The organism is Rhodococcus sp. ACPA1 (assembly GCF_002300195.1).
In the GTDB taxonomy this organism is placed as follows: Bacteria; Actinomycetota; Actinomycetes; order Mycobacteriales; family Mycobacteriaceae; genus Rhodococcus_F; species Rhodococcus_F opacus.
On record NZ_NSDX01000003.1, the window covers coordinates 1,090,089 to 1,145,907 of the forward strand.

The window sequence follows — 55,819 nt, forward strand, 5'->3', positions numbered from 1 at the left end:
TTGGGTGGACTGGTCAACAACGCGGGGATCTCGCGCCGGCTGGAGTTCATGGACACCCCGGACGACGTCTGGGAACTGACCATGAGGATCAACCTGTTCGGGCCCTTCTACGGCATGAAGGCCGTCGCCCCGCTCCTGCGCGACAGCGGCGGTGGCTCCATCGTCAACATCTCGTCGATCTCCGGGCAGATCGGCTACTTCTCGCCCGCGTACTCGTCGAGCAAGTGGGGACTGACCGGGCTGTCGAAGTCGGCGGCCGGGCATTTTGCCCAGTGGGGCATCCGCGTCAACTCCGTGCATCCGGGCCTCGTGGGCACGGCGTTGCTCGGTGGCGCGGACGACTTCGTCCGGGCCGCGGTCGACAGCATCCCCTTCGGTCGCATGGGCACGCCGGACGAGATCACGGACGCCGTCCTGTTCCTGCTGTCCGATCGCTCCACCTACATGAGCGGAAGCGAGGTCACCGTCGACGGCGGCCTGGTGTCGAACGGCCTGTACCACCGCATCATTGCCGAGACGGGAGCGAACCTTTCATGAGCGACGACTTCGACGTCATCGTCGTCGGTGGTGGCGGAGCCGGACTCGCCGCAGCGGTGTCCGCCGCCGAACAGGGCGCCACGGTGCTGTTGTTCGAGTCGGAGACAGAACTCGGCGGCTCGACCCAACTGTCGGCAGGACTGTTCACCGCGGCCGGCACCAGCGTGCAACGCGGTCTGGGTGTCGAGGACTCCGCCGAAAAGTTCTTCCAGCACTACATGGACCTCAACCAGTGGATGCTGGCGCCCGGCCTGATCCGCACGTTCTGCGAGAACGCCGCACCCACCCTCGAATGGCTGATCGAACTCGGCGTCGAGATTCCGGCAGTAGTCTCCGCCAACGCGCACCAGCCCGGCCTGTGCCAGGCGGGAGTCGAGGACGTCTGGCGGGGCCACGTACCGAAAGACCAGGGTTACGGCCTCGTGCAGGTGCTCGACAAGGCGCGACGCGTGCACGGCGTCGAGGCGATCCTGAACACCCGCGTGCAGAAGCTGATCGAGGAGGACGGCCGAGTCGTCGGAGTCGTCGCCGACGACATCGAGGTCCGGGCCGCTGCCGTGGTTGTCGCGTCCGGCGGGTTCGCGCAGGACCCCGACCTCGTCGATCGCTACTACCCGGCCGCGAACAACGCCGGCGACTCGCTGTTCGTGGTCGCCGCACCCGGCAGTCGAGGAGACCACCTGCGTGTCGGGCGGGCCGTCGACGCCGCCGTCACGGGCGACGGCTGGGGGCTCATGCTCCCGACCGTCTACTTCCAGAGGTTCCACCACTGGCAATCAGGCTTTCCGCCCAAGTCGCGGCTCTACGTCAACCAGGACGGCCGGCGGTTCATGGACGAGGACGCGTCCTACGCCGTGTCCACCGGCATCATCGAAGCCCAGGGTGGATACGCCTGGATGATCTTCGACGAGAAGGCCCGCGTGAACCTCGCGCCCGGCTACGCCGACTGGACACCCGAACGGATCGCCGACGAGGTGGCGGGCGGACGCACGTTCAGCGCCGGCAGCCTGGCGGAGCTCGCGGAGCAGATCCGGGTGCCCGTCGACGCCCTCGACGCCACCGTCACCCGGTGGAACGACCAGCTGCCCGCCGGCGTCGACTCCGACTTCCTGCGGCACCGGACGCTCCGGAACAAGGGTTCGGACGCGAACCCCGACCCGATCAGCGAGGCCCCTTTCTACGCCGCGCAGATCCTTCCCGCCGAACTCGTGTGCACCCACGCGGGCCTGGAGATCGACGGAAACGCCGCCGTCGTCGATGTGCGAGGACGCCCGATTCCGGGCCTCTTCGCAGCGGGCGAAGCCGGAGCAGGCATCCTGGGACTCAGGTATGTCGGTGGCGGCAACGCGGTAGCCAACGCTTTGACCATGGGCCGCATCGCGGGCCGAAACGCGGCGAAGGCCGCACAAGGTCCCCACCCCTCATAGGAGAATGTCATGGGAGTTTCCCGCTCCGCTGTCCCCGACAGCGAAATCGGTGCGAGAACGTTGAAGAAGGTGTCGTACCGCATCCTGCCGTTCGTCATGTTGCTGTACATCTTCAACTACATGGACCGCACCAACATCAGCTACGCGCAGTTGGGGATGCAGCACGAACTCGGCATCACGGTCGGAACGTTCGGCGCGGTGGCGTCGATCTTCTTCCTGGCCTACGTCGTGTTCGAGATCCCGTCCAACATGGCGCTGAAGAAGTTCGGCGCCCGCATTTGGCTGGCCCGCATCGCGATCACGTGGGGCATCGTCACCGTGATCATGGGCTTCGTCAACAGTGTCACTCAGCTCTACGGGGCCCGCATCGCCCTCGGTATCGCCGAGGCGGGTCTCTTCCCGGGACTGCTGCTGTATTTGACGTTCTGGTTCCGCTCCGGTGAGCGTGCCCGGGCCATCGCCATGATGGCCATGGCGCAGCCGATCGCCATGATCATCGGTTCCTTCACCGGCGGTCTGATCCTCGACCACATCTCCTGGTTCGACATGAGCGGCTGGCGCTGGGTGTTCATCCTGCAGGGTGCGCCGACGATCGTGCTGGGCCTGATCGTGCTCGTCTACCTGCCCAACCGGCCGCGTGAGGCGAAATTCCTGACCACGCAGGAATCCGAGTGGCTCGAAGGCGAGATCACCGCGGAGTACCAGGAGCCCGAAACTCACGAGAGTGTGAAGGAGCAGCTCGGCGCGATCAAGAACCGGAAGATCCTGCACCTCGCCGTCGCGAACCTGTTCGCCGCCTGCGGGCTGTACGGCTTCACGTTCTTCCTGCCTCAGATCGTCAAGCAGATGGATCCGAGCTACTCGGCCACCAACATCGGATTCCTCGGCGCGGTGCCGTTCGTGGTCGGTGCTGTCGGCATGCTGCTGATCAGCCGTTACTCGGATCGGACGGGGGAACGGAAGCTCGTCGTCATCGGGCTGATGGTCCTGGCCGCTGTCGGGTTGTTCGGCACCATTCTCTTCCGGCACTCGCCGTTGCCGGCGTTGACGTCGCTGTCGATGGTGGCGGTCGGTGTTCTCGGATATATGGCGCCGTACTGGGCGATGGCGGCGCAGGTGCTCACCCGCGCCGAGACGGCCGTCGGTCTCGCGGCCATCAACACCATCGCCGCGATGGGCGGATTCTTCGGTCCCTACGTCATCGGAAAGAACGCCACCGCCGACAACGTCACGATCGGCCTGTACTTCCCGATCGGGTGCCTGCTGATCTGTGCCGTCATGCTCGCGTTCCTGAAGATCCCGAAGAAGCAACCGGTCGAACTGGAAGAAGCAACAGCCTCAACTAGTTCATAGATATACTAAAAGCGGAGGTGGCGGGCACCGGGCCCGCCACCCGCTCGCGATAGGGTTCCCCCATGACCGATGACGCAGCGCCGGTGCCCGTCGAGGTGCCCGACGGCCTCGACTTCTGGTCGTTCATCGAACTGGCGAACAGGCGCCTGAGCACGGAATACGGCTCGACGCACGAACTCGCCACCCAGGTCCTCCTGACGTTGAACCGCGCGTCGAACGTGGTGACGTACGACCTGGAGTCGTCGATTCACCGTCCGCGTGGCCTGTCCTGGTCGGCGTTCCGGCTGATGTTCGTGACGTGGCTGGCCGGGCCCGTCGAGTCGAAGACGGCGGCCAAGCTCACCGGCATGAGCAGGGCCGCCGTCTCGAATCTGACGAAGACGCTGGTCGGTGGCGGTCTGATGGAGCGGACCCCGGACGAGCGGGACGGCCGGTCCGTCCAGTTGTCGCTCACCGAGAAGGGCCGGAGCGAGATCGGTGAGATCTACCGTGAGCAGAACGAGCGGGAACACGCCTGGGCGAGTGTTCTCACCGAACCGGAGCAGCGCATTCTCGTCATGCTGCTGGACAAGCTGATCACCAATCGCAGCCAGTTCGACGTCCGCGGGCGTAACTGACCCTGCTGTGCCTCCCGGAAAATCTGTGCTTGCCTTCACGCCCATAATTTAGTTAATGTGTTTACTACTACGGACACGCACTTCTAGGGAGGCCGGTCATGGCGTTCTATCGGCACGTGGGCACCATCCCGCCCAAGCGGCACACCCAGCACCGTGACGACAACGGTCAGCTCTACTTCGAGGAATTGATGGGAGAGGAGGGTTTCTCCTCCGACTCCTCACTGCTCTACCACCGCCACATCCCGTCGGCGATCGTCGATGCCACCGTGTGGGAGCTGCCCGACCAGAGCACGACTCCCAATCATCCGCTCAAGCCGCGCCACCTGAAGTTGCACGACCTGTTCCCGGATACGGTCTGGGCCGACACCGACGTGGTCACCGGACGCCGGTTGATCCTCGGCAACGCGGACGTCCGCATCTCCTACGTGGTCGCCGCCAAGGAGTCGCCGCTGTACCGCAACGCGATCGGTGACGAGATGGTCTACATCGAATCCGGTGCCGCCACCGTCGAAACCGTGTTCGGCACGCTCGAGGCGAAGCAGGGCGACTACGTCCTCATACCGATGTCGACCACCCACCGCTGGATCCCGCAGGGCCCGGAACCGTTGCGCGCCTACGCGATGGAGGCGAACAGCCACATCGTCCCGCCGAAGCGCTACCTCTCCCGGTTCGGCCAGTTGCTCGAGAACGCGCCCTACTGTGAGCGCGACCTGCACGGGCCGTCCGACACGCTGCAGGTCGAGGGCACCGACGTCGAGGTGCTCGTCAAGCACCGGACGTCGCACGGGATCGTCGGCACGCGAATGGTCTACCCGCAGCATCCCTTCGACGTCGTGGGCTGGGACGGGTGCCTCTACCCCTACACGTTCAACATCTCCGACTACGAGCCCATCACCGGGCGAGTGCACCAGCCGCCGCCGGCGCATCAGGCGTTCGAGGGCAACAACTTCGTCATCTGCAACTTCGTGCCCCGCAAAGTCGACTACCACCCGCTGTCGATTCCGGTGCCGTACTACCACTCGAACGTCGACTCCGACGAGATCATGTTCTACGTCGGCGGAGACTACGAGGCGCGCAAGGGCTCCGGCATCGGCCAGGGTTCGATCTCGATTCACCCCGGCGGGCATGCGCACGGTCCGCAGCCGGGCGCGTACGAACGCAGCATCGGGGCCGAGTTCTTCGACGAACTCGCCGTCATGGTCGACACGTTCCGCCCGCTCGAACTCGGCGAGGGTGCCGTGGCCTGCGAGGACTCGGGCTACGCGTGGACGTGGGCAGGACGGGGACCCAAGTAGTGATCTCCGCCCTCTTCGCCGGCCTCTGCGACGACGCCGCCCTCTTCCCGCCCGGTAACGCACCCCTGCCCGACGCCGTGCCCGCGCACGCCAGGCATTTGTCGGCGCCGTACGCGGACCTGGTCGGTCCCTTCGTCTTTCCGGTCGCCCGGCTCGACGAACTGACACCCGGTGCGCTCGATCTGAGCCTGACGCTGCCCGGCGGCCCGGCCACGTTCGAACCCGCACTGGACCGCCTCGCGCAGATCGACGGCGCCACCGCGGTGGCACTCGAGATCGCGGTGCCGGCCGAGCAGACGGCCGCGGAGTTCTTCGCCGCGATGGACGCCGTCGAGACGCTGGTCGCCGGACTCGACGTGTTCGTGGAGGTTCCGCGCGGCGAGCGTCGCGCCGATTTCCTCGCCGCGCTGACCGGTAGCCAGTTCGCGGCCAAGTTCCGCACGGGAGGCGTGGTCGCCGAGGCCTACCCGGACGAGGACGAACTCGCGTCCGCCCTCGCCACCGTCATCGCGTCGGGCGTTCCGTTCAAGGCCACGGCCGGGCTGCACCACGCCGTCCGCAACACCGATCCGCACACGGGATTCGAACAGCACGGTTTCCTCAACGTGCTGCTCGCCACCCGGCACGCACTCGGCGGCGCCGACGTCGACCAGGTAGCCGCCACCCTCGCCGAACGTGACGGCGCACTGCTCGCCCGCGAGCTGCGCGACCTCCCGGCCGACGTCGTCGGCGCCGTTCGCACCGCCTTCCGATCCTTCGGCACGTGCAGCATCCTCGAACCCCTCGAGGATCTCGTCGCACTGCACCTCGTGCCGTCTTCCGCCCTCGCCTCCGCAGATCAAGGAGCCCACGCATGACCGTCCTCGACATCCCCGCCGATTCCCTCTTCGGGATCGAGAACCTGCCGTACGGCGTGTTCTCGACCGCCGACTCGGCCCCACGGGTCGGAGTGCGGGTGGGAGATTCCGTCGTGGATCTCGCCGCCACCCTGGGTGACGACGTCTTCGCGCAGCCCACCCTCAACGCTTTCATGGCGCAGGGCCGGGCCCGCTGGACCGAGGTCCGCAGTCAGATCACCGAACTCGTGCAGGGCGACATCGCCGACACCGCGGTGTTCGCCGTCGAGGACGTGACGATGCACCTGCCGGTGGCCGTCGCCGACTACGTCGACTTCTACGCCTCCGAGAATCACGCCACCAACCTCGGACGACTGTTCCGCCCCGACTCCGAGCCGCTGATGCCCAACTGGAAGCACCTGCCGGTCGGGTACCACGGGCGGTCGAGCACCGTCATCGTGTCGGGCACCGACGTCATCCGGCCCTGCGGGCAGCGCAAGACCCCGGCTCAGGACGCCCCCGACTTCGGTCCGTCCCGCCGCCTCGACATCGAGGCCGAGATGGGCTTCCTCGTCGGCGTCCCGACGAAACTGGGGGAGACGCTCACCCCCGATCAGTTCGCGGAGTATGTGTTCGGTGCGGTCGTCGTGAACGACTGGTCCGCCCGCGACATCCAGGCCTGGGAGTACGTGCCGCTCGGTCCGTTCCTCGGGAAGAGCTTCGCGACGTCGATTTCTCCGTGGGTGGTGCCCCTCGACGCGCTCGAGGCGGCCCGCATCGACACCCCGACGCAGGATCCGCAGCCGCTGCCGTACCTGCGCGGCGAGGAGAAGTGGGGCCTGGACATCGACCTGGCCGTCGAATGGAACGGACACGTCGTGTCGCGTCCGCCGTACGCGCAGATGTACTGGTCGCCGGCGCAGATGCTCGCGCACACCACGGTCAACGGAGCCGCCGCCAGCACGGGCGACCTGTTCGCGTCGGGCACCATCTCCGGACCCGAGAAGGATCAGCGCGGCGCGTTCATCGAACTGACCTGGGGTGGACAGGAACCTGTCGTCGTGGGGGACGAGAAGCGCACGTTCCTCGAGGACGGGGACGAGATCGCCATCTCCGCCACCGCACCGGGCGCGAACGGCACCCGCATCGGCTTCGGCGAGGTGCGGGCCCGCATTGCTCCACCCGTGAGTACTTGTTAACCGCGGGCGGTTGACAAGTACTCACGGGTGGTAGGCAGTAGTCATGACCGAGAACTTCGTCGAGACCACTGCCGAGCCGGACACCGGCGTCGCGTTCCTCACCCTGAACCGCCCCGAGCAGCGCAATCCGCTGTCGTCCGAGGCCATGCGGGACGTCACCGCAGCGCTTCGGAAGCTGGGCGACGACGACACCACCCGCGTCGTCGTCATCAGGGCTGCAGGACCGGTGTTCTCCGCAGGCCACGACCTGAAGGAGATGATCGGCCGCACACTCGAGGACGAGCAGGCCATCTTCGACACCTGCGTCGAGATGATGCAGACCGTGCAGGACATTCCCCAACCGGTCGTCGCGTCCGTCCAGGGCGCGGCCGTCGCGGCGGGCTGTCAGCTCGCCGCGTCGTGCGACCTGGTCGTCGCGTCGTCGAACGCCGTGTTCGGGACGCCGGGGGTGAAGATCGGCCTGTTCTGCTCCACCCCGATGGTGGCCCTCAGTCGCGCGATCGGACGTAAGCGCGCCCTGCAGATGCTGCTCACGGGGGAGACGATCGGGGCGGAGACCGCCGCCGACTGGGGGCTGGTGAACCTGGTCGTGGCACCCGAGGAACTCGACGCGCAGACCCGGGCTCTCGCCGCGAAGATCACGAAGGCCAGCCCGCTCACGGTGAAGATCGGCAAGCAGGCGTTCTACCGGCAGATCGAGCTCCCTCAGGGCGAGGCCTACGCGGCGATGGCGGAGACGATGGCCACCAACGCGATCATATGCGACGCCCAGGAGGGCATGCAGGCGTTCGTCGAGAAGCGCACACCGCAGTGGCAGGGAAAATAGCGCGCGCTGTCTGCATTGCGCGGTCCAGCGAACCGGCGAAGGATCAAGTGTGCAGTGGCTGCGGCCGCGGGCCGTCGGTGCCCGCTGACGGTGGACCGCGACGGGTCGGTCACCGAGATCGTTCTCACTGCGGGGCGACGTCCCGCGGGAGGTGACTATCGATGTTCATCCAGGTTATTCAAGGAAAGGTGTCCGACGAGGCCGGCCTACGCCGGTGCATGGACCGCTGGACGGAGGACGTGCGACCAGGAGCGACGGGCTTCCTGGGCTGCACCCAGGGATTGTGCGACGACGGAACGTTCATCGCACTCGCGCGGTTCGAATCGGCCGAAGCGGCCCGGCGTAACAGCGAGCGTCCCGAGCAGGGCGCGTGGTGGGCTGAGACCGAGAGGTGCTTCGAGGGTGCCGTGTCGTTCATGGACTGCCCGGACGTGATGGAGTGGATGGGTGGAGGCTCGGACGACGCGACATTCGTTCAGGTCATGGAGGGGCACACCACCGACGCGAGCCGGATGCGGGAGCTGCTGGAACAGGCCGAACCCCAGGTTCATCAGCTGCGCCCGGAGATCCTCGGCGGAACGTTGTGCACGTACGGCGACGGCGGGTATGTCGAGGCGGTGTACTTCACCTCGGAATCGGAGGCCCGCGAGCACGAGAAGGTCGAGATCCCGGACGACCTGAGGTCGTTGTTCGAGGAAGAGGGGCGGTTGATGGGCGACGTGTCGTACTACGACATGCACGAGCCGATGCTGGTGCCTGCAGGACGGTAGCCGAAACCTCCGGCAAGGTACTTGGACGTCCTATAACCTTCGTGCATGAGTCTGGATGCGCGTACCGACACCGTCGACGGAGTGCTGCGGCGCTCGGCCGCCAAGTTCCCCGACCGCAGGGCGCTGACGTTCGAGGATCGCACGTGGACGTACCGTGAACTCGACGACGCGGTCAGCCGAGCGGCCGCCTACCTGCAGTCGCTCGGACTGTCGGCCGGTGAGCGGGTGGCCGCGTACGGCACCAACTCGGACGCGTACACGATCGGGTTCCTGGCCTGCGCGCGTGCGGGTCTCGTGCACGTCCCCGTCAACTATGCGCTCGAGGGCGAAGAGCTGACCTATCTGGTGTCGCAGTCCGGGAGCGCCGCCGCGCTGGTCGACCCGGCGCTGAGGGGCACGCTCGACTCGGTCCGAGGTGCCCTCGATCTGCGACACGTGGTGCCCCTGCGCGACGCCGAAGACTCGCTTCTCGCCCACAGCGGCTCCGGCGACGTACCCGTGCTCGCGGCGCCGGTCGCGTCCACCGATCTGGCGCAGTTGCTGTACACGTCCGGGACGACGTCGAAGCCGAAGGGCGCCATGATGACTCACGGCGGTCTCGTGCACGAGTACGTGTCTTCCGTGATCGCCCTCGCGCTGAGCGACGGCGACAATCCGCTGATCTGCATGCCGCTGTACCACTCGGCGGGCATGCACGTCTTCCTGATGCCGTACCTGTCGGTGGGCGCCTCGGTGAATCTGATGCAGACCCCGGACATCCCGGAGATCCTGCGGCGCATCGAGGCGGATCGCATCGGCTCGCTGTTCCTGGCGCCGACGGTGTGGGTGCCGCTCGCCGGACATCCGGATCTCGAGACCCGCGACCTGTCGTCGCTGAAGAAGGCGCAGTACGGCGCGTCGATCATGCCGGTGACGGTGCTGAACAGGCTGCGTGAACGCTACCCCGACCTCGGGTTCTACAACTGCTTCGGACAGTCCGAGATCGGTCCGCTCGCCACGGTGCTGCAGCCCGAGGAACACGAGGAGCGGCCGTCGTCGTGCGGCAAGGCCGTGTTCTTCGTCGAAACGCGGGTGGTGGATCCGGACGGCAACGACGTTCCGGACGGCACGCCCGGTGAGGTGCTCTACCGTTCACCCCAGCTGTGCCTGGGGTACTGGGACAACCCCGACGCCACCGCGGAGGCGTTCCGCGACGGCTGGTTCCACTCGGGCGATCTGGTGACGCGGGACCCGGAGGGGTACATCACCGTCGTCGACCGCATCAAGGACGTCATCAACACCGGCGGCATCCTGGTGGCGTCGCGAGAGGTCGAGGACGCCGTCTACACGCATCCGGACGTGGCCGAGGTGGCCGTCATCGGGACGCCGGACGACAAGTGGATCGAGGCGATCACCGCGGTGGTGGTGCTGCGGGAGAACGCGGCCGGCGTGACGCCGGACGGGTTGATCGCCCACGTCAAGGAGCGCATCGCGCCGTTCAAGGTGCCCAAGCAGGTGGTGTTCGTGGACGAGCTGCCCCGCAACCAGAGTGGGAAGCTTCTCAAACGCGAACTGCGGGCGACGCTCTGACTACTTCCCGGTCGACGCCCGCTCGATCAGCTCGACCGGGAGTTTCACCGATTCCACGTCGTTGCCCGCGATGATCGACAGGAGATGACGCACACCTGTCGCGCCGATCAGGCGCGCGGGTGACCGGACGGTCGTCAGCGGCACCGGCAGCTGGGCGACCACCGGAATGTCGTTGTACCCGACGAGCGCGAGGTCTTCGGGGATCCGCAGCCCGAGGTCCCGGGCGACGCCGAGGACGCCGATCGCGATGGTGTCGCTGACGGTGAAGATCGCCTCGGGACGCGAATCCGACTCCAGGAGAACGGTGGCCGCGGCGACACCGCCGGACACGTCGAAGTCGGAGCGGACGACGCGATCCGGGCGGAGTTCGATGCCGTTCTCGGCCAGCGCGTCGCGAAACCCGGCGAGGCGGTCGCGGGAGGTGCTGGCATGGTCGGGGCCTGCGATGACGGCGACCTCGGTGAAGCCGCGGTCGAGGAGATGGCGTCCGGCGAGGTAGCCGCCGCGGTGGTCGTCGCCGGACACGAACGGCAGACCGACGTCGGCGTGCCGGTTGAGCTGCAGCATCGGCAGCGCCCCCACCGACAGCGAGTCGACGAATTCGCGGCCGGGACTGTGCAGGCTGCTGAGCAGCAGACCGTCCACCTGCCTGCTGACGAGGAACTCGATGGCGCGGCGCTGGGCGTCGAGGTCGTCGGGTGGGCTCGACAGCAGCACGGAGTAGCCGGCCTGCGTTGCCGTCTCCTCGATGCCCTGGAACATGGTCGCGACCACGCCGTCGGTGAGTCGCGGCATGACGACGCCGAGGGTGGTCGTCTTCCGGGTCCGCAGGCTCGCGGCCCACAGGTTGGGCTGGTAGCCGAGTTCCACCGCCACCTCGCGCACCCGCAGCGCGGCCTCGGACCAGCCGTCGGCCGGCTCGGGCTGCCGGAGCACCCGGGACGCCGTCGACACGTGGACGCCGGCGCGTTCGGCGATCTCGCGGAGGGTAGGCGGACGCCCGGAGGTGCGTGTCGGGCGGTCCGGCAGGTTCACGGGCAATCCTCGCGCTCGGGGACGGGGGCCGGTGGGCGTCGTGGTTGACGGCCGCCGGAACGCGCCTTAGTCTACGTGACGAAATCGTTCGTGCAATCGTTCTCGCGAACGTTTGCACATCAGCCCCACCGGCCCCGTGGAGGAACAATGTCCGACCCGCAGTCCCTGACCCAGCTGTTCGCCCTCGACTCGCTTCTCGACACCGAGGAGATCGCGATCCGCGACACCGTGCGCCGATTCGCGGACGAGAAGATCCGGCCCCACATCGGCGACTGGTTCGAAGCGGCGGCACTGCCCGTGCGTGAACTGGCGGAAGGGCTCGGCGAACTCGGCGTGCTCGGCATGCACCTCGAGGGATACGGCTGCGCCGGCATGAGCGCCACCGCCTACGGCCTGGCCTGCCTGGAACTCGAGGCCGTCGACTCCGGAATCCGCAGCCTCGTGTCCGTCCAGGGCTCGCTGGCCATGTACGCGATCCACCACTACGGCAGCGAAGACCAGAAGCAGGAATGGCTGCCCCGGATGGCCGCGGGCAAGGCGATCGGCTGCTTCGGACTGACCGAGCCCGACTTCGGCTCCAACCCCGCCGGCATGCGCACGGGCGCCAAGCGGGACGGTGACGACTGGATCCTCAACGGCACCAAGATGTGGATCACCAACGGATCCGTCGCCGACGTCGCGGTCGTGTGGGCACGCACCGACGACGGCATCCGCGGATTCGTCGTGCCCACCGACACCCCCGGCTTCTCGGCGCCCGAGATCAAGCACAAGATGTCGCTGCGGGCGTCCGTCACCTCGGAACTCGTGCTCGAGGACGTCCGGCTGCCCGAATCCGCGATGCTGCCGGAGGCCAAGGGACTGTCCGGTCCGCTGGGCTGCCTCAACGAGGCCCGGTTCGGCATCATCTTCGGTGCGATGGGCGCCGCCCGCGACTGCCTCGAATCGGCCATCTCCTACGCGCAGGACCGTCAGGTCTTCGACAAGTCGCTCGCCGCTTACCAGATCACGCAGGTCAAGATCGCCGACATGGCCCTCGAGGTCGGCAAGGGCCACCTGCTCGCGTACCACCTCGGACGTCTGAAGGATCGCGGCGTGGCGCGTCCCGAGCAGGTCAGCACGGGCAAGCTGAACAACGTCCGCGAGGCCATCGCCATCGCCCGCGAGTGCCGGACCATCCTCGGCGCCAACGGAATCACGCTGGAATACCCCGTGATCCGTCACGCCAACAACCTCGAGTCCGTGCTCACCTACGAGGGAACGTCCGAGGTGCACCAGCTCGTGATCGGCAAGGCGCTGACGGGCGAGGCAGCGTTCCGGTGAGCGGGTCGCTCGAGCCGGCTGGGGGCGCATCCCTGGACGGCCTGCTGATCGCCGACTTCGGACGGGTGCTCGCCGGGCCGTACGCCACGATGCTGCTCGCCGATCTCGGCGCCGACGTGGTCAAGATCGAGCGCGCCGGCGTCGGGGACGACACCCGGCAGTGGGGGCCGCCGTGGGTGGGCGACGAATCCACCTACTTCCAGTCCGTCAACCGCAACAAGCGGTCTTTCGCCTGGGATCTGCGCGACCCCGCCGACCTGCAGCAGGCGCGGGAACTGGCCGCCCGGGCCGACGTGGTGGTGGAGAATTTCCTTCCCGGCACGATGGACCGGCTCGGGCTCGGCTACGACGCCGTGCGGGAGATCAATCCCGACGTCGTCTACTGCTCGGTGACCGGGTTCGGCGGCCAGAACGACCTGCCCGGATACGACCTGCTGATCCAGGCCGTCGGCGGGTTGATGAGCATCACCGGTCCCGAACCCGGCGTTCCGACGAAGGTCGGGGTGGCCGTCGTCGACATCATCACCGGACTGCACGCCGCGGTCGGGATCCTGGCGGCGCTGCGTCACCGTGACCGCACCGGGGAGGGGCAGCGGGTCGAGGTGAACCTGCTGTCGTCGCTGCTGTCCGCCCTCGCCAACCAGACGTCGGGGTATGTGGGCGCCGGTGTCGTCCCGCAGGCGATGGGCAACCGGCACCCCAGCATCGCGCCGTACGAGGTCTTCCGGACCGGCGACCGTCCGCTGGTGCTGGCGGTGGGCAACAACCGTCAGTTCGCCTCTCTCGTCGAGGTTCTCGGTGTGCGCGAACTCGCCGACGACGAGCGGTACGCGACCAACACGCAACGGGTGGCGCACCGCGAGCAACTGGTCCGGGACATCACCGCGGCGCTGTCCGCGGGCTCGGCCGACGAGTGGTTCGAGAAGCTGACCGCGCAGGGTGTCCCGTGCGGACCGCTCAACGACATCGCCGACGCCGTGGCGCTCGCCGAGCGGCTCGGGCTGAATCCGGTGGTCGAGATCGACGATCCCCGCAGGGACCGGCCCGTGCGTCAGGTGGCGAACCCGATCCGGCTCAGCGCCACCCCGGCGAGCTATCGCAGCGCGCCGCCGCGGCTCGGCGAGGACACCCCAGCCGTGAGTACTTGTTAACGTCCCGCGGTTAACAAGTACTCACGGGGGCTCTTCCCTAAGGGAGTGTTAGGAAGGCTCCGCGGCCCTTCCGTATCGATGTGACGTGACCCACTGTGGTGTGAACGCAGAGATCCAGGGCATCGAGAGGAGTCCCGTGAGCACCACATCGACGGGTGAGCGCCGAGTCATCGGCAATGTTTTGAAAGGTTCGGTCGGCAACCTGATCGAATGGTACGACTGGTACGTCTACGCGGCGTTCAGTGTGTACTTCGCGAAGGAGTTCTTCCCGGAGGGCGACACCACCGCGCAGCTGCTTTCCACGGCAGCCGTTTTCGCGGTCGGGTTCCTGATGCGGCCGATCGGCGGCTGGATCATGGGACGGTACGCCGACCGGCACGGACGCCGATCGGCGCTCACCCTGTCGGTGACCGTGATGGCGGCGGGTTCGCTCGTCATCGCCGTCACGCCGTCCTACGCGAGCATCGGGCTCGTGGCACCGGTGATGCTGGTGATCGCCCGGATGCTGCAGGGACTGTCGGTCGGCGGCGAGTACGCCACCAGCGCCACGTACCTGGCCGAGGTCGCGTCGCCGGGCCGGCGCGGGTTCTACTCGAGCTTCCAGTACGTCACGCTCGTCGCCGGGCAGCTGATCGCACTGGGTGTGCAGATCATCCTGCAGCTGACGCTGCCCGCGGAGGCCATGCAGTCGTGGGGCTGGCGGATCCCGTTCCTGATCGGCGCCGCCGGTGCCGTCGCGGTGATGTGGCTCCGTCGCACGATGGACGAGTCGGAGGCGTTCACCGACGAGGTGGAGGCGAAGCGTGACGCAGACACCTCGGACGCTGGGCCGAAGGAAGGTTCGCTCCGGATGCTGCTGCAGTACCCCCGCGAGTGCCTGCTGGTGTGCGCCCTGACGCTCGGTGGTTGCGTGGCGTTCTACACGTACACCACGTACATGCAGAAGTACATGATCAACACGTCCGGCATCTCCAAGGACACGGTGGCGTGGATCAACTTCGCGGCCCTGCTGGTGTTCATCGTGTTGCAGCCGATCGGCGGCGCATTGTCCGACCGCATCGGTCGCCGGAAGCTGCTCATCTTCTTCGGGATCGGCGGAACCGTCCTGACCGTGCCGCTGATGACCGTGCTCGGGAAGACGACGAACCCCATGGTCGCGTTCGGCCTGATGATGCTGGGACTGATCGTCGTCACCGGATACACGTCGGTGAACGCGATCGTGAAGACCGAGCTGTTCCCGACCAAGGTTCGCGCGCTCGGGGTCGGGCTGCCGTACGCCCTCACGCTGGCGATCTTCGGCGGAACGGTCGAGACCGTCGCCCTCGCCCTGAAGCGGGCCGGCCACGAATCGCTATTCTTCTACTACGTGACCGGGTGTATCGCGATCTCGCTCGTCGTCTACTTCTTCATGCGTGAGACTTCGGACGGTTCGCCGCTCGACCGGGCGACCAGCCGGGAGGACACCCCGGACGACGACGTCGAGCTGGTCGACTCGCGGAGCTGATCGAAGGGAAGAGAAGTGCAGATCGCGGTGGTCGAGGACGACGACGGAGTCGGCGACGCACTCGTGGAAGCACTGGCCACCCACGGCCACGAGGCGGTGCGCATGCGGCGCGGCTCCGATCTCCTTCTCGGCCATCGCGGTATGGACGCGGTGATACTCGATCTCGGTCTCCCCGACGCGGACGGCCTGCAGGTGCTCCGGCAGCTGCGGGCCGTCAGCGACGTTCCGGTGGTGATCCTCACCGCCCGCGACGACGAACGATCGGTGGTGCGGGGACTGCGGGGCGGGGCGGACGACTACCTCGTCAAGCCGGCGCGGCTCGCGGAATTGCTGGCGCGGCTCGACGTCGTGACCCAGCGTCGCCGCGCAACCGGACCCTCTTCCGAGCAGACGGTCACCGAGGGTGACGTGGTGGTCGATCTGGCGGCCCGTGAGGTGGAGGTCGGCGGCGCTCCGGTGGCGTTGACGGCCAAGGAGTTCGAGCTTCTCGAGGTGCTCGTCACCCGTCCCGGTGCCGCCGTGAGCCGCCAGCAACTGATGGATGCGGTGTGGGGCGACGCGTACGTGGCGATCTCGCGCACCCTCGACGTGCACATGACCGGGCTGCGCGCGAAACTGGGCCGGCCCGGGCTCATCTCGACCATCCGCGGGTACGGCTACCGCTGGGGCACCTGACGTGCGCCGCCGTGTACTCGCCGTTCTGCTGGTGTTCGCGGCCGTCGCGGTGGTGGCCTTCGCCGTCCCGCTGGCGCTGGCCACCAGCGCCGGGAGAACCCAGGCCCTGCGGCTGAGCCGGGAGGCGGACGCGACGCATTTCGCCAGCCTCGCCGGACAGACCCAGGCGCCCGGGAGTGCCACGCTGCTGCGGGAGGAGGTGGCCCGCTACCACGAGTTGTACGGCGAGGGCGTCCTCATCGTCGATGCGAGAGGCAACCTCCGCGCGGGAGCCGGACTGTCGCCGGACGACTCCGACGTCGCCGCGGCGGTCACGGCGGGACTGCGCAACCAGAAGCAGGGGATCAGCGGTTCGCTGACCCCGTGGTCGGCGGACCGTGTCCTGTCGGCCGTGCCCGTCGGCACCGGAGCACAGGTGGACGGTGCCGTCGTCCTGGACGTGTCCACCCGCGCCGCACGTGAATCCATCCGGACGTCGTGGCTGGTGATCGTCGCGGGGGCGCTCGTCGCGCTGGCGGCGGTCACCGCGGTGGCGATCGCGCTGTCCCGGTGGACCGTTCGTCCGCTCGGGGCGCTCACCGCCAGGGTCGGCGCCCTCACCGACGCGGTCCCGTCGCCGCGTCCGCGGGTGCGCCGCAGCACCGGGCGGCCGACCGGCCGGTACAGCGGACCGCCCGAGGTTCAGGAACTCGCGAAGGCGTTCGACACCATGTCGGGCGCCGTCCAGGCGTCCGGTCAGGCGCAGCGGCAGCTGATCGCCGACACCGCCCATCAGCTCCGAAACCCCCTCGCGGCCCTGCACATCCGGCTGGATTCCCTCGGCCCGCACGTCTCCGAGGCCGGAGCCGAGACCTACCGCCGGACCGGGATGGAGGTCGATCGGCTCGGCGGGATCCTCGACGGACTGCTGGCACTCGCCGTCGCCGAATCACCTGCCGAATCAGCCGACTCCGACGCCATCGAGGACGAGTCGGCGCACGGAGGGTGCGACGTCGGTGCCGTCCTCGCGGACCGTGCCGACGCCTGGACGGAGGCCCTCGGGGAATCGGCGATGGACCTCGTGCTCCGGGAACCGGCCGAACCGCTGGTCGCCGATTTCCGGTCCAGTCACCTGTCGCAGGTCCTGGACGTCCTGCTCAGCAACGCACACGCGTACGCCGGTCGAGGTTCGACGGTCCGGATCGACACGGGACGGTCCGCCTCGGGAATCGAGATCCGGGTGAGCGACGACGGCGTCGGGGTCGGCGAGGACGAGATCGGCAAACTGTCGTCACGCTTCTTCCGCGGATCCGGGGCGGCGCAGCAGGGCACCGGGCTCGGGCTGTCCATCGCGACCGCGCTCGTCGAGGGCGGCGGTGGGGCGCTGACGATCGCTGCGGAGCAGCCACACGGGCTCCGGGTGACGCTGACCCTTCCGGGGGTGGCGCCGTGATCACGCGACGCGCACTTCTGCGCGGCGTCGTCGCCGTGGGAGCCACCGCGGCCACGGGTTCGGTGCTCGCCGCGTGCTCGGACAGCGGTCGCGATCCGCTGCGGCTCGCCGCCGGTGAGGAGGGCGGATTCTTCTGGGAGTTCGCCCAATTGACGGCCCAGGCCGCGGAGCGTGCCGCACTGCCGGTGAGCATCGTCCCCGTTCGCACCGCGGGGTCGATGGACAATCTGGCGGCGCTGGCATCAGGAGACGCGGAACTGGCTCTGAGCCTCGCCGACGCCGCCGTGGCGGCCATGGAGGCCGGCGCCGGATTCACCGCCATCGGCAAGGTGTACGAGAACTACATGCAGCTCGCGGTGCGCGCCGATTCCGGGATCGCGGACACCTCACAGCTGAGAGGTGCCCGAATCAGCCTGGGTGCCACAGGCTCCGGCGCGGAACTGACGGGCGAACGGATCCTCGAGGTGCTGGGTCTGGCGGGTGCGGGAGACGTGACGCGTCTGCACCTGTCGATGACCGACGCGGGGCAGGCGCTGCGTGACGGCACCGTGGACGCGGTTCTGTGGGCCGGTGGAGTGCCCACCCCGTCGTTCGCGAATCTCGGGATCCCGCTGCGCCTACTCGATCTGTCCGCCGAACTGGAGTTGCTGCGGGAGCGGTTCGGCCCGCGCTACGAGCCGGTGCTGATTCCGCCCGGCACGTACGGACAGCAGACGTCGGTCGCGACGATCGGTCTCGCGAACCTGCTGCTCGCCGACCCGGCCGTGACCGACAGTGCCGCCGGCGCCATCGTCGAGGTGCTCATCGACCACGCGGCGGAACTGGTCCCGGATCAGGCGACCGGCAGCCAGTTCCTGGACCGGCAGTCGCTGATCGTCACCGCGGGGGTTCCGCTGCATCCCGGCGCGGCCGCGGCGTACCGGAGACATCACGGCTGAGCCGGTCGATCACTGCACCTGGTCGATCACTGCACCTGGGCGACGACGAAGATGCGCCGGAACGGGAAGAACGTGCTGCCGTCCGGTCGCCGGGGGTACGCCTCGTCGAGGAGTGGGACGAGCTCGTCGCGGAAGCGGTCCCACTCCGGCGCCGCGAGGGCGTCCTCGACCGGGCGGAGCGCGGTGCCGGTGATCCACTCCAGAACCGGGTTTTCCCCGGTCAGCTGTTGCACGTACGTGGTCTCCCACGCGTCGACGGCACACCCGGCGTCGGCGAGTAGACCGGCGTAGTCGGTCGGATCGTCGACGACCTTGCTCTCGCGGAACGGCACGTCCGGCAGTAACCGGGACCACCGGTCGCTCGAGGCGAGGGCCCGGACGATCGTGTGCGACGGCGCGTCGAAGTTGCCGGGAACCTGCACCGCGATCCACGCCCCGGACGGCAGTTGGGTCGGCCAGCGACGCAACAGTTCCCGGTGTTCCGGCACCCACTGCAGGGCGGCGTTGGAGACGACGACGTCGGTGTCGGGCTCCGGCGTCCAGTCGCGCACGTCCTGCCTGCTGGCGTCGAGGCCGCGTTCGCGCGCGGCCTCGACCATCTCGGGTGAGCTGTCTGAGGCCTCGAGGGCGGCGTCCGGCCATCGTTCGGCGAGGCTGACGGTCAGGTTTCCCGGACCGCAGCCGAGGTCGACGACGCGGCGCGGGGACCGCGCGTCGACTCGCGACAGCAACTCGTAGAACGGGCGCCCGCGATGGTCCGCGAAGGCGAGGTATTTGTTCGGATCCCACATGTAGTCCTCCTCGCCCGAAACAGTACGCCCATACTGTTGGTGTGTGGGGTCAGAGGCCCAGATCCTTCGCGATGATCGTCTTCATGACCTCGCTCGTGCCGCCGTAGATGCGGGAGACGCGGGTGTCCGCGTACAGGCGCGCGATGGGGTACTCGAGGATGTACCCGTACCCGCCGTGCAGTTGCAGGCACTTGTCGATGACCCGGCCCGCGGCCTCGGTGCAGAACAGCTTCGCCTTCGCGGCATCCGCGACCGTGAGTTCGCCGGCGTCGTGCAGTTCGAGCGCGCGGTCGGCCATCAGCTGGATCGCCTCGACCTCGGTGGCGCACTCGGCGAGCACGAACTTGGTGTTCTGGAACGCCGCGACGGGCTTGCCGAACACCTTGCGCTCCTTGACGTACGCGATCGCGTGCTGCAGCGCGGCGGCCGCGGTGGCCGACCCGCCGAGCGCGATGGAGAGGCGTTCCTGGGCGAGGTTGTGGGTGAGGTAGCTGAAACCGGCCCCCTCGTCGCCGAGGCGGTCCGCCACGGGCACCTTCACGTCGGTGAACGACAGTTCGGCGGTGTCCGAGGCCTTCAGCCCGATCTTCTCGATCTTGCGACCCACCGCGAAACCCTCGGACGTGGTGTCGACGACCAGGATGGTCAGACCCGCCCGGCGGTCTTCGGGTGTGCTGGGCGCGGTGCGGCACACCACGAGGATCCGGTCGGCGAGCGCGCCACCGGTGATGAACGTCTTCGCGCCGTTCAGGACGTAGTGCGACCCGTCCTCGGACAGCTTGGCCGACGTCGCGATGTTCGCGAGGTCCGAACCGGTGCCCGGCTCGGTCATCGCGATGGCGAACATGATGTCGCCGGACGCGAATCCGGGGAGCCATCGCTGCTTCTGCTCGTCGTTCGCGTACTCGAGCAGGTACGGCAGGATCAGGTTGGTGTGGACGGAATAGCTGCCGAACGTGACTCCGGCGGCCGCCGTCTCCTCACCGACCACCGCGGCGAATTTGAAACTCTTCTCACCGCCGCCGCCGAACTCCTCCGGCACCTGGATGCCGAGTACCCCGAGCTCGCCGAGGCGACGGTAGAAGTCGCGCGGGGGATGCCCTTCGCCCTCCCACTCGTGGTGGACGGGTGCGACTTCCTTGGCGATGAAGTCGCGGATCGTCTTCCGGAACGCGTCGTGATCTTCGTTGAACACCGTACGCTGCACGGGTTTTCTCCTTCGAATTACAGTGCGTAACTGCCTGGTACGCCCTTGCCGATGATCATCTTCCGAACCTCGGGCTGTTCGTCGGATCGAGCGTCTGGGCGAGGCGGCTCATGGGATGAGAATGCCCGATTCGCCGGGGCCCGGCTAGGGGCGTTCGGCTATCGGTCGGATAGCGCACTCCAATGCACACGAGGCTCCTCGAATCCGCCGACACATAGGCAGACGTAGCCGGTGCCTTCGCCGAGTGCGTATTGATCGCGGGCACCCCGGTACGTTCAATGAACCGTGACACTGTGACCCACGCCACCACGCCTTCCGAAGGGATCACCACGTGACCCGCTCCACTGCCATCCTCGACCGGACCGTCGCCATCGGTTCCGAGTCCCGCAGCCGCGCTTGGGGCCTGACCGGGCTCCTCGTGCTGCTCTACGTCGTCAACTACGCAGACAAGGCCGTCCTCGGCATCATCGCCCAACCCCTCGCCCACGAGCTGGGACTGAGCGCCTCTCAGATCGGGCTGGTGGGAAGCCTCTTCTTCCTGACCTTCACCGTCGGTGGGTTCTTCGCCGGCGCGCTGAACCGCTGGATGTCGCTGCGGTGGGCGCTGCTGCTGCTCGCGATCGCCTGGTCCGTCGCGATACTCCCGCTCGTGGTCGTCGCGTCTTTCGCGGTGCTGCTGGTCAGCCGCCTGCTGCTCGGGCTCGCCGAAGGTCCGAGTTCGGCTCTGCTCCACACGGCGGCGTACTCGTGGCACGCACCCGCCAAGCGCGGACTGCCGAGCGCCCTGCTCGCCGGTGCCGCGTCCATCGCCAAGATCGCCGTCGCGCCTGCTCTCGCATTCGTGACCGTAACGTTCGGGTGGCGCTACGCGCTGGTCGCGCTGGCGGTCATCGGGGTCCTGTGGTGCGTCGTGTGGCTGACCGTCTGGAGCGAGGGCCCGTACATTCGCAGCGGCAAGGGCGCCGATTCCGCGGCCTCCGGTGACGCGGGCGAACCGGCGGTGCCGTGGGGTCGCATTTTCCGGACCCGGACGTTCATCAGCGGCGCGCTTCTCGTCATGAGCGTGTACGCGCTGGTCGCCGTGGTTCTGACGTGGCTGCCCTCGTACTTCGAGGTGGGCCTCGGATACAGCCGCCTCCAGGCCGGCTCCATGTTCGCGTTCCCGAGCATCGCCGGGCTGATCCTGATGCTGCTCTCGTCCGTGATCGGCGACCGTCTGCTCGCACGCGGGTCGACGTCCCGCGTCGTCCGCGTCATCGTCCCCGCAGTCGGGGTGCTGATCTGCGGAGCGATCCTGCTGGCACTCCCGTCCATCACCGCACCCGCTGTCGCCGTCCTCGTCGTCTCCGTCGGCTACGGCTTCGCCGCGTCGGTGTTCCCGCTGCTCAACGCGGCGATCTCGGAGATCTGCCCGCCCCGTCAGACCGCGGGCACCCTGGGCGTCTTCCTCGCCGTCATGGCGATCGGCGGCCTCGTCGCCCCCTACGCGACGGGTCTGATCGTCGACGCGGCTGCCTCGCCCGCCGAGGGCTACGCCACCGCGTTCCAGTCGCTCGGACTCGTCGCCGCCGTCTGCGCCGTCGGCGCCCTGGTCTTCGCGAACCCCGAGCGCGACAAGAAACTCGTCCGGGGCGACGCTGCGGACATAGGCACGAACTAACCCTCTGATCGGCCGAAAGTCGTTGTGCTGACGACATCGTCCGTGATTGATTCGAGTGACCCCCTCAGATCGAAGGAACACACCATGCGCGATGCAGTGATCGTCGACGCCGTCCGCACGCCCATCGGGCGGCGTGGCGGTTCCCTGTCCGGAATCCACCCCGCAAATCTGTCGGCGCACGTCCTCGAGGCCCTCGTGGCGCGCACCGGTCTCTCCCCGGAGGAGATCGGCGACGTCGTCTGGGGCTGTGTCAGCCAGGTGGGGGAGCAGGCAGGCAACGTCGCCCGCACAGCCGTGCTCGCCGCCGGCTGGCCGGAGACGGTTCCGGGCACCACTCTCACCAGGGCGTGCGGATCGAGCCAGCAGGCCGTGAGCTTCGCCGCCGCCGCCGTCATCGCCGGCCACGAGGATGTCGTCGTCGCCGGTGGTGTGGAGTCGATGAGCCGGGTTCCCATGGGCAGCGCGAGCAAGAACGGCGAGCACTTCCCGGCGGCCGTCCTCGACCGGTACGGCGTCGACGGGTTCAGCCAGGGCACCGGCGCCGAGATGATGGCCGCGAAGTGGGGGCTCTCCCGTCAGGTGCTCGACGAATACGCGCTGCGATCCCACGAACTCGCCGCGCACGCCGCGGACCGGGGCGCATTCGACGGGCAACTCGCACCGCTCTCCGACGTCCTCGCCGGGGACGAGGGGATCCGCCGCGGCGGCACACTCGAGTCTCTCGGCAAGCTGAAGACCGTGTTCAAGGAGGACGGCGTGATCCACGCCGGCAACTCCTCGCAGATCTCCGACGGCGCCGGTGCGCTGCTCGTCACGACGAGCGAGAAGGCCGCGCAACTCGGTCTGACTCCGATGGCCCGCATCCACACCTGTGCCGTCGCCGGCGACGACCCGGTGATCATGCTGACCGGACCCATCGCCGCGACGGAGAAGGCACTGTCCCGGTCCGGACTGAAGGTTGACGACATCGGCGCATTCGAGGTGAACGAGGCCTTCGCTCCCGTCCCGCTGGCGTGGCAGGCGGAGACCGGCGCCGCGACGGACCGGCTGAACCCGCTCGGTGGCGCCATCGCAGTCGGACACCCGCTCGGCGGGTCCGGCGCGATCCTCATGACCCGACTCGTCCACCACATGCGGGACAACGGCATTCGGTACGGACTGCAGACCATGTGCGAGGCGGGCGGTCTCGCCAACGCCACCATTCTCGAACTTCTCTGATCCGACAACACTTTTCGAAGGGAACACCCGCACGATGGAACTCAAGGGAATCTCGACCGCGGTCACCGGCGGCGCATCCGGTCTCGGACTCGCGACGGCACGCCGCCTCGTCGACGCAGGCGCTCAGGTCACGCTCATCGACCTCCCGAACTCCGACGGTGAGGCGGCGGCGAAGGAATTGGGCAGCGCCGCCCAGTTCGCTCCGGCCGACGTCACCGATTCCGAGCAGTTCGCGGCCGCCCTCGACGTCGCCGACGACCGCGGCGGCCTGCGCGGCATCGTGCACTGCGCCGGGGCCGGACGCCGGATGCGCATCCTCGACTCCGACGGCAAGGCAGGCTCCATCGAGGACTTCGAGTTCGTGATCCGGCTCAACCTCGTCGGCTCGTTCAACGCCCTGCGCCTCGGGGCGGAACGGATCGCGCGGCAGGAGGAGATCGACGGCGAACGCGGCGCGGTCGTGCTGACAGCGTCCGTCGCCGCATTCGAAGGCCAGATCGGCCAGATCAACTACACCGCATCGAAGGCCGGCATCGTGGGCATGACGGTCACCGCGGCCCGCGACCTCGCCAGCCGCAACATCCGGGTGTGCACCATCGCCCCGGGAATCATGGACACCCCGCTCCTCGCCCGGCTGCGCGACGATGTGCGCGCGTCGCTGGAGAAGTCGGTGCCGGGCCCGTCGCGTCTGGGCAAGCCCAGCGAGTTCGGGCAGCTCGCCTGCCAGATCCTCGAGAACGGCTACCTCAACGGCGAGACCATCCGCCTGGACGGTGCCATCCGCATGGCACCTCGCTGACGAGTAAGGGACCGAACGTGAATTCTGCTGCACCGGTATTGCATTACCCCGACCTGACGTTGGCGGCGTTCCCGTCCGGCATGGCGGACCTGTACGGAGACAAGGCCGCGGTGGTCGACGGCGACACGGTGTGCACCTACCGCGAACTCGACCAGCGGTCGGGCGCGTTCGCCGCCGCGCTGCGGGACGCGGGGGTGACCGAGCGTGACGTGGTGCTCCTGCACCTCGGCAACTGCATCGAATTCGTCGTGGCCTACTACGGCGCACTGCGGGCCGGCGCGACCGTCACCCTGGTCAACCCGCTGCAACCCGGCCCCGGCCTGCGCTCGCAGATCATCGACACGGCGGCGGTCGCCGCCGTCACCCAGCCCGCACAACTGGACACCCTCACCGAGGCGGCGAGCGGCACCACCGTCCGCACCATCGTGGTGGCCGGACTCCCCGCGGGCGTAGGGCGCGGACAGTTCGGGTTCGAGGAGTTCGTCCGCGGGTACGCCACCGCACCGTTCACCCCGAAGGTGTCCGGGGACGATGTCGCCCACCTCGCCTACACGGGCGGCACCACCGGGTTGTCCAAAGGTGTGCGGGTACTGCACCGCAACGTTCTCGCCAACGTGACCCAGATGATCGCCTGGCGGGCGGGCCACGACGTGCGCGCCACGGCCGACGGCGGCATCGAACTGCGACCCGTCGAGAGTCTCGGGGACCGCGGTGTGGTGCCCGGCGCCGGAGCGACCGTCGTCGTGTCGCCGCTTTTCCACGCGCACGCGCTGATCAACATGTCGTTCCTCCTGCTGTGCGGGGCGACGCAGGTGTTCGCCGGACGGTTCGAGCCGGGGCGCATGCTGGAGTTGATCGAGAAGCACCGCGCCACGTACATCACCGGCAGCCCGGCGATGTGGCATGCCGTCGCCACCCACCCCGACGCCGCCGTTCGGGACACCGACTCGGTGCGGGTCGTGTCGTCGGGTGCGGCGCCGATCGATCACGTGACACTCGAGGCGCTGGGCCGGGCGTTCCCGTCGGCGAGCGTGGTCGAGGGGTACGGGCTGACCGAGGGCACTTGCCTGGTCGCCTCCGCACCGTTGACCGGCTCCGTCGCGTTCAAGCTCGGCAGCGTGGGGCTGCCGGTGTTCGACACGGAGGTGCAGATTCGTGCCCAGGACGACTCCGGTGCCGTACTGGAGGCCGGCACCCGCGGCAAGCTGTGGGTCCGCGGCCCGCAGGTCACGGACGGCTACCTGAACCATCCGGAGATCACGGCGCAGCAGTACGTCGACGGCTGGCTCGACACCGGCGACATCGCCTACCTGGACGAGGACGGGTACCTGTTCATCTGCGACCGCACCAAGGACATGCTGATCTACAAGGGCTACAACGTGTATCCGCGTGAGCTCGAGGAGATCCTGGTCTCGCACCCGGACGTGTCCTCGGCTGCCGTCGTCGGCAGGGAGGCCGGCAGCGTCGGGCAGGAGCCGGTGGCGTTCGTGGTGCCGATGCCGGACGTGACGATCGATCCGGATGCGGTGTCCGCGTTCGTCGCCGAGCGGGTGCTGCCGTACAAGAAGGTACGCGACGTCGTGGTGGTCGAGCAGCTGCCGACGTCGGCGGCCGGGAAGATCCTCAAGACGAAGCTGCGCGAGCAACTCGCCGCCGCGACGACCTAGCCTTTTCGTCCCGCTGGGTGGAAGCAACTCTGTGGGGCGCTCCCTTCTTCCCCCTACCGTCCTGGTCGGGGGAAGAAGGGAGCGCCGATGGCATCGGCCGAGTCGATCGTGTACATCGTCGACGAGATGGTGGTCGAGCCCGGGCGGGCTCGCGCGTTTCTCGCCGACTACCTGGAGCGCTATGTGCCCGGCGCGATTGCGCGTGGCCTGATGCTGGATCGCGTGCTCGTCTCCCCGCCGGTATGGCTGGAGGACCAGTCGAACACGCTGATCGTCAGCTGGACTCTGCGGGGTGCTCGCGCGTGGTGGCAGCAGAGCCTTCTCGCACGCCACGATGCGGAGGTGCTCAAGTGGTGGGCCGACGCCGACGAGTTCCTCACCACCCGCCGACGCACCGTCTCCTGCTCGCCCGCGGACGTGGAGGCGATGACCGATGTTTAAGGTGACCAAGCTCGTTCACCTCGCCGCCGACGCGGATGCCTCCACCGGTGCGGCGTTGGCCGGACGGCTGCACGAGGTCGCTGCCCCCAGCGCTCGGCGCGTTCTCGTGAAACCGACCCTGCCCGGCGGAATCAACGGGGGAGACGTGATCGCGCACCTCCACTTCGACGACGAATCACATTGGCGCGCTGTCGAATCAGACATCACGGCACAGCTGTGCGCGCCCGAGGTCCGGCACATCGACAGCGTCGGCTACACGGGCGTGCCCACTCCCGCCCCAGGTCGTTTCGAACCGACCGTCTACCGGACGCTGTTTGTCTCAGTGGACGATTCGGTCGATCCGGCGGTGGTGGAGCGGTTCGAATCCGAGACGCGGGCGATGCCGAACCATATCCGCACGATCGGGACCTCGCAGCTGAGCCGGGTGCACGAATCGGCCGGTTCCGCGCGGTGGACCCACGTCTGGGAACAGGAGTACGCGAACCTGGACGGGCTGCTCGGGCCGTATATGACACATCCCTATCACTGGGCGCACATAGATCGGTGGTTCGATCCCGAACGCGGGCCGCGGATCGTCACTCGGCTGTGCCACAGCTTCTGTGCGATCGACGGCCCGACCATCACGGTTGCTGCACCTGCCACTCCCCGCTGAACGTAGGGGGACGCTTCTCGATGAATGCGCGAAGCGCGGCCGGAGCGTCGGTGGCAAAATTGACCGCTTGCGAACGCGCCTCGTTCTCGAGTGCGTCCCGCAGCGACGACGTCGTGCTCTCCTCGATCAGTCGCGTCGATTGCATGACGGCCACCGTCGGCGCCGCCGCGAGACGGGTGGCGAACCGGGCGACCGTGGCGTCCAGTTCGTCCGGCTCGACGAGCTCGCTGACCAGTCCCAGCGCATCCGCCTGCTCGGCGTCGATCATCTCGGCGAGCATGACCAGACGTTTTGCGCGGTGTAGTCCCACCATGCGCGGCAGGAGCCACGAGCCGCCGAAATCCACCGACAGGCCGCGCTTGGCGAAGATCTGGCTGAACTGCGCGTCGCGCGAGGCGATGAGCAGGTCGCACAGCAGCGCCAGGTTCCAGCCCGCTCCCACGGCGTAGCCGCGAACCTTCGCGATCAGCGGCTTGGGGAACTCGGCGACTGCCAGTGCCGTCGCATTGATCTGACGCATGCGGTTCAGCGGGTGCATGGGTGTGCGTTTGTCGAGGTCTGCGCCGGTGCAGAAGTCGCTGCCTGCGCCGGTGAGGACCACGACGCGGGTGGCGTCGTCGAGGGCGAGTTCGCCGAGCGCCTCGCGCAACGCGATCCACGAGTCGAGGGTCATGGCGTTGCGCCGTGCGGGCCGGTTCAGGGTGATCGTCGCGACCGCGCCGTCCCGGCTGACCAGAACGTCGTGTTCGGCGGATTCGGTGCCTGTGGTCGAGGTGACGGTTTCGATGCTCATACGCGGCTCCAGACGTCGGCGCGGTTCTCGGCGCACGCCGGAGTGGTCGACGCCGTGCCGCCCAGCCAGTCGATCACCGGCGACGTTCCGCCGCAATGTCGTTCTGGGATACACCGGATGAGGTGAAACCTATGGTTACCGCCGAGCGTCATAGGTTCCGATTAACCGGACCATCAGCCATGTGTCTTTGTCCCCGCCTGGACTGCGTGCTGAACTGGTCGGTACCTGGAAGTGCTTGCATCAGAAGACTCCCCCTCATCAGGAGAACCGATGTCTCTACCCTCCGTGTTGTCCGATCGCCTGCGCCTGCCGGCTGTCGCCTCCCCGATGTTCATCGTCTCGGGTCCCGAGTTGGTGATCGCCCAGTGCACGTCGGGCGTCGTCGGCTCCTTCCCCTCCCTGAACGCCCGCCCGCAGCCGGTGTTGCGCGAATGGCTCACCCGCATCACCGAAGCCCTCGCCAAGCACGACGCCAACAACCCCGAGACACCGTCCGCGCCGTACGCGGTCAACCTGATCGTCCACAAGAGCAACGACCGTCTCGACGAGGACCTCGCCACCATCGTCGAATTCCAGGTCCCGATCGTCATCACATCCCTCGGCGCCCGCGCCGATGTCAACGAGGCCATCCACAGCTACGGCGGCATCGTCCTCCACGACGTCATCAACAACACGTTCGCGAAGAAGGCGGTGGAGAAGGGCGCCGACGGCCTCATCGCCGTCGCGGCCGGCGCCGGCGGACACGCGGGCACCCTGTCGCCGTTCGCATTGATCCAGGAGATCCGCGAATGGTTCGACGGACCGGTCCTGCTGTCGGGCTCCATCGCCCACGGCCGCTCGGTCCTCGCCGCGCAGGCCGCCGGCGCCGACCTCGCCTACATCGGCTCCGCGTTCATCGCCACCGAAGAGGCCGACGCAGACCAGGGCTACAAGCAGATGATCGTCGACTCCACCGCGTCCGACATCGTCTACTCCAACCTGTTCACCGGAGTGCACGGCAACTACCTGAGCGGCAGCATCGAGGCCGCCGGACTCGACCCGAACAACCTCGCCGTGTCGGACCCGTCCGCCATGAGCTTCCGCGGCGGAACTGCCAAAACGAAGGCATGGCGGGACATCTGGGGATCCGGACAGGGGATCGGCACCGTGCGCTCCGTGCAACCGACGGCGGAACTCGTCGACCGGCTCGTTTCCGAGTACGCCGCGGCAAAGAACTACCTGCTCGCGCTGTAACCTTCCGCCCGCACGAGTTCGACGAACGCGTGGCCGACGGGGGAGAGCATGTCGGGATCGAATGCGATCCCGAAGGTGCGGGCAATCGTCGGCTCCGCGCGGCGGACCACCGCGCGGTCCTGGGCCGCCTCCGCGATCGACCGTTCCAGCAGGGTTCCGCCTATTCCCGCGAGTACCAGGGGAAGTCGCGCCTCGCGGTGATCGGACAGCGCCGCGAGGGTCGGGCGTGCCCCGGCGTGACGGATCGATTCCTCGATCTCGTTGGCGACGGAGTGGCCGCGGGGGACGAAGACCATCGGGATGTCGGGGAGTGCGGCGAGCAGAACGGGACCTTCCGGCACGTCGGTGCCCGGCGGGTACACGAGCCAGTACTCCTGTTCGCCGAGTTCGACGACGTCCAGACGGGCGTCGTCGAGCGGGAGGTGCGCCACCACGAATTCGCAGTGGCCGTCCTCGATCAGCGACCCGGCCTGCGCCTCGTCTTTCAATTCACCCAACCGGACCATCACGTTCGGGTGGGCCCGCCGGAATTCGGTGACGAGGTCGACGAGGGGCCCGATCGCCAGCGCCGGAAACGCCATGATGTCCAGTCGGCCGGCGAGGGCCCCGTCGGAGGTGGCGAGGAGGTCCTCGACGGCGGTGACGTCCCGCAGGATCTGCCTGCTCGGCCCGACCATGCTGCGCCCCGCGGCGCTGAGCACCATGCCCCGGCCGATGCGGTGGAACAGCTGCACACCCAGTTCCCGCTCGAGCCCGCGCAGCGCCTGCGAGATGGTGGGCTGTGCGACGCCGAGCGACGCGGCGGCCCCGTTGATGCCTTCGTGTTCCACGACGGCAAGGAAGTACTCGACCTGACGCAACTCCATGTGCTCAGTTCCTCACTCGGGTGCCGGTGTTCGGGTGGACTGCGCGATCGCGACGAACGCCGAAGCCGCCGGCGATCCCGGCCCGGACCGCTGCACGAGGCCGACGGGGCGGGTCAGCTTCGGCGTCATCGACCGGATCGAGACCCCGCGCAACTGTTCCTCGGCGACGAGGCGGGGGAGGACGGTGGCCCCCGCGCCGCGCATCACCAGCTCCCACGTGGCGCCCGGATGCGTGCAGTCGATGACGATGTTCGCGGGCTCGCCGACGAGATCGGAGATCAGCGCGGCGTCGCTCTTGTCCCCGAGATCCTGAACGAGCGGAATGTCGCGGACGGCCGAGCGGGGCACCGGATCGGGAAGGGTCTCGGCGAGTGCACCGGGCAGGGCGAGTACCAGCTCCTGGTCGCCGATGGGGACCGAGCGCAGCGCACTGTGGTCGACGGACAGGTCGATCACCCCGAGTTCGGCCTCGCCGCGTCGCAGGGCGCCGAGGACGCCGGTGGGACCGTCGGCGTCGATGATGCGGACCGTCACCCGGGGGTACTGCTCACGGAACCGGCGCACCAGGTCGACGATCGGATCGATCGAGAACGCCGCGTAGGTGACGATGTCGACGCGGCCGGACACGAGTTCACGCACGGCGGCGACCTTGGCCTTGGCCCGCTCGACGTCGGCGAGGATGCGCCGGGCGGCGACGTCGAGGGTACGACCGTCCTCGGTCAGCTCGAGACGCCGCCCGGCGCGGTCGAACAGGGTGACACCGAGGCGGCGTTCGAGTGTGCGGATCGCCTGCGAAAGCGACGGTTGCGAGATGTAGAGGGACTGCGCGGCCCTGGTGATCCCGCCGTGATCGACTACCGCGACGAAGTAGGTGACGAGATGCAGGTCCACGCGGTCATCGTACGGAAGCCGTGATGCGGGCTGCGCCGATCACGCGGCTAGCGGCCACGCCACACCGGCGGGCGCTTCTCCGCGAACGCGCGCGCACCCTCCTGGGCGTCCTCGGAAGCGAACACCGGATCGAGGAAGCGGCGTTGCCCGGCGAACGCGTCGGGGTCGGTGTAGTTGGCGGACATCGCGACGACCTGCTTGGTGGCGCGCACGGCGAGGGGACCGTTGGCGGCGACCCGTGCCGCCAGTTCGCGGGCGGTGTCGAGGGCCTGCCCGGGCTCGGTGAGCCGGTTGACCAGTCCGTGCGCGTGCGCCACCTCGGCGGTGAGGGGGTCGCCGGTGATCGCCATCTCCATCGCGATCGGGTACGGAAGCACCTTCGGCAGTCGCAGCAGACCGCCTGCGGCGGCGGCGAGCCCCCGCTTGACCTCGGGGATGCCGAACTTGGCGTCGCGGGCGGCCACGATCAGATCGGCCGACAGCGCCAATTCGCAGCCGCCGGCCAGCGCCCAGCCCTCCACCGCGGCGATCAGCGGCTTCGTCGGCGGGGCCTCCGTGATGCCGCCGAAGCCACGGCCGGGCAGCGACGGCCGCTCCCCGCGGGTGAACGCCTTCAGATCCATGCCCGCGCAGAACGTTCCTCCGGCGCCGGTGAGGATCGCGATCGTCAGGTCGGGCCGCGCCTCGAACTCGTCGATCGCGGCGGCGAGCGCCTTGGCGACCTCGAGGTCGACGGCGTTCTTCGCCTCCGGCCGGTTCAGGGTGATGACGGCGACGCCGTCGGAGAATTCGGTGAGAACCACGCTCATGGGGTGTCTTCCTTACGGTGTCGGGGTCCAGCGTTCGGGGTGCCCGCCGAGTGAGCGGATGCTCCCGCGGTCGGCCAGAACGAGCAGGTGGGCATGGGTTTCGCGGACCGCGAGGCGGAGCAGGCGGTCGGACATGGATTCGAACGGCCGCGACCACGAGATGTGTTCCGAGATCTCCCACGCCGTCGATTCGGGGTGCACGCCCAGAGTTTGGACGATCTCGGCGAAGCGTTCCTCGTGATGACCCATCAGTTGCCGGGCACGGTCGGCGATCCCCCGGAAGCGGTACTCGTGGGCCGGCAGCACCTCGCCGTCGGGCATGGAGGTGGTGGCGTGCAGCGACAGCAGGTAACGGTGCAGCGGGTTCTCCAGCTCGCCGGGGACCGTCGAGATGTTGGGACTGATGCGGGGCAACATGTGGTCGCCGCTGAACATCAGTCCGTGGGTGTCGTCGACGAAGGTCAGATGACCGGGAGTGTGCCCCGGGGTCCAGACCGCACGCAGATCCCAGCCCGGCAGGTCCAGGGGAGTGCCGTCACCGAGCACGACGTCCATGGATTCGCCCGCCCCCAGCCGAACGAGGTCGACGCGGGCGGCCGCGAGGATGTCGGTGGGCGCCCCGAGTTGGGCGAGCTGGGTGTTCCACAGTCGTTCGTCGGCGGTGGTGTCCTCCGGCGAATGGTGGCCGAGCAGTGCGGCATCCGCGCTGTGCATCGCGAGCGCGGCCCCGCTGATCTTCCGCAGCCGGGGCGCGAGACCGAAGTGGTCGGGATGCAGGTGGGTGACGGCCGCGTACCGGACGTCGGTGACGTGGTGCCCGGTCTGGGCGATGCCGTCGACGAGGGCTCGCCACGACTCCTCGGAATCCCAGCCCACGTCGATCAGGGCGAGGCCGTCGGGCAGCGCGAGCGCGTAGATCAGGACGTAGCGCAAGGGGTTTCGCGGCATCGGCACCGGGATCGACCACAGTCCGGGGCGTACCTGTTCGACCGGTGGCAGGACGCCGCGGGCCCACGCCTCGCGCTGGACGGTACCGACGTCTTCGGTGACGATCACGACGGCACCTCCGTGGCGCGGAGCCCCTCGCGCAGGGTGCGTTTGAGGATCTTGCCGCTCGCTCCTCGCGGAAGTTCGGCGACGTAGACGATCTCCCGCGGCTTCTTGTACGACGCGAGCCGGGCGGCGGTGAACGCGATCAGGTCCTGCTCGTCCGGTTGGTTCGACGGATCGACGAGCCGGACGACCGCCGTCACGGACTCACCCCACGTCCGGTGCGGCACGCCGACCACCGCCACCTCGGCCACCGCCGGATGCTCGGCGAGCACCGATTCGACCTCGATCGGGTACACGTTCTCGCCTCCCGTGATGATCATGTCCTTCACCCGGTCGGTGACGAACAGGTAGCCCTCCTCGTCGATGTGCCCGGCGTCGCCGGTGCGCAGGAAACCGTCGTGGGTGAGCAGTTGCGCGGTCTCGTCCGGCCGCCGCCAGTAGCCTGCGACGTTGTTGCGTGAGCGGCACACGATCTCCCCGGACACGCCCACCGGAAGCCGGGCGCCGGTCACCACGTCCCGGATCTCGACCTCGACACCGGGCATGGGTTTGCCGGCGGAACGCAGCAGGTGCGCGCGGAGTCCGGACGGGTCGTGGTCCTCGACGGCGAGGGCGGTGACCGAGCCCGTCGTCTCGGTCATGCCGTAGCGCTGCACGAATCCACAGCCGAGGCGATCGATCGCCCGCCGGAGCAGAGTGGTGGTGATCGGCGCCGAACCGTAGGCGACCAGTTCGAGGCTCGACACGTCGTAGCGGTCGAGGTCGGGCACGTCGAGGAGCATCTGAATGGTCGACGGAACCAGGAAGGCGTGGGTGATCCGATGCCGTTCGACGAGTTCGGCGACCTGCCGGGCGTCGAACGCGCCGAGCAGCACCACGTGGACGCCCGCCGACAGGCACGTGCTCAACCAGCCGGCACCCGCGATGTGGAACAGCGGCATGGCGTCGAGCGCCACCGAGCCGGGCTTCCAGCGGTAGATCAGCAGGCCCTCCGGCTCGTTGTGCAGGTTGCGATGCGTCGCCACCACGCCCTTCGGGAAACCCGTCGTGCCGGATGTGTAGAGCTGCAGCACCTCGGCGTCGGGGTCGTCCCCGAGACCCGGATCGGTGGCGGTGCCCGACGTGACCAGCCGGTCCCACGTCCAGGTGCCGGGCGGAAGAACGTCGCCGTCGGTTGCGCCGACGACCACCACGACCACACTCGGGAGCGCGTCGCGGACGGCGTTCGCGGCGGCAGCGAATTCGGATTCGACGATCAGCACCTGGAGTTCGGCATCGACCGCGATCGCGGCGGCCTCGGCGGCCGGGAGTCGCCAGTTGAGTGGGACGAACACCAGCCCCGACTTGGCGGCGGCCACGAACGTCTCGACCCCCTCGGTGCGCATCCGGAGCAACGCCCCGACCCGGCCGCCGTCGGAGGTCAACGCCGACAGCGCGGTTGCGATCCGATTGGTCCGCCAGTCGAGCTCCGCGTACGTCAGCGTGGTGTCACCACACGTCACTGCCGGTGCTCCGGGCCGCTCTGCGGCATGGTGCCGCACGCGCTGGGGTAGATGCAGACCGCTCACATCACGCTCCTCGATGACTCGTCGACGCCGCCGGGGAACCGGGTGACGCGTGCTGCCAGTCGACCACCCGCGTGAGTGCGGAAACAAAGTCACAGAGCCGAACGGACAGTGAGGAATCGCCTATGGATGCCCGGCCGAGCGGCCTCGCGGCGTTTGTAGACTGGCGTGATGGCCGCCACCCCCGCCCTGAACCCCGAGGATGTTCAGCGTGCTGCGGCGGCACTGCACACCCCCGACATCGACGGCTGGGCCAACCGGTTCGAACTGCTGTCGGACGGCAACCGCCTCCGACTGCTGTTGTGTCTGCACCACGCCCCCGACATCTGCGTCGGCGACCTGGCCGCGGCACTCGACATGACCGGCACCGCCGTTTCGCACGCTCTGCGACTGCTCCGCAACCAGGGGTGGGTGTCGGCGACGCGGGACGGTCGCTCGATGCGGTACCGGCTCACCGACGACACCGTGCACGAACTGCTGCACACGATCGGGGCCACGCACTATCACAATCACACGGGAGCCGAAGAGGAAAGGTGAATCCCGACATGGAGAACGACCCCGGACTGCTGCCGCTCGACGGCATCACCGTCGTGGCACTCGAGCAGGCCGTGGCCGCTCCGCTCGCCACCCGCCATCTCGCGGACATGGGCGCGCGGGTCATCAAGATCGAGCGTGTCGGTGAGGGCGACTTCGCCCGCAACTACGACGACGCGGTGTTCGGGCAGGCCTCGCATTTCGTGTGGCTGAATCGGTCGAAGGAGTCGCTCGGCGTCGACCTGAAGTCCGAGGTGGGCCGGGACACCGTCGCGCAGCTGATCGCGAAGGCCGACGTCTTCATCCAGAATCTCGCACCCGATGCCGCCGACCGGCTGGGGTTCGGCGCCGACGAGTTGCGCGCCGAGCACGAGGAACTGATCGTCGTGAACATGTCCGGCTACGGGTCGGCGGGGCCGCGGCGCGAACGCAAGGCGTACGACATGCTGGTCCAGGCCGAAACGGGGATGATCTCGGTGACCGGCACCCCCGACACCGCGACCAAGACGGGTGTCCCGGTGTCCGACATCGCGGCGGGAATGTATGCGATGACGTCCGTCCTCGGCGCCCTGTTCCGGCGGTCACGCACCGGGGTGGGGGCGCGGATCGACGTGTCGATGTTCGACGCGACCGCGGAGTGGCTGGGCCACCCGATGTACATGAAGATGTACGCCGACAAGCAGATCCCGCGCGTCGGGCTCGGTCATGCGGCGATCGTCCCGTACGACTCGTACCCGACCCTCGACGGACAGATCCTCATCGGTGTCCAGAACGACCGCGGGTGGCGGCAACTGGTGACCGACGTGTTCAAGCGACCAGAACTCGCCGACCATCCCCGGTTCGCGACCAATATGCTGCGCGTGCAGCACCGCGCCGAGGTGGACGCCGTCGTCGCCGAGGAGACTCAACGGTTCACGAGCGCGGCTCTCGACCAGGCGCTCGCGGACTCCGGGATCCCGGCGGCGGAGCTCAATGACATGGGCGGGCTGATCGACCATCCGCAGCTGGATCAGCGCGACCGCTGGCGTGACATCGGAACCGAGGCCGGGCCGATCAGGGCGATGCTGCCCCCGATGACGTTCTCCGACGTGGAGATGCGGATGGGCGACGTGCCCGCGCTCGGCGCGCACACCGATCGGATCCTCGGTGAACTGGGCTGGTCGGCGGAAGATATCGCAAGGATGCGCGACCAGGGCGTCGTCGGCTGACGACGCGCCGCAGCCCCGGCCCGAGTGAGGCCGGGGCTGCAGCTCGCTCTTCGCTCAGGGTGTGGCGAAGAACTGCTCTACGGCCGGCTGGGCGTTGGGATTACCCACACCGATGCCGATGACGGCGCCGGCGATGGTGCCGACCACTGCGCCGACGATGCAGCCGGCGATGAAGTTGGGGAAGATCGACACGCACCCGATGGCCATGCCCACGTTGGAACCGATCGCCATGCCCTGCAGGCCCGCGTTGTTCCAGCCGGTATTGATCTCGTTGGTCATCTTGTCGAAGGCGTCCTGCTTCACTTCGTTCTCCGGGAAGAACTGTTCGGCCACCTGGCTGCTGCCGCCGTCGGCTGCCGGGGTCATCAGCGGCTGCGACCAGTCGATTCCCTGAGGTGCGGGATCGGCATACGCAGTGCCCGCCCCGACGGCCATCGCGGAGACGACGAATATGGACAATGCCAGAGTTTTCAAGAGTTTCATGGAAATCCCACCATGTCGTAGGACGAACACGGCCCCCACCTGAGTGCACCGAACATCGTTGTGCGTGGACCATATTCGCTGGAAAACCGGAACGGCTACATGCATATGTGGGTGCGCGGTGATGCTCCCCGTGTGCGAACTAACCCATAGCCCTCCCGAAATCGTCTTCGGAGTCGGACGGAAGCCCCGCTACGGGGTTCCGAGGAATTCGTACACCGCTGGTGGCGCAGCGGGGTTCGCGTTGCTGATACCCGTGACGGCGCCGATCGCCGCGCCCACCGCGGCACCGGGGAGGCACCCGCCGAGGATGAGGAAGATGCACCCGACGACGAATCCGATGCCTGCGCCGATCGCCGTCGCGGTCCCGCCGCCGTTGTCCCAACCGATCTGCAGCTGCTCGACCATGTTGTTGTACGCCGAATCCCTGTCGACCGGGGTGAGGGCGAGGGTTCCCGCGACCGGGGTCGTCGTGGGTGTCAGGTTCAGGAACCGGCCGGCGTCGGTGATGAGCGGATCGATCGTAAATTGCACACCGGCGATCGAATAGCGCAGGGGGATCGTGCCCACCGGGGTGCCCGAATCGTTGACGATGTCGACGGCGGCGGCCGTCCGCGACAGGGTGAAGTGCCCGGCATCGAGTGCCGTGCCGACCGATCGGCCGTCGGCGCTCAGGCTGGTGTGCGAGATGACGGCCTGGTCGGCGGGGGTGGGGGCGGCATACGCGGTACCCATTCCGACACACAGGGTGGCGATCAGCAGCGCTGCCGGTGCTGTCACTCTATGCAGTTTCATGGTGTTTCCCATGCGTAGTAGCGGATGACAAACGACAAATCTGGTTCGACCTGGCGCTTCACAGTTGCCCCGACCGGCGAAAGCGTCCGTAACCTGCCTACTGCAGACATCTTCCCCCTTCGGATGCCCCAGTTTTCGGCCTTTCCGCAAAATACGTGCGTATCGGGGTGGCGGTGCAGGGATTACACCGTGAGCCGGTAGAACCGGAAGAACCCGAAATCCTCGATGGGCAGGATGTCCATGGTGCCGAAACCGGCCGCCTCGGCGTAGCTGCGCAATGTGCTCGGGCGCATGACCGTTCCGGTGCCCGCGCTGGGTGTGTGGTTCATGCCGTCGGGAAGGCACACGGTGAGGCTGAATCCGTACATCAGCCGCTCGACGTCGCTTCCCGGCGCGGAGAACTCGTCGTCCACCGCCTCGTCCATCACGATCATCGCGCCACCGGGAACCAGTGCCTTCCGAACCGCGGACAGTACTTCGACGGGCGCGGGCATGTCGTGGATGCATTCGAACGCGAACGCCGCGGTGCAGCTGCTTTCGGGAATTCCCGCCGCATCCGATTCGGTGATCGTGATCCGATCGGCGACATCCCGCCGCTCGCGCACGTTGGACCTCGCGAGTTCGACGGTCGCGGTGTCGATGTCGTAGCCGTGGAGCCGGGCGTCCGGGTACGCGCGCGCGAGTGCGATCGTGGACCAGGCGCCGCCGCATCCGACGTCGGCGATGGCGGCACCGGGCGTCCGGAGCAGTGCATCGACCTCGGGTACCGACGCCAGTGCACCGGGAAGAACCTGCTCGTACCACGGCCGATTCATGTCGGCCTGCGACTCACGGGCATCCGCGCCGTACTGAGCCCATCCCACGCCGCCGCCCGTCCGATACGCCTCGAGCAGTGCGGGCATCTGCGTGGTCGCGGCGACGAAGATCCGCGCCAGCGGTGCAAGATAGTTGAGACTCTGCTCGTCGGTGAGCACTTCGGCGGCGCCGGCCGGAAGCGTGAACGTCCGTGGCTCCGAATCGTCGACCGTGAGAAGTCCCGACACGGCCTGCTGTTCGAGCCATTCCCGCGCGTACCGCGGGTGGGTGGAGGTGCGTTCCGCCAGTTGGTCCGCGGTCGCCGGACCTTCCGACGCGAGACTGCGGTACCAGCCGAGACGGTCGCCCAGATGGACGGCGAGGAGGTCGATCGCCCCGAGCGATGCGTCGAAAATGCGCTGGGACACCGCCCCGGCGTCGGCTTCGGGTATGGACATCGCTGACCTCCGGCGGGAGTGCGGGCGAAGCTTCGTCTCCCCATCGTGGGCTACCCGATCGGCGGTGTCACGGATCGTTCGCCGGGCGAATGAGGGTCGGTCGCGGGAAGCCGGAAACCCCAGGGCAACTCGAGGCGATACTCGGCGAGCAGCGCGGGGTCGCCGAGCAGTTCCAGGATCGGACCGTCGGCCACCAGGTGTCCCTCGTCGAGGATCACGGCGCGCGTGCACAACTGGGCGGCGTACGGCAGGTCGTGCGTGACGAGCAGGTGCGTGGTGTCGATACCCAGGAGGACGTCGGCCAGTTCGCGTCGGGCGACGGGGTCGAGATTGCTCGACGGCTCGTCCAGCACGAGGACGTCCGGGGCACACGCGAGGACCGTCGCCAGCGCGACGCGGCGGCGCTGCCCCACCGACAGGTGCGCGGGATTGCGATCGGAATGTGCCGTCATGTCGACGGCCGCCAGCGCGTCGTGCACCCGCTCGTCGAGCGCGGTCCCGGTGATCCCGAAATTGACCGGACCGAACGCGATGTCCTGCGCGACGGTCGGCATGAACAACTGGTCGTCGGGATCCTGGAAGACGATGCCGACGCGGCGCCGGACCTCCCGCACCGTGTCCCGGGACGCTCCCCGCGACAGCTCCAGCCCGCCCACGGTCACGCTGCCCTCGGTGGCCGTCAGAATGCCGTTGAGGTGCAACATCAGTGTGGTCTTCCCGGCCCCGTTCGGACCGAGAACGGCCACCCGCTCACCGGGTTGCACCGTGAGATCGATCCGGTGCAGCGCGGCCCTGCCGTCCGGATACGCGAACGAGACGCCCTCGAGATGCACGGCCGCGGTCATCGGAGCACCCACGCCGTGACACAGATCCCCACCGCGCACACGGCAGGCACGAGCCCCGCCCGCCACAGTGCAGCGGTCGCAGGCGTCGCCCCCACAGTGGGTACCGAACCGGTGAAACCCCGCGACAGCATGGCCAGGTGGACGCGCTCGCCGCGCTCGTAGGAACGCACGAACAATCCGCCGACGCCACGGGCGGTGGCACCGATCTGCCGGAACGTCCGGGGGTCGTCGCCTCGGGAGAGCCGGGCGGTGCGCATCCGCTCGACCTCGGCGGTGAGCAGGTCGAGGTAGCGCAGCATCAGCACCACGATCGTGGTGAGCATCGCGGGCACGCGCAGCCGCGCCAGACCCAACGGCAGGTCCCGGGCCGGCGTCGTCGCGGCGAGTGTCAGTGAGACCAGGACGCCGAGCGTGCCCTTCACGAGAATGCCCCAGGCCGCGTAGAGGCCCGCGACCGACAGCGACAGTCCGAGGACGGTGACGCGTGCACCGCCCTCGGCGAACGGCAGGAGAAGTGCGAGCGTCACGAACGGCAATTCGATCAGCATCCGCGGTCCGATCCATCTGATCGGAATGCCGGCGATCCGCCAGATCACGATCAGGATCGCGAGATACCCGGCGAACGCCCAGAACGCCTCGCGTGGCGTCGCGACCACCGCGAAGACGAAGACGACGGCGCAGACGATCTCGACCTCGGCCGGCAGCCGGTGCAGGGGTGACGTGCCGTCGAGGTAGAGCGGATGGGCGTGGCCGGCTCCCACGGTCAGGGGCTCGTTCGGTTCCGCCGCGCGCGGGCGAGCAGCCAGAACAGGCCACCCGCGACGACGAACGTCGCGGTGGCGCCGATCACGCCCGCGACCCCCGTGAGATGCGACCGGCCGCCCACCGTGTAGTCGGCGAGCGGCGAGTCCGACAACGGATGGGCGGACGCGTTCTGGGCGATGCAGTCACCCACGAGCGTCTCCCCGGCATCGGTTTCCGCGGTTTCGCACCCGCGAGTGGTCGCGGAATCCAGACCGTCCGGACTCGAGCTGGCGAGATACGAGACCGCGCCGGCGACGAGCAGCGCCACCAGCGCGAAGCCGAGAAGGAATCGGCGCAGCGAGACCGGCGACGACGTGCTCATGCCCGCACCTGGACTCGTCGGGGCGCCGTCCGCAGCAGGTGCACGAGGTCGGGGCGCGCCTTCGCGACGGCCGTCACCGTGGCGGCGGTGATGAGGCCTTCGCCGATGCCGATCAGCACGTGCGCCCCGAGCATGTACGCCGCCACCGCGCCCAGTGAAGTCGAATCTCCGGACGTCGCATGACCACCGATCGCGTACTCGAGGACGAAGCCCATCGACGCCGCCACCGTTCCGCACAGTGCCGCGGCGAACGCGAGCCCGCCGAGCACGCGGAGGCGCAGTCGCTGCCGTCGCACGACGAGCGGACGCAGGGCCACCGCGACGCCGTAGCCGACGACCACCCCGATGATCGCCATGTTGGTGATGTTCGCTCCCAGCGCTGTCAGCCCACCGTCGGCGAACAGCAGGGCCTGCACGATCAGCACGATCGAGACGCAGAGCATCCCGGTGTAGGGGCCGACGAGGATGGCGGCGAGCGCACCACCGAGGAGGTGTCCGCTCACACCGGGAAGGATCGGGAAGTTGACCATCTGGACCGCGAAGATGAAGGCCGCCACGAGACCGGCCATCGGTGCGGTGCGTTCGTCGAGTTCCGAGCGCGCGCGCCACGCGGCGATCGACAGTCCCGCCACCGCGACGACGACGAACAGCAGTGAGGTCGGCGCATTGATCAGGCCGTCGCTCATGTGCATTGCCACGGGTTCCACGGCGACTCCTCCGGCCGGCAGCTGATCCTTCGAAGTCTAGTTTCTCGTATGAACACTTGAACAGGTGTTCATGGGTGCGGGAAACGCGTATAGGCCCTCCGCGAATGCCAGGTCAGTGCCAGGTGTGGTCGACGAGCGCCGTCCGGGGCCCGAATTTGGGTTTGACGGCCTGCCCGCTCACCTCCAGCAGCCGCACGGCGCGATGGCGGTGCGGCTGAAGCGGGGCCAGGTACTCCACCATCTCGGCGTCGTCGAGGGGCTTGCCGAGCAGCGACCACCCCACCATCGCGGCGAGGTGATAGTCGCCGACCGACAGGGCGTCGGGGTCGCCGAGCGCACGCTGCGACACCTCGGCCGCCGTCCAGATCCCGACACCGGGGACGGACATCAGCCGGCGATTCGCTTCCTCGCGGGGGAGGTCGACGATCTTCTCGAGCCGGTCGGCGACCTGCGCGCAGCGGACGATCGTCCGGGACCGGTTCGGGTCGACGTTGGCCCGGTGGAATTCCCAGGACGGAACCCGCCGCCACACGTCCGCGGTCGGGGGCAGCCGCATCCCGTCCGGAGCGGGTCCGGGAGCGGGCCCACCGAACTTCCACACGAGACGCCGCCACGACGCGAACGCGGCGATGCCGTGCACACGTTGCTCGAGGATCGCGGGCACGAGGGCCTCCATCACCCGGTCGGTGCGGCCGAGGCGCAGCTGCGGGAATCGGCGGTGAGCCTCGACGAGGATCGGATGGTCGGGGGCGAAGTCGGCGCAGTCGTCGTGGTCGCCGACGAGGCGGCCCAGTCCGGCGGACAACTCGTGGGCGCCCGCACCCCACGCCTGACAGCGCACCGAGTGGCGGTCGATCTGGGTGATGCGATAGGTGACCGGGCCCGACTTCTGCACCGACGTCCGCCAGATCGAGCCGTCGGCCGTCCGGCGGTGGCAGGGGTCGCCTTTGCCGCGTTGCAGCGGCTGCAACGACATGGCGACGTCCAGGGGACGCCGCGCGGTCACGGTGGTCTCGACCACCTCCAGCGAAACCGTCATCGAATGCAGCGTATCCACTCCGAAGGCGACCGCCACCGGCGGATGTCGGAGCGCGCACGTAAAGTCCCAGCCATGATCATCGTGAGTACCGACGGATCCTGCCTCCGCAACCCCGGTGGGGCGATCGGCTGGGCATGGGTCAATCACGAGGGTCCCAGCCAATCGGGTGGCGAACCCTCCGGGACAAATCAGATCGCCGAGCTGCGGGCCCTGCTCGAAGCGATCACCGCGCATCCCGGGGCAGATCCGCTGCTGATCGAGTCCGATTCCCAGTACGCCATCAAGTGCGCGTCGGAGTGGCTGCCCGGTTGGAAGCGCAAGGGCTGGAAGACGGCGGGCGGCGCTCCCGTCAAGAACCTCGCACTGGTGCAGTCCATCGACCGGGCCATCAGCGAACGCCCCGGGCCCGTGCGTTTCCGCTGGGTTCGTGGCCACGTCGGCAACCACTACAACGAGATGGCCGACGTCCTCGCCGGCGAGGCGGCTCGTGCCGTCGCCTCCGGTGCGCTCGCCCCGGCCCCGGCCCCGGCCCCGGCCCCGGTCTCTGCCCCTGCCCCTGCCCCTGCCCCTGCCCCTGCCCCTGCCCCTGCACCGGCAGCAGTCGCGCAATCCACCCCCGAGGCCGAGGACGCGTTCACGCTCTTCTGAGGCGGCCCCTGTTCTGATCTGCCGGGGGTTCTGCGTCCGGCACTGCGTCGAGGAGAAGACTGTTGTCCGAGGATCTGCGGGTGCAGGAGTTCTGGCGTGCGCTGGGGCTGCCGGGCATCATCGACGTCCACACCCACTTCATGCCCGCGAATGTGATGGAAAAGGTGTGGGGCTACTTCGACGCAGTCGGTCCCCTCACCGGACGTGAGTGGCCCATCCACTACCGGCACGAAGAGGATGTCCGCGTCGAACACCTCCGTGGGTTCGGTGTCAGGCGGTTCACGTCGATGATCTACCCGCACAAGCCGGCGATGGCTGCGTGGCTGAACCAGTGGTCGGTCGAGTTCGCCGAACAGACCCCCGACTGTCTGCGGACGTCGACGTTCTACCCGGAGGAGTCCGCGGCCACGTATGTCGCCGAGGCGGTCGAGTCGGGGACGCGCGTCTTCAAGTCCCACATCCAGGTGGGCGACTATTCGCCGAACGATCCGCTCCTCGACCCCGTGTGGGGTGTGCTGCAGGAGTCGGGTGTCCCGGTGGTCATTCATTGCGGGTCGGGGCCGGCGCCCGGCACCTACACGGGCCCCGGCCCGATCGCCGAGTTGCTGTCGCGGTACCCGAGGCTGCACCTGATCATCGCCCACATGGGTCTGCCGGAGTACCGGGAATTCCTGGACTTGGCCGACCAGTACGGCAACGTGTATCTCGACACGACGATGACGTTCACGGACTACACCGAAGCTGCCACACCGTTTCCGCGCGACCAGGTGCACCGGCTGGCGGATCTGCAGGAGCGGATCGTGTTCGGCAGCGACTTCCCCAACATCCCGTATCCCTACCTCGACGCACTCGAGGGTCTCACCCGATTCGACCTCGGCGAGCCGTGGCTGCGAGCGGTATGCCACGACAACGCGGCGCGACTCTTCGCGATCGACTGACGACCCGGTGTCGTGCCGCGTCGATCCGGTTCCGTGTCACCGTCATTCGCCCTCGGGCCAGTCACCACTGCTCTCGCCCGGGCGTAGGGTGCCGAACGTCCACTCGAAGCCCTCGAGGTCGTGGACCCGGCAGCGATAGTTGCCCCATTGGGTGTTCGCGGGTTCCTAGACCGAGGTGGCTCCGGCCTCGACGGCGGTGGCATAGACCTCGTCGACTTCGCTGTCGGTGCCGACGCTGAGATACGTGCCGTGCCCGACGGTCTCGCCCCGGAGCGCAGGCCGGTCGTAGTTGCCGTGGTCGCTGAAGACCATGATGGCGGCGTCGCCTCGGCGCAATTCGGAATGCATGATCCCGCCGTTGTCGTCCGGGAACTCGAGGGTGGTCTCGAACCCGAACGCGCGCTCGAGCCAGCGCAGAGCGGCCGGGGCGTCACGGTAGGCGAAGTAGGAGTGCAGGGCGGCCTGGCGGTTCTCGGTAGTGGTCATGGGGCGACGATACGAACGATCGAGGTCAGCCACGGTCCGCAATTACCGTAGCCCCGGAATGTCGGTCGGCGCGTTTACGCTTCGATTCCCACGCGACGAAGGCGGCCCCGATGGATGACTTCCTCAACGACGGCGAAACGTTCGACGACTTCATCATGCGGACCGAGCGGGAGATCGAGATCCACCGGCTGAACATGGACTACCACCTCTCCGGGATGGAACATGCCCTCCGGGAGGGTTCGAAGTTCTTGTACTTCCAATGGGCACTGGCCGCTGTCGCCCTCGCCTGTGCGGCGCTCAGCTATGTGTACGGAGGGTATTGGTTGATGGCGTCGGTCCCATTCTCTCTCGGTTCACTCGGTCCGGCTTTGGTGCACCGCACGTATATGAAGGAATGGAGAAAAGAATTCCGCGCGTTCGACGCGCTCGAGGCGCCGGCGGTTCTGAAGCAGGTCCGGGACGAGATGGAGAAGGCCGAGAAGGCGAAGCGGAAGTCTCGGTGGTGGCGGCGCGTACGCAGGCGCCGCTGGCCGGGCTACCGTGCGCTAGAAAGGATTCCACCAGTTGATGAAGGCGATGTAGAGATTGGTCGGGAAGAAGAACTCCCAGTCCAATCCCATGTACGGCAGGTCGGGCAGTATGCCGATCATGTTGACTCCTAGAACTGATTGAACCAAGAAACGAAGGCATTCCACCAAGGCCCCACTGGACTCCAAACCTCCGGTGCCAGGATTGGTGGCAAGTCGAACAGAATGCCGATCATGATCCCGTCCCGACCTACCCGGCGTATCGCCCGCGGTGTGACCTGCGTTACCGCAGCGGAGGCGCGACAACAGTGTGCAATGAGGACCGTCGCAGGCAGGAGAGTGCCCTCGGCAGGATTCGAACCTGTTTCCATAGGCCGACGTCGTTGCTGGTCAGGGGCTGCTTTTGTGCTTTGACCTGCGAGGTAACCCGCTCTGCCCCTTCTCTCCGATGTACTCCGCCCCCTCGGGGCTACTCTGTTAGGGGAACAGATAGGGGAACACGACATGGGCTCGCAACGCCGCAGCTTCGGCAAGATCAAGACACTCCCGAACGGCCGCTACTGGGCGAGCTATGTCGGCCCCGACGGCATCCGCTACCCCAGCTCCAAGCACCACGGCCAACCGGCCACCTACCGCGCCAAGATCGACGCCGAACACTGGCTCGGCGGCATCAAGAAGAGCATCGACCGGGACACCTGGCGGGCACCCGGCGCGGAGCAGGAACGCGGCCTCACGCTCGAGGTGTACGCCGAGAAGTGGCTCGAGCATCGCACCCTGAAACCGCGCACACGGGCGCTGTACGCCGACCTGCTGCGCCTGCACATCCTCCCCGCCCTCGGCGACCTGCGGCTCGCTCAGCTGTCCCCAGCGGCGGTCCGGGTGTGGCACGCCGAACTGTCGACCGGCCCCACCCGCAAGGCCCACGCCTACGCGCTGCTGCACGCGATCTGCGCCACCGCCGTCGCCGACGAAATCCTCGACGCCAACCCGTGCCGGATCAGGTCGGCGATGCAATCGAAACGGGTCCGCGACATCGACCCCCTGTCCGCCGACGAGTTGCAGGCGCTGGCGTGGGAGATGCCGAAGGATCTGCGCGCGGCTGTACTGCTGGCCGGGTGGTGCGGGCTGCGGCTCGGTGAGCTGAAAGGGCTCCAGCGCCGTCACATCGGCCGGGGTGCCGCCACGGTGCGGGTCGAGCGGGCCGTGACGTTCCGGGCCGGTCGGACGATCGTGGACACCCCGAAGACGCGGGCCGGTAGCCGCACCATCGCGGTGCCCCCACACATCCGTCCGGTGATCGCCGCGCACGTGGCCGGGCTCAACGCGGACGAGTTGGTGTTCCCCGGCGACGACGGGCTGTACCTGGGGGACTGGGAGATCCGCCGACCGTTCAAAAAGGCGGCTGAGCGGATCGGTAAGCCTGCGTTGCGGATTCACGACCTCCGGCACACCGGGGCCACCCTCGCCGCGCACGCCGGGGCCACCACTAAAGAGCTGATGAACCGGTTGGGGCACACCACCCCGGCCATGGCGATGCAGTACCAGCACGTGGCGTCCGGCCGGGACGCGGAGATCGCCCGCCGACTCTCCGAAGGCCGCTGAGTCGAATTCACACGAAATGCGTTGCCATGAATCCCCTTGGGAGAGAAGCGAAAGTGCGCAGAGTGCGCACTTTCTCACCCCAGGGGAGGGCTTTCCGTCCTCCCAGGCTAGAACAGCCCCTGGGTTGCCGGGGAGATGCCGTGACCTGTGTGGAAAGTGGGCACCTGCCCACGACCCCGGCATCTCGCCACGTGTCGATATTGGGAGATTCCCCAATAGCGACGCTCCAGGTCCGCGACCTGCGCGGCGACCTCGCGTGAGCGCATGACCATGCACATGACTGCCTCCTTTTCGAGCGAAACCCCTTGGGAGAAAAGCGTATTCACAGTCTAAACTGTTGTGTACATTGTCAACGTCAAGCCTCTGACCTGCGGAAACGCGTCCAAAATCCGACCGGAGAGGGATACGACGAACAGGTGTCCGCCAGCCGAACATTTCGTTTTCCGTGTTGACCTGCCCCCCTCCCACCCGGGAGATCTCGTCCCCCTTCGGTGCGAGGAAAGTTCAGATTGGACACTTTGCGATGGTGTGTTTCTCGAAAAGTGCGTACCTTGAGCACTTTTCGAGTTGTCACGTGCGTTGGTCGCTAATGCGTCGTCTGGAAAGTGGTGAGTTTCACCACTTCCGGAGTCTCGCGTACGCACAGTGCCCGTCCCGTGGGCGAATTGCCCAGGTGCGCACCCGTTCTCTGTCCAAACCGGGACAAAGGACGACGCCAATCACAACCGACGCGACGCGCGAACCTCGACAGCGAGTGGTCGCGTCGACCGACGTCGGTCTGGTGGCTGACGCGGTATCGGGATGGCGGGCAGTCGTGCCCAGTGTCGGGGTACGTCGTGCCCGTGCATGCCCTTTGCTCCCTCCCGGCCGGGGTGGTGGTGGTGTGCCCCGCGCCGCCCGGTCGACAGACACAGAGGCAACGGGCGACGCGGGGCGCGGTGCCGTCCACGTCAGGTACGCCAATGCCAACGGTGAGGCTGGGCGTCCTTCGACGCGTGCCGACGGAGCACGGTCCGAACGTGGACGGCGGTTCCGTGTCCGGACCCGAAAGGACGGCCGGACACGGAAGCCTGTGGTGGTGGTGTCGGGGGCAGGGGCGGCGTGTCGCTCACGCCCCCACCCCCGAGGTTCGGGTACCCTCCCCCTTCGAACTGATGGCCCCCCTTGGGTGCCCCGGATGTTTGGAGGTGCCCCCCTTGTTGTTGTGGTGGTGGCCCCTCCTGCTCGTGTTGGCGTCAGCCGACCGATGCCTTCGTCTTGCGTGTGGTCGTCGCGGCGGTCGCAACGCTCAGCAGCCGGAACGCATCCGGGATCAGAACGTCGGAACCTGTTCTGAACCACAGCAACCCACCGCGCTCGAGGGTAGGTCGGCGGTTCGCGCCGAACAGATGCGGCACCACTTCGATCGTCGTCCCGATCCGGTCGACGATCAGGAACTGTGCGAAATCCCCATACAGCAGAACGAAATTCGCGGCACTGACCGCCGGGTCGATGCTGGCATCCTGCCCGGAATTCTCGTTCAGCGCGCGGCCGAGGAGTTGCCCGGTCGCGATCTCCGGGAACTTCGCCGCACCGTTCGTGGTTTCGAATTGCCTTGCCGCGTTGATGATCCCGAGATTCGCGGTCCACTGCGCGTTCGGTTGCCAGCGCGGGCCGAGGCTGTTCTGCACAGCGAACACATCAGCAGCGGTGAACGTTTCAGCGGTCGTCGCGTTCACGATCGACCCTGGCGTCGACGCTACTTTGGTGATCACCCCAGTCGGTTGACCGTTCCCGGAGCCGGTGGTGAACGCTTCGGCTTGGAGTTGATCAGCGCTGTCGACCAGCACGGCTTGTAGTTCACTGAGGAACGTCGGTGCGTCGTCGCCGAGCTCGAATGAGAACGGGACGAACGCATCCCCTTTGTGTACCGGCACCTCGGGTTGTGTCAGCGTCGGGCTGGCGTCGGCGACTTCGGTTGCCTCGGGCACCCATTGGGCGGTGGCACCCGCGCTGGACACACCTCGCCAGCTGCTGCCGGTGATCTGCACGACCCTGGCGATGCGGCGCAACGGGTTCTGAGATCCCTTGTTGGACAACAGAATAGACGGGTCGAGGTGCAGGGGGACCATCATCGCACCGTCACCACCGACTGTCATACCGCGACTGAGTTCAGCGCGGACCTCGGTAGCAGCCCGATACGCGGCAGCCTCTTCCGGTGTCCACAACAAGTGCCCACGCTGCGCGTCACCGCACATCTTCGAGAACGCGCCCGCATAGGCCGGGTTCCCGGTCGCGGTGACCCAGCGGGCAGCCAGGGACTGGGAAGCGCGGTCCCCGTGCCGGAGCAGGGTGTCAGCACGTCCCGCAGCATCTTCGTCGAGGTCATGGGCCTGCACGGACCGCTCGAGCACGCGGAGCGCGGTATCCCGTGCACTGACCGGTTGGTTGTCGCGTGGTGTCGATGCACTCGTGCACCCGTCACCGTGTTCGATGCACTCCGGGTTGTTCTGCGCGAACTGGCGGATGTGTTCGATCCGTTGCTCGGTGGCGCGGATCTCGGGGCGCAACGCATCCATTGCGCCTGTTGCTTCATCGAACGTGGCTGCGTCGTCACCTTCGATGTCCGCACCGTTCGCGGCCTCGTAGACAGCACGAGCACGGGTCTCGTGCTCGCGATACTCAGCTCTGAGTTGGTCGAGAGTCTTCATTTGGGTTTCACCAGGTTTCGAGGGGCACGGCGAGTCGTCGCCGCGCGATGTCATTGGGAATGGTCAGCGATGGTTCGCGGTGCCTCACACCAGCGATCGCGGCCCCGTCGAACGCGGGAAACGCCACCACCGAGACTTCGAGGAGCTTCGCTTCGGCGCGGACCACGGACGCCATATCTTTCGCCCAGACGTTGCGCACGGGTTCGAAACCGATGCTGAACGCGTCGAGCGCGCCGTCCCTGACCAGCTCGAGCGCTTCATCACCAGACTGCGTCTGCGAGACCCGGAACTCCCCGTAGAGGCCGGTTGCGTCTTCACGCAACAACGTTGCGCGGCCGAGTGGCAACGCGCGCTGGTCGTGCAGGGCGAGGAACTTCACGCGGCCTGCACCGCGTTCGCGGATCGTGCGCGCGAAGCTGCCACGGGTGAACGTCTCCGAGTATCGGCCGTCGCGGTCGTTGATCAGCGCGGGGCTGTCGAACGGCACGCAGACGCCGTGCACGGTGCGACCGTCACCGGGAATGCGGATGTCGAGGTCGCACGCGGAAGTGCGGATGATCATGATGGGTTGCCTTTGTTCACGCAGGCGGAAGTGTGCGGGCGACAGGCGGTGGCCGATTTCCGGCTCCGACGATTGCGCCCGTGGCTCGGCGTTTCCCGGTCGTGGAACTCCGGGCGACCCAGCTACCGGAAGTCTAACGCCTCCAGAGTGCCCCTCGAGGCCCATCATCCCGGGCCGGGGTCGATCGGCGCTCTGTGTCGATCTCGGGGGCGCTGTCACGGGTCGAGGTCGGAGACGTCGGTCGGAATCTCGAGCACCTCCGACACGAGCGGGATGTTCTCGTCGAGGAGGACGCTCCTCTGGGCGTGCGCGCGGCTGATGCCGTCGACAACGAACTCGACATCTTCGCCGTTCCACAGCGCCTGACGCGGCCAGGTGTGCGCTTCCGCTCGGAGGTCGGGGTCGAACTGGTCGTAGATGTCGGCCCACACCTCGCCGAGTCGCCGGTCGAGCGCGTCCATCGCATCCATGATCTCGTTCGTCAGCGCCGCGACCAGCGGGGCGTAGTAGAGGTCACCGTCGTGGGCGTAGTACTCGCGCCAGTCGAGTGCCTTGTGCATCGCGAAGCCGACGAACTCTTTGCCGACCTCCTCGGCGGCGCGACCGAGCGGCAGGTGATCCCCTTCCGGACAGCGGATGGCGTCTGCGCAGTGCGAGTAGAACTCCCATTTTGTCCGCAGGTTGACGCCGTCGGTCGCGGTGTCGCAGCCGCGCGCAACGTCGACCATCGCCAGGAACACGGCGAAGCGATCCGATTCGCGGCGGGGATCGCGGACGATGGCCGCGAAGTCGTCGCTCATCGGTGCTCCTCTGCCGCGACGGTGTCGAAATTGGAGATGCTGCGGACGAATTCGGTCCAGCGTGCGCGGGTTGCCTCGTCTTTGTCGAACTCTGGCGGGATGTAGAGCATTTCATTCACCTTTTTTCGTTGTCTTGGTAGGTTTTGTCGCCGGATTCGTCGGTGCGTTTTCCGGTTCGTGGGTTGACGTTGTTGCGCGCCTCGATGTCGGCGAGCGCACGGGCCAGGTTGTGCAGGCCGTCGGGATGGAAGTGCATCACAGTGCCTCACACTGGCGCAGGCAGTCTCGGCACATACCGGCGGAGTAGGCGAGACCGCCGATCATGACGACGGTCTCGTGAATACCGTCCTTGTTTTCCGGGCCGGTGCAGGTGTGCCCGCATCCGTCGCACACCTTCGAATTCTCGCCGCGGACGATCAGCATCGCCAGACACCGACCGCACACGACCAGCCCAGGTTTGTGTGCCGCCGCGAAAATCGGTTGTGGGCGGTAGAAACTCGGGTTGTGGATACAGGTCCGGCCGGTGCCCGCCATGAGTCGTGCGAGTTCGTCGAGTGCACCGAGCCGCAGCCAGTCCGGGACGCCGGACGGCGGAACGTGCGCCTTGCCCCGCAGTCCCGTGGTCGCTTCGATTCCGGCCATCAGCATTGCTTCGGTGTCGGTGGTCGCGGCCCGTATCTGGTCTTGGAATCCCGCCGGTACGGCGTCGCGAAGTTTCGTCCGCTGCTCGGGGGTCATGTCGGCGAGGATCTCGCTCATGTTGGCGAAGAGGTCGTCGAGTGCGAGGGTGAGTCGCCCTGTGTTGTTGTCCATCGGTGATCTTCCTCCTGTTTCTTGTGCTGGCGTGATGTGCCCATGAGAGCTGGTGCGTGAAAGTCCCCCGCCTTACCCGCGAGCCTCGCCTCCGCAGGTCAGAGCATGTTTTTTCGGCGGGGATGGTGGCGGGTATGGCGGGTATGGCGGGGATGGCGATTTGATGACCCCCGCCAAGAAATGTGGCTCTTGACCTGGGAAGGCGGGGTTGGCGGGGTTGGCGGGTGTCATCTGCGGGCTATCTCAGGAGGTGGGGTCGGGTGGGTTGATGTGCCAGTTGGTGACCTTCTTCTTGTTGCGGCTCCCGAGGTCCTCGATCGTCCACTTGGCCTGCCGGAGCGCCGGTGCATTCCGGTGCAGAATGGTGGTGACTTCGCGCGCATTCTTCGGCCACCCCGGCGGCTTCCGCTTGTCGTCGCCGGGGTCCACCATGGCGAGCAACTCCGCCGCGGTGCCCTCGAACTCCTTGATGATCGCCGCCGTCATCCGCATCAGAAACGGGTCCCCGTCCAGTGAATCGAGTGCCGCGACGACACTCTGCTCGAGGTAGCGGGTGAGCCCGTCGGTCTCGAGCACTTGGTCGACGGCCGCGAGAACTTCCGCGAAGTCGGCCATTCTCGGACTTCTTCCAAGCTCAACAGAGGGAAGTACCCTCGCAACCCCCGCCACCCTCGCCAACAGTGCCCCGAGCAACTTGGGGTGCAGCGCATCCCACTTCGCCCACAGGTCGCCGTCCTTGCACCGGGTGTCCGGGTCGATGCGGAGCAATTTGACAGTGAGGAGCCGTTCGGCGAGATCACCGCGCAGCGCCCCGACGTCGATGCCGTTGACCAGTACGCAGCGCCGGAACGCGAAGATCGCCAGGTTGCCGTCCGTGTACAGCGCTCTGCGTACGTCGCCGTCACCGGTCGACGCGCGACACAACGCATCCGAGAGCCAGTCGGGGATGGTGGAGATGTTGTCGACGGCCACCACCCACGATCCTTGCGCCGCGGTCACCCAGCTTTCGACGTCCCGCGGGGGTTTGCGCAACGGCACCGGTGACAGGTCGATCAGCATCGACAACGCGCGGGTTGCGGTGCTCTTAGCGGACCCTTGTTCGGCGAAGAACGTCAGGATGCAGTGCGGTACCGCCGGGGTCAGTATCGCCGCTACCAGCCACGCCAGGATCAGTGGCCGGTCGGCCTCGTCGACGTTCACGAATTCCCAGAGTTCGTCGAGGTCTCCGCCGTCATTCTCGGGGATCGGTAGTGCGCCGGTCAGTTTGGTTCGCCGGAACCGTACCGGGACGGGGTCGTCGTCGGTGACCATTCTCCATCCCTGCGGGTCGAGTCTGATGACATTCTCGTCGACGTCGCCGAGGTCTATCCAGATCGCGTCGTCGTGTCGTGCCACACGCAGGTGTGTTTCGACCGGCTCCATCTCCTGCGCCATGCCCTCGAGGGCTTGAAGCGCATCGGTGAGTGCTTGTTGTGGTGCGGCCTTGCTCCGGTCTCGGTAGTACAGTTTCGCGAGTTCTGCGCGAAGCGGTTGTTTGCCGCCGCGGAGGAACCGCGCGATGTGCCCGCGACCAGTCTTCGCTGTCGCATACGGCTCTCCGTCCGGTGTGACAGCGAGGTCGTACCGTTCGATGGCCAGGTTTACCAGTGCGGTGGCCGCGGAAATCTTCTCCTCTTTCTCCGACGGTGACGGATGATCTTGGGGTGGTTCGTCGTCCGGCGGTGGTGACGGTTCGTCATCATCAAAGATTTCGTTGTAGTTGATCATTCGGTCCTCTTCTCTGCGTCGGAGAGACGGTCGCGGACACGGCGGATTCCGTCGAATTCCCGCATCACCGCCTCGATCAGCTCGTCCCGTCCGGCTTCCTCGGCTGCGTGGATCAATCGCCGACCGGCGTCCCGCACCTGACGGCGCAACGCTGTGTCGAGAACACTGCGGGCATAGTGGATGCCGTTGTGCGGGAAGGGGACGCCGGTGTAGCAGGAGACGAGGTAGTCGGCGAGGAGGTGGACGCGGTTGTCGCCGGTGACGGCTCCGGAGCGTTGCGCATGCGCGACGACCATCTGCGGGTCGGGATCGTGGCCGTTCGCGGCAAGCTGCGCCGCGAGATCCACCGCCACCCTAGCTTTCGGGTCCTCGAAATCCTCGCCGATCACCAGAGTGGCCAGTTCGGTTGCTGCAAAGGAATTTTGGTACATAATTGCGCCGATGAAACATCGTTCGGAGTCGCACAGGTCGGGCATCATGGCTGTCACTGCGGTTTCGTTGCCGCTCATGGCGGTTCACGCCGTTCCGGTGACGGGGTGCAGCAGCGCGTCGATGTCGGCCTGCTCGATACGAATCAGCGCGGTCTTACCGATGCGGACGGCGGGGAGGTCGCCGGAGGCGATCAGGCGGCGCACCGTCATTTCTGCGCAGTGGAGCTGTTCGGCGGCCTCGGCGATGGTGCGTCGGGTGGTGGTGGTGGTGGTCTTGGTCTTGGGCTTGGTCATGACAGTCGTCCCCTCGGGAGGCGGGTGTGTGCGGGGTGAGGGGCGCTGATGGCGATGAATGACTCAGTGGCTCAAAGGGGCGTCGGGTATCCCCGTGGGCTGTAGTGAACACCCGACGGACCAGGGTTGTCTAGGCCGATGGCGGGTATTCCGGGATATCCGGAGTTTCACCGGTGAGATTCGCCGACCCGGAGTTTCACGGGTGGAATCCGTTGCCGGAACCTATGAGTCCGTTTCCGGGAGCCTGTGGACAGGGCATCCCGTTACACCCCGGCTGTAACGCGTAGTAACCCATGATCTGTGAATATGACCCGTTACGATGGGTTGATGAGCATTCCCCGATCTCACCCCCAGGTCCGCATGATGGAGGTGACGCACACCGTCCCGGCGTTCGAGTGCACATACTGCGACGCCCTCACCGAACTCGCCGACGGCCACGTCGAGTCGAGCGGGCGGCTGTGCTGCCGCGACTGCCACTACAGCAGTAGCTTCGGCGGCTGGCGCGACGGCACTCACTTGTGGTGTCCGCGCTGCCGCACCGCGAAACCGCAGGGGGCGTTCGACCACCGCCCGTTCGTCCACTACCCGGTGTGCCGTGACTGCGAGACCGCCGCCGCCGCCCGAGCTGCCCGACGACCCCCCACCGTGGCGTGCGCGCACTGCTCTGGAGAGTTCACCCCGGCCCGGTCCGACGCCCGATACTGCTCGACCCGGTGCCGGGTGGCAGCGCACCGAGCCCACCGGGCCTCCTGAGCCCGTATGGCGCAGGTGTAAGAAATTTCTACAAGTCCCCAACCTGCGGAAACGTTGGGGCGATTTTAGGGAACACCGCAGGCCGGAGAGGCTCAAAAACACCCTCTGACCTGCGGTTATGTGAGTGCCCCCGGCAGGATTCGAACCTGCGACCTACCCTTTAGGAGAGGGTTGCTCTATCCCCTGAGCTACGAAGGCGCGGCGCACGCGCTGGGCGCACACCGAGGTGAGTGTAGCGGGAATGGTGGTGCGCTCGCGATGGGGAGGGCATGGTTGTCGCAGATGTTCTGGAAGTGACGACGGAACGGGAGACGCACATGTCCGAGATCGACTTGACCGACCTCGCTGCGCGGCACGACGGTTCGCTGAACTTGCACGGTTATCTGGCGCGGCCGTCCGGTGAGGGTCCGTGGCCGGGTGTGGTGATGGTGCACGAGGCGTTCGGCTTGGACGATGTGATGCGTCGGCAGGCGGACAGGCTGGCGGCTGCGGGGTTCCTGACGCTGGCGCCGGATCTGTTCAGTGCGGGCGGTGCGCGACGCTGTCTGGTGTCGACGATGCGGGCGATGCTCTCGGGGAAGGGCCGGGCGTACGGCGACATCGAGGCCGCCCGTCGGTGGTTGTCCGGTTCGTCGGACTGCACGGGGAAGATCGGTGTCATCGGGTTCTGCATGGGCGGCGGGTTCGCCCTGATGACCCTGCGCACGGGGTTCGACGCGGCGGCCCCGAACTACGGGGTCCTGCCGCGCCACCTCGACGCGGCGGTGGCGGGCGCGTGCCCGGTGGTCGCCAGTTACGGCGGGAAGGACTTCGCGCTGCGGAACGCGGCGGCCAAGTTGGAGGCGGCGCTGACGAAGGCCGGCGTGGCTCACGATGTGAAGGAGTACCCCACTGCCGGCCATACGTTCTTGAACGACGAACTGGCTGGACCGAAGGTGCTGCGCCCCCTGGCGAAGGTCACGGGGATGGTGCCCGACCCGGAAGCCGCCGCCGACGCGTGGAAGAGGATCGACGGTTTCTTCGGGGAGCACCTGGGTTGATCAGTGGATGTACTGGCGGGCGCTCGAGGTGGTGTGCCGGTAGTCGAGTCCGCATGCCCGGACGACCTGCCCGAGACTGAGGTAGCCCTCGACGCTCGTGGCCTTCGCGAATTTGCCGTCGGCCCGCACCGTGACCGTGACGCTGGACGCGACCGAATCGACCCGCGCGAGCTCGTACTCGTCGACCCCGTCGGCGGCCTGAGCCACGGAGGTGACTGCGCCCTGGGCGTACGCGATCTCGATCAGGTCCTCGATCATGTGCAGGCTCCTCGCCTCGAAGTAACGAACTGAGGTTAGCCTTAGCTACTCGGCTTCTGTCAAGTCCCTCGATGCGGAATGCCGTCCTCGACCG

General features: G+C 67.6%; 58 protein-coding genes and 1 tRNA gene (1 of these 59 running past the window's edge). 31 read left to right on the plus strand and 28 right to left on the minus strand.

What is annotated here, in order from left to right; translation table 11 throughout:
- From CJ177_RS15535 to CJ177_RS15580, 10 genes are all read left to right on the plus strand, one after another.
- Positions 1-537 carry the 3' portion of an SDR family NAD(P)-dependent oxidoreductase gene (locus CJ177_RS15535; protein ID WP_025433197.1) on the plus strand. The gene continues 249 nt to the left of window position 1, outside the view, so only the last 537 of its 786 coding nucleotides appear in the window; its start codon lies off the left edge, out of view; it ends in the stop codon at positions 535-537.
- Positions 534-1,964 (plus strand): FAD-dependent oxidoreductase, encoded by a 1,431-nt coding sequence (locus tag CJ177_RS15540; protein ID WP_095868063.1) that lies wholly within the window; start codon positions 534-536, stop codon positions 1,962-1,964. Before CJ177_RS15535 ends, CJ177_RS15540 begins: the two co-directional genes overlap by 4 nt.
- Positions 1,965-1,973: 9 nt before the next feature.
- A complete protein-coding gene (locus CJ177_RS15545) occupies positions 1,974-3,317 on the plus strand; it encodes an MFS transporter (protein WP_005251503.1) in 1,344 nt (447 codons plus the stop codon).
- A 62-nt stretch (positions 3,318-3,379) separates the two neighbouring features.
- Complete coding sequence (locus CJ177_RS15550; RefSeq protein WP_005261372.1) at positions 3,380-3,934, plus strand: MarR family winged helix-turn-helix transcriptional regulator; 555 nt, start codon at positions 3,380-3,382, stop codon at positions 3,932-3,934.
- Between the two features lie 98 nt (positions 3,935-4,032).
- Positions 4,033-5,229: a homogentisate 1,2-dioxygenase gene (locus CJ177_RS15555; RefSeq protein WP_095868064.1), complete on the plus strand. Its 1,197-nt coding sequence runs from the start codon at positions 4,033-4,035 to the stop codon at positions 5,227-5,229.
- Positions 5,229-6,086 carry a hypothetical protein gene (locus tag CJ177_RS15560; RefSeq protein WP_095868065.1) on the plus strand — a complete coding sequence of 286 codons (858 nt, stop codon included), beginning with the start codon at positions 5,229-5,231 and terminating at the stop codon, positions 6,084-6,086. Before CJ177_RS15555 ends, CJ177_RS15560 begins: the two co-directional genes overlap by 1 nt.
- On the plus strand, positions 6,083-7,264 hold the full coding sequence (fahA, locus tag CJ177_RS15565) for a fumarylacetoacetase (protein ID WP_095868066.1): 1,182 nt from the start codon (positions 6,083-6,085) through the stop codon (positions 7,262-7,264). The genes CJ177_RS15560 and fahA overlap by 4 nt, the downstream gene beginning before the upstream one ends.
- A 43-nt stretch (positions 7,265-7,307) precedes the next feature.
- Positions 7,308-8,090, plus strand: a complete 783-nt coding sequence (locus CJ177_RS15570; protein ID WP_095868067.1) for an enoyl-CoA hydratase — start codon at positions 7,308-7,310, stop codon at positions 8,088-8,090.
- 161 nt (positions 8,091-8,251) lie between these two features.
- Positions 8,252-8,860, plus strand: a complete 609-nt coding sequence (locus CJ177_RS15575; protein ID WP_005251516.1) for a hypothetical protein — start codon at positions 8,252-8,254, stop codon at positions 8,858-8,860.
- A gap of 45 nt (positions 8,861-8,905) precedes the next feature.
- Positions 8,906-10,429: an acyl-CoA synthetase gene (locus tag CJ177_RS15580; RefSeq protein ID WP_095868068.1), complete on the plus strand. Its 1,524-nt coding sequence runs from the start codon at positions 8,906-8,908 to the stop codon at positions 10,427-10,429.
- Here CJ177_RS15580 and CJ177_RS15585 read toward each other — a convergent pair whose 3' ends face one another.
- Positions 10,430-11,464 (minus strand): LacI family DNA-binding transcriptional regulator, encoded by a 1,035-nt coding sequence (locus tag CJ177_RS15585; protein WP_095868069.1) that lies wholly within the window; start codon positions 11,462-11,464, stop codon positions 10,430-10,432.
- 147 nt (positions 11,465-11,611) lie between these two features.
- Here CJ177_RS15585 and CJ177_RS15590 point away from each other — a divergent pair, with 147 nt between their 5' ends.
- The 6 genes from CJ177_RS15590 to CJ177_RS15615 all read left to right on the plus strand — a co-directional run bounded on the left by CJ177_RS15590 (position 11,612) and on the right by CJ177_RS15615 (position 18,484).
- Positions 11,612-12,784 carry an acyl-CoA dehydrogenase family protein gene (locus CJ177_RS15590; RefSeq protein WP_005251522.1) on the plus strand — a complete coding sequence of 391 codons (1,173 nt, stop codon included), beginning with the start codon at positions 11,612-11,614 and terminating at the stop codon, positions 12,782-12,784.
- The gene (locus CJ177_RS15595) at positions 12,781-13,935 is read left to right on the plus strand and encodes a CaiB/BaiF CoA-transferase family protein (protein WP_095868070.1); all 1,155 of its coding nucleotides are present in this window, start codon (positions 12,781-12,783) and stop codon (positions 13,933-13,935) included. Before CJ177_RS15590 ends, CJ177_RS15595 begins: the two co-directional genes overlap by 4 nt.
- 136 nt (positions 13,936-14,071) lie before the next feature.
- On the plus strand, positions 14,072-15,439 hold the full coding sequence (locus CJ177_RS15600; RefSeq protein ID WP_095868240.1) for an MFS transporter: 1,368 nt from the start codon (positions 14,072-14,074) through the stop codon (positions 15,437-15,439).
- A gap of 15 nt (positions 15,440-15,454) precedes the next feature.
- Positions 15,455-16,114 (plus strand): response regulator transcription factor, encoded by a 660-nt coding sequence (locus CJ177_RS15605; protein WP_005251526.1) that lies wholly within the window; start codon positions 15,455-15,457, stop codon positions 16,112-16,114.
- A 1-nt stretch (position 16,115) separates the two neighbouring features.
- Positions 16,116-17,546 carry a HAMP domain-containing sensor histidine kinase gene (locus CJ177_RS15610; RefSeq protein ID WP_061042180.1) on the plus strand — a complete coding sequence of 477 codons (1,431 nt, stop codon included), beginning with the start codon at positions 16,116-16,118 and terminating at the stop codon, positions 17,544-17,546.
- Entirely contained in the window at positions 17,543-18,484 is a 942-nt protein-coding gene (locus tag CJ177_RS15615; RefSeq protein ID WP_061042179.1) for a TAXI family TRAP transporter solute-binding subunit, read from the plus strand. Before CJ177_RS15610 ends, CJ177_RS15615 begins: the two co-directional genes overlap by 4 nt.
- A gap of 26 nt (positions 18,485-18,510) precedes the next feature.
- Here CJ177_RS15615 and CJ177_RS15620 read toward each other — a convergent pair whose 3' ends face one another.
- Together CJ177_RS15620 and CJ177_RS15625 are read right to left on the minus strand one after the other, a co-directional pair.
- Complete coding sequence (locus CJ177_RS15620) at positions 18,511-19,275, minus strand: trans-aconitate 2-methyltransferase (RefSeq protein ID WP_005251530.1); 765 nt, start codon at positions 19,273-19,275, stop codon at positions 18,511-18,513.
- Positions 19,276-19,324: 49 nt separating this feature from the next.
- A complete protein-coding gene (locus tag CJ177_RS15625; RefSeq protein ID WP_005261386.1) occupies positions 19,325-20,482 on the minus strand; it encodes an acyl-CoA dehydrogenase family protein in 1,158 nt (385 codons plus the stop codon).
- Between the two features lie 331 nt (positions 20,483-20,813).
- On the opposite strand from CJ177_RS15625, the gene CJ177_RS15635 reads away from it, so the two are divergent.
- The 6 genes from CJ177_RS15635 to CJ177_RS15660 all read left to right on the plus strand — a co-directional run bounded on the left by CJ177_RS15635 (position 20,814) and on the right by CJ177_RS15660 (position 26,919).
- The gene (locus CJ177_RS15635; protein WP_005251536.1) at positions 20,814-22,142 is read left to right on the plus strand and encodes an MFS transporter; all 1,329 of its coding nucleotides are present in this window, start codon (positions 20,814-20,816) and stop codon (positions 22,140-22,142) included.
- A gap of 84 nt (positions 22,143-22,226) precedes the next feature.
- A complete protein-coding gene (locus tag CJ177_RS15640; RefSeq protein ID WP_061697814.1) occupies positions 22,227-23,360 on the plus strand; it encodes a thiolase family protein in 1,134 nt (377 codons plus the stop codon).
- A gap of 34 nt (positions 23,361-23,394) precedes the next feature.
- Positions 23,395-24,159, plus strand: a complete 765-nt coding sequence (locus CJ177_RS15645) for an SDR family NAD(P)-dependent oxidoreductase (RefSeq protein WP_005251539.1) — start codon at positions 23,395-23,397, stop codon at positions 24,157-24,159.
- 17 nt (positions 24,160-24,176) lie between these two features.
- Complete coding sequence (locus tag CJ177_RS15650) at positions 24,177-25,826, plus strand: class I adenylate-forming enzyme family protein (protein ID WP_095868071.1); 1,650 nt, start codon at positions 24,177-24,179, stop codon at positions 25,824-25,826.
- Between the two features lie 87 nt (positions 25,827-25,913).
- The gene (locus CJ177_RS15655; RefSeq protein ID WP_061697811.1) at positions 25,914-26,267 is read left to right on the plus strand and encodes a hypothetical protein; all 354 of its coding nucleotides are present in this window, start codon (positions 25,914-25,916) and stop codon (positions 26,265-26,267) included.
- On the plus strand, positions 26,260-26,919 hold the full coding sequence (locus CJ177_RS15660; protein WP_061042176.1) for a Dabb family protein: 660 nt from the start codon (positions 26,260-26,262) through the stop codon (positions 26,917-26,919). Before CJ177_RS15655 ends, CJ177_RS15660 begins: the two co-directional genes overlap by 8 nt.
- Here the strand turns inward: CJ177_RS15660 and CJ177_RS15665 are convergent.
- The gene (locus CJ177_RS15665) at positions 26,888-27,712 is read right to left on the minus strand and encodes an enoyl-CoA hydratase/isomerase family protein (RefSeq protein ID WP_095868073.1); all 825 of its coding nucleotides are present in this window, start codon (positions 27,710-27,712) and stop codon (positions 26,888-26,890) included. The two genes, CJ177_RS15660 and CJ177_RS15665, sit on opposite strands and share 32 nt — an antisense overlap.
- 270 nt (positions 27,713-27,982) lie before the next feature.
- Here CJ177_RS15665 and CJ177_RS15670 point away from each other — a divergent pair, with 270 nt between their 5' ends.
- The gene (locus CJ177_RS15670; RefSeq protein ID WP_095868074.1) at positions 27,983-28,945 is read left to right on the plus strand and encodes a nitronate monooxygenase family protein; all 963 of its coding nucleotides are present in this window, start codon (positions 27,983-27,985) and stop codon (positions 28,943-28,945) included.
- On the opposite strand, the gene CJ177_RS15675 is transcribed toward CJ177_RS15670, so the two are convergent.
- From CJ177_RS15675 to CJ177_RS15695, 5 genes are read right to left on the minus strand one after another with little or no spacing between them, the layout of a single operon-like run.
- On the minus strand, positions 28,927-29,811 hold the full coding sequence (locus tag CJ177_RS15675; RefSeq protein WP_005251545.1) for a LysR family transcriptional regulator: 885 nt from the start codon (positions 29,809-29,811) through the stop codon (positions 28,927-28,929). The genes CJ177_RS15670 and CJ177_RS15675 overlap by 19 nt on opposite strands.
- 12 nt (positions 29,812-29,823) lie before the next feature.
- Positions 29,824-30,702, minus strand: coding sequence for a LysR family transcriptional regulator (locus tag CJ177_RS15680; protein ID WP_095868075.1), 879 nt, complete (start codon positions 30,700-30,702; stop codon positions 29,824-29,826).
- A gap of 47 nt (positions 30,703-30,749) precedes the next feature.
- Positions 30,750-31,511, minus strand: a complete 762-nt coding sequence (locus CJ177_RS15685) for a crotonase/enoyl-CoA hydratase family protein (RefSeq protein ID WP_005251559.1) — start codon at positions 31,509-31,511, stop codon at positions 30,750-30,752.
- A 12-nt stretch (positions 31,512-31,523) separates the two neighbouring features.
- Complete coding sequence (locus CJ177_RS15690; RefSeq protein WP_095868076.1) at positions 31,524-32,567, minus strand: MBL fold metallo-hydrolase; 1,044 nt, start codon at positions 32,565-32,567, stop codon at positions 31,524-31,526.
- Positions 32,564-34,132 carry a long-chain-fatty-acid--CoA ligase gene (locus CJ177_RS15695; protein ID WP_061044950.1) on the minus strand — a complete coding sequence of 523 codons (1,569 nt, stop codon included), beginning with the start codon at positions 34,130-34,132 and terminating at the stop codon, positions 32,564-32,566. The genes CJ177_RS15690 and CJ177_RS15695 overlap by 4 nt, the downstream gene beginning before the upstream one ends.
- 168 nt (positions 34,133-34,300) lie before the next feature.
- Here CJ177_RS15695 and CJ177_RS15700 point away from each other — a divergent pair, with 168 nt between their 5' ends.
- Together CJ177_RS15700 and CJ177_RS15705 are read left to right on the plus strand one after the other, a co-directional pair.
- Complete coding sequence (locus CJ177_RS15700) at positions 34,301-34,666, plus strand: helix-turn-helix transcriptional regulator (protein WP_005251569.1); 366 nt, start codon at positions 34,301-34,303, stop codon at positions 34,664-34,666.
- Positions 34,663-35,871 carry a CaiB/BaiF CoA-transferase family protein gene (locus CJ177_RS15705; protein ID WP_095868077.1) on the plus strand — a complete coding sequence of 403 codons (1,209 nt, stop codon included), beginning with the start codon at positions 34,663-34,665 and terminating at the stop codon, positions 35,869-35,871. The genes CJ177_RS15700 and CJ177_RS15705 overlap by 4 nt, the downstream gene beginning before the upstream one ends.
- 54 nt (positions 35,872-35,925) lie before the next feature.
- Here CJ177_RS15705 and CJ177_RS15710 read toward each other — a convergent pair whose 3' ends face one another.
- The 8 genes from CJ177_RS15710 to CJ177_RS15745 all read right to left on the minus strand — a co-directional run bounded on the left by CJ177_RS15710 (position 35,926) and on the right by CJ177_RS15745 (position 42,116).
- Positions 35,926-36,354, minus strand: a complete 429-nt coding sequence (locus CJ177_RS15710; protein ID WP_005251571.1) for a hypothetical protein — start codon at positions 36,352-36,354, stop codon at positions 35,926-35,928.
- Between the two features lie 189 nt (positions 36,355-36,543).
- Complete coding sequence (locus CJ177_RS15715; protein ID WP_005251572.1) at positions 36,544-37,146, minus strand: hypothetical protein; 603 nt, start codon at positions 37,144-37,146, stop codon at positions 36,544-36,546.
- A gap of 182 nt (positions 37,147-37,328) precedes the next feature.
- Positions 37,329-38,399 (minus strand): class I SAM-dependent methyltransferase, encoded by a 1,071-nt coding sequence (locus CJ177_RS15720; RefSeq protein WP_095868078.1) that lies wholly within the window; start codon positions 38,397-38,399, stop codon positions 37,329-37,331.
- 50 nt (positions 38,400-38,449) lie between these two features.
- Positions 38,450-39,244: an energy-coupling factor ABC transporter ATP-binding protein gene (locus CJ177_RS15725; protein WP_095868241.1), complete on the minus strand. Its 795-nt coding sequence runs from the start codon at positions 39,242-39,244 to the stop codon at positions 38,450-38,452.
- Positions 39,241-40,005: a cobalt ECF transporter T component CbiQ gene (gene cbiQ, locus CJ177_RS15730; protein WP_095868079.1), complete on the minus strand. Its 765-nt coding sequence runs from the start codon at positions 40,003-40,005 to the stop codon at positions 39,241-39,243. Before cbiQ ends, CJ177_RS15725 begins: the two co-directional genes overlap by 4 nt.
- Positions 40,006-40,007: 2 nt before the next feature.
- Positions 40,008-40,370, minus strand: coding sequence for a PDGLE domain-containing protein (locus tag CJ177_RS15735; protein ID WP_095868080.1), 363 nt, complete (start codon positions 40,368-40,370; stop codon positions 40,008-40,010).
- Positions 40,367-41,062, minus strand: coding sequence for an energy-coupling factor ABC transporter permease (locus CJ177_RS15740; protein ID WP_061044948.1), 696 nt, complete (start codon positions 41,060-41,062; stop codon positions 40,367-40,369). The genes CJ177_RS15735 and CJ177_RS15740 overlap by 4 nt, the downstream gene beginning before the upstream one ends.
- 127 nt (positions 41,063-41,189) lie before the next feature.
- Entirely contained in the window at positions 41,190-42,116 is a 927-nt protein-coding gene (locus CJ177_RS15745; protein ID WP_005251584.1) for a DNA-3-methyladenine glycosylase, read from the minus strand.
- A gap of 72 nt (positions 42,117-42,188) precedes the next feature.
- Between CJ177_RS15745 and CJ177_RS15750 the strand changes: the two genes are divergently transcribed.
- Both CJ177_RS15750 and CJ177_RS15755 read left to right on the plus strand, forming a co-directional pair.
- Positions 42,189-42,764 (plus strand): ribonuclease H, encoded by a 576-nt coding sequence (locus CJ177_RS15750; RefSeq protein ID WP_095868081.1) that lies wholly within the window; start codon positions 42,189-42,191, stop codon positions 42,762-42,764.
- 62 nt (positions 42,765-42,826) lie between these two features.
- On the plus strand, positions 42,827-43,702 hold the full coding sequence (locus CJ177_RS15755; protein ID WP_005251588.1) for an amidohydrolase family protein: 876 nt from the start codon (positions 42,827-42,829) through the stop codon (positions 43,700-43,702).
- A 165-nt stretch (positions 43,703-43,867) separates the two neighbouring features.
- Here CJ177_RS15755 and CJ177_RS15760 read toward each other — a convergent pair whose 3' ends face one another.
- The gene (locus CJ177_RS15760; protein WP_257014547.1) at positions 43,868-44,188 is read right to left on the minus strand and encodes a VOC family protein; all 321 of its coding nucleotides are present in this window, start codon (positions 44,186-44,188) and stop codon (positions 43,868-43,870) included.
- A gap of 110 nt (positions 44,189-44,298) precedes the next feature.
- On the opposite strand from CJ177_RS15760, the gene CJ177_RS15765 reads away from it, so the two are divergent.
- Positions 44,299-44,850, plus strand: a complete 552-nt coding sequence (locus CJ177_RS15765; RefSeq protein WP_061701355.1) for a hypothetical protein — start codon at positions 44,299-44,301, stop codon at positions 44,848-44,850.
- A 369-nt stretch (positions 44,851-45,219) separates the two neighbouring features.
- A complete protein-coding gene (xerC, locus tag CJ177_RS15770) occupies positions 45,220-46,317 on the plus strand; it encodes a tyrosine recombinase XerC (protein ID WP_095868082.1) in 1,098 nt (365 codons plus the stop codon).
- Between the two features lie 1,235 nt (positions 46,318-47,552).
- Here the strand turns inward: xerC and CJ177_RS15775 are convergent.
- The 8 genes from CJ177_RS15775 to CJ177_RS15805 form a co-directional block, all read right to left on the minus strand.
- Positions 47,553-49,007: a phage major capsid protein gene (locus tag CJ177_RS15775; RefSeq protein WP_095868083.1), complete on the minus strand. Its 1,455-nt coding sequence runs from the start codon at positions 49,005-49,007 to the stop codon at positions 47,553-47,555.
- A 7-nt stretch (positions 49,008-49,014) separates the two neighbouring features.
- Positions 49,015-49,569, minus strand: a complete 555-nt coding sequence (locus CJ177_RS15780) for an HK97 family phage prohead protease (protein WP_095868084.1) — start codon at positions 49,567-49,569, stop codon at positions 49,015-49,017.
- 215 nt (positions 49,570-49,784) lie between these two features.
- The gene (locus CJ177_RS15785) at positions 49,785-50,369 is read right to left on the minus strand and encodes a hypothetical protein (RefSeq protein ID WP_095868085.1); all 585 of its coding nucleotides are present in this window, start codon (positions 50,367-50,369) and stop codon (positions 49,785-49,787) included.
- A 115-nt stretch (positions 50,370-50,484) separates the two neighbouring features.
- The gene (locus tag CJ177_RS47395) at positions 50,485-50,625 is read right to left on the minus strand and encodes a hypothetical protein (protein ID WP_179443227.1); all 141 of its coding nucleotides are present in this window, start codon (positions 50,623-50,625) and stop codon (positions 50,485-50,487) included.
- Positions 50,625-51,182, minus strand: a complete 558-nt coding sequence (locus CJ177_RS15790) for a hypothetical protein (RefSeq protein WP_095868086.1) — start codon at positions 51,180-51,182, stop codon at positions 50,625-50,627. Before CJ177_RS15790 ends, CJ177_RS47395 begins: the two co-directional genes overlap by 1 nt.
- A 243-nt stretch (positions 51,183-51,425) precedes the next feature.
- Complete coding sequence (locus tag CJ177_RS15795) at positions 51,426-52,949, minus strand: ATP-binding protein (RefSeq protein ID WP_179443228.1); 1,524 nt, start codon at positions 52,947-52,949, stop codon at positions 51,426-51,428.
- Complete coding sequence (locus CJ177_RS15800) at positions 52,946-53,458, minus strand: DnaB-like helicase N-terminal domain-containing protein (RefSeq protein WP_095868087.1); 513 nt, start codon at positions 53,456-53,458, stop codon at positions 52,946-52,948. The genes CJ177_RS15795 and CJ177_RS15800 overlap by 4 nt, the downstream gene beginning before the upstream one ends.
- Positions 53,459-53,464: 6 nt before the next feature.
- Positions 53,465-53,674, minus strand: a complete 210-nt coding sequence (locus CJ177_RS15805; RefSeq protein ID WP_095868088.1) for a helix-turn-helix domain-containing protein — start codon at positions 53,672-53,674, stop codon at positions 53,465-53,467.
- A 327-nt stretch (positions 53,675-54,001) separates the two neighbouring features.
- Between CJ177_RS15805 and CJ177_RS15810 the strand changes: the two genes are divergently transcribed.
- Entirely contained in the window at positions 54,002-54,427 is a 426-nt protein-coding gene (locus tag CJ177_RS15810) for a hypothetical protein (protein WP_143548688.1), read from the plus strand.
- A gap of 125 nt (positions 54,428-54,552) precedes the next feature.
- Here the strand turns inward: CJ177_RS15810 and CJ177_RS15815 are convergent.
- Positions 54,553-54,625: transfer RNA gene (locus CJ177_RS15815), tRNA-Arg, on the minus strand.
- Positions 54,626-54,696: 71 nt separating this feature from the next.
- Between CJ177_RS15815 and CJ177_RS15820 the strand changes: the two genes are divergently transcribed.
- A complete protein-coding gene (locus tag CJ177_RS15820; protein WP_095868090.1) occupies positions 54,697-55,467 on the plus strand; it encodes a dienelactone hydrolase family protein in 771 nt (256 codons plus the stop codon).
- On the opposite strand, the gene CJ177_RS15825 is transcribed toward CJ177_RS15820, so the two are convergent.
- A complete protein-coding gene (locus CJ177_RS15825; RefSeq protein ID WP_005251592.1) occupies positions 55,468-55,725 on the minus strand; it encodes a hypothetical protein in 258 nt (85 codons plus the stop codon).
- Between the last annotated feature and the right edge of the window lie 94 nt (positions 55,726-55,819).

What these genes read in the sequence shown, in the direction of transcription:
- CJ177_RS15540 (WP_095868063.1), top strand. Translation starts at nt 534, where the DNA reads ATGAGCGACGACTTCGACGTCATCGTCGTCGGTGGTGGCGGAGCCGGA.
- CJ177_RS15545 (WP_005251503.1), top strand. Translation starts at nt 1,974, where the DNA reads ATGGGAGTTTCCCGCTCCGCTGTCCCCGACAGCGAAATCGGTGCGAGA.
- CJ177_RS15550 (WP_005261372.1), top strand. Translation starts at nt 3,380, where the DNA reads ATGACCGATGACGCAGCGCCGGTGCCCGTCGAGGTGCCCGACGGCCTC.
- CJ177_RS15555 (WP_095868064.1), top strand. Translation starts at nt 4,033, where the DNA reads ATGGCGTTCTATCGGCACGTGGGCACCATCCCGCCCAAGCGGCACACC.
- fahA (WP_095868066.1), top strand. Translation starts at nt 6,083, where the DNA reads ATGACCGTCCTCGACATCCCCGCCGATTCCCTCTTCGGGATCGAGAAC.
- CJ177_RS15570 (WP_095868067.1), top strand. Translation starts at nt 7,308, where the DNA reads ATGACCGAGAACTTCGTCGAGACCACTGCCGAGCCGGACACCGGCGTC.
- CJ177_RS15575 (WP_005251516.1), top strand. Translation starts at nt 8,252, where the DNA reads ATGTTCATCCAGGTTATTCAAGGAAAGGTGTCCGACGAGGCCGGCCTA.
- CJ177_RS15580 (WP_095868068.1), top strand. Translation starts at nt 8,906, where the DNA reads ATGAGTCTGGATGCGCGTACCGACACCGTCGACGGAGTGCTGCGGCGC.
- CJ177_RS15590 (WP_005251522.1), top strand. Translation starts at nt 11,612, where the DNA reads ATGTCCGACCCGCAGTCCCTGACCCAGCTGTTCGCCCTCGACTCGCTT.
- CJ177_RS15620 (WP_005251530.1), bottom strand. Translation starts at nt 19,275, where the DNA reads ATGTGGGATCCGAACAAATACCTCGCCTTCGCGGACCATCGCGGGCGC.
- CJ177_RS15640 (WP_061697814.1), top strand. Translation starts at nt 22,227, where the DNA reads ATGCGCGATGCAGTGATCGTCGACGCCGTCCGCACGCCCATCGGGCGG.
- CJ177_RS15645 (WP_005251539.1), top strand. Translation starts at nt 23,395, where the DNA reads ATGGAACTCAAGGGAATCTCGACCGCGGTCACCGGCGGCGCATCCGGT.
- CJ177_RS15655 (WP_061697811.1), top strand. Translation starts at nt 25,914, where the DNA reads ATGGCATCGGCCGAGTCGATCGTGTACATCGTCGACGAGATGGTGGTC.
- CJ177_RS15660 (WP_061042176.1), top strand. Translation starts at nt 26,260, where the DNA reads ATGTTTAAGGTGACCAAGCTCGTTCACCTCGCCGCCGACGCGGATGCC.
- CJ177_RS15665 (WP_095868073.1), bottom strand. Translation starts at nt 27,712, where the DNA reads ATGAGCATCGAAACCGTCACCTCGACCACAGGCACCGAATCCGCCGAA.
- CJ177_RS15670 (WP_095868074.1), top strand. Translation starts at nt 27,983, where the DNA reads ATGTCTCTACCCTCCGTGTTGTCCGATCGCCTGCGCCTGCCGGCTGTC.
- CJ177_RS15675 (WP_005251545.1), bottom strand. Translation starts at nt 29,811, where the DNA reads ATGGAGTTGCGTCAGGTCGAGTACTTCCTTGCCGTCGTGGAACACGAA.
- CJ177_RS15685 (WP_005251559.1), bottom strand. Translation starts at nt 31,511, where the DNA reads ATGAGCGTGGTTCTCACCGAATTCTCCGACGGCGTCGCCGTCATCACC.
- CJ177_RS15700 (WP_005251569.1), top strand. Translation starts at nt 34,301, where the DNA reads ATGGCCGCCACCCCCGCCCTGAACCCCGAGGATGTTCAGCGTGCTGCG.
- CJ177_RS15710 (WP_005251571.1), bottom strand. Translation starts at nt 36,354, where the DNA reads ATGAAACTCTTGAAAACTCTGGCATTGTCCATATTCGTCGTCTCCGCG.
- CJ177_RS15715 (WP_005251572.1), bottom strand. Translation starts at nt 37,146, where the DNA reads ATGAAACTGCATAGAGTGACAGCACCGGCAGCGCTGCTGATCGCCACC.
- CJ177_RS15720 (WP_095868078.1), bottom strand. Translation starts at nt 38,399, where the DNA reads ATGTCCATACCCGAAGCCGACGCCGGGGCGGTGTCCCAGCGCATTTTC.
- CJ177_RS15725 (WP_095868241.1), bottom strand. Translation starts at nt 39,244, where the DNA reads ATGACCGCGGCCGTGCATCTCGAGGGCGTCTCGTTCGCGTATCCGGAC.
- CJ177_RS15735 (WP_095868080.1), bottom strand. Translation starts at nt 40,370, where the DNA reads ATGAGCACGTCGTCGCCGGTCTCGCTGCGCCGATTCCTTCTCGGCTTC.
- CJ177_RS15740 (WP_061044948.1), bottom strand. Translation starts at nt 41,062, where the DNA reads ATGCACATGAGCGACGGCCTGATCAATGCGCCGACCTCACTGCTGTTC.
- CJ177_RS15745 (WP_005251584.1), bottom strand. Translation starts at nt 42,116, where the DNA reads ATGACGGTTTCGCTGGAGGTGGTCGAGACCACCGTGACCGCGCGGCGT.
- CJ177_RS15750 (WP_095868081.1), top strand. Translation starts at nt 42,189, where the DNA reads ATGATCATCGTGAGTACCGACGGATCCTGCCTCCGCAACCCCGGTGGG.
- CJ177_RS15760 (WP_257014547.1), bottom strand. Translation starts at nt 44,188, where the DNA reads ATGACCACTACCGAGAACCGCCAGGCCGCCCTGCACTCCTACTTCGCC.
- CJ177_RS15765 (WP_061701355.1), top strand. Translation starts at nt 44,299, where the DNA reads ATGGATGACTTCCTCAACGACGGCGAAACGTTCGACGACTTCATCATG.
- xerC (WP_095868082.1), top strand. Translation starts at nt 45,220, where the DNA reads ATGGGCTCGCAACGCCGCAGCTTCGGCAAGATCAAGACACTCCCGAAC.
- CJ177_RS15775 (WP_095868083.1), bottom strand. Translation starts at nt 49,007, where the DNA reads ATGAAGACTCTCGACCAACTCAGAGCTGAGTATCGCGAGCACGAGACC.
- CJ177_RS15780 (WP_095868084.1), bottom strand. Translation starts at nt 49,569, where the DNA reads ATGATCATCCGCACTTCCGCGTGCGACCTCGACATCCGCATTCCCGGT.
- CJ177_RS15785 (WP_095868085.1), bottom strand. Translation starts at nt 50,369, where the DNA reads ATGAGCGACGACTTCGCGGCCATCGTCCGCGATCCCCGCCGCGAATCG.
- CJ177_RS47395 (WP_179443227.1), bottom strand. Translation starts at nt 50,625, where the DNA reads ATGCACTTCCATCCCGACGGCCTGCACAACCTGGCCCGTGCGCTCGCC.
- CJ177_RS15790 (WP_095868086.1), bottom strand. Translation starts at nt 51,182, where the DNA reads ATGGACAACAACACAGGGCGACTCACCCTCGCACTCGACGACCTCTTC.
- CJ177_RS15795 (WP_179443228.1), bottom strand. Translation starts at nt 52,949, where the DNA reads ATGATCAACTACAACGAAATCTTTGATGATGACGAACCGTCACCACCG.
- CJ177_RS15800 (WP_095868087.1), bottom strand. Translation starts at nt 53,458, where the DNA reads ATGAGCGGCAACGAAACCGCAGTGACAGCCATGATGCCCGACCTGTGC.
- CJ177_RS15805 (WP_095868088.1), bottom strand. Translation starts at nt 53,674, where the DNA reads ATGACCAAGCCCAAGACCAAGACCACCACCACCACCACCCGACGCACC.
- CJ177_RS15810 (WP_143548688.1), top strand. Translation starts at nt 54,002, where the DNA reads ATGAGCATTCCCCGATCTCACCCCCAGGTCCGCATGATGGAGGTGACG.
- CJ177_RS15820 (WP_095868090.1), top strand. Translation starts at nt 54,697, where the DNA reads ATGGTTGTCGCAGATGTTCTGGAAGTGACGACGGAACGGGAGACGCAC.
- CJ177_RS15825 (WP_005251592.1), bottom strand. Translation starts at nt 55,725, where the DNA reads ATGATCGAGGACCTGATCGAGATCGCGTACGCCCAGGGCGCAGTCACC.